Consider the following 57671-nt stretch of genomic DNA (forward strand, 5'->3'; position numbering starts at 1 on the left):
CGAAGCTGGTACCGATGGACGAGATGAGCGTGGTGACCGCGCCCTACGAGGTGAATGGCCGCATCGTCGGCACCCTGGGGGTGATCGGCCCGACCCGCATGGCCTACGAGCGCGTGATCCCGATCGTGGACATCACGGCGAAGCTGTTGTCGAATGCCCTGAGCCAGCCCTGAGCCAGCCTGGATGGCGGCGCCGGGGACGCAGGTCTCACTGCTTGCGCGGGCAGTCCACTTTCACGCAGTTGCCGTAGATCGCCAGCGAATGCTCGGCGATCTTGTAGCCGCGCTCGACCGCGATCTTGTGCTGGCGCGACTCGATTTCCTCGTCGTAGAACTCTTCCACATGGCCGCAGTCGAGGCAGACCAGGTGGTCGTGGTGGGAGCCGGCGTTCAGCTCGTAGATGGCCTTGCCGGTCTCGAAATGGTTGCGGTTCAGCAGGCCGGCCTGCTCGAACTGGGTCAGCACGCGGTAGACCGTGGCCAGGCCGACATCCATGTTCTCGGCCAGCAGGATCTTGTAGACGTCTTCCGCCGTCAGGTGCCGCACCGAGCTGTTCTGGAAGATTTCCAGGATCTTCAGGCGCGGCAGGGTGGCCTTCAGGCCGCTTGCCTTCAGGTCGGTCGGGTTGTTACTCATGGGGCGTGCTCACGTTTCTTGCTCGTAGTTTGGCATAGTGCTTTATGATATAGCGTTTTGGAGCTCCCGCTCAAACGTTTTGAGGTTACCTATGCGCGTCAAACAAGCCGTTCCTGATCGATTTTCTGCCCGGGCAGCGCTCGCGGCAGGCCTCGCATGCACGCTGGTGCTGTCCGGCTGCGCTTCCTGGCGCAACCAGACGCGTCCCGCCATGCCGGTGGAAACGGACCCCGCCGCGATCGTGGCCGACGCCCAGAAATCGGCCGCCACGGCCAATGCCGGCGCCCAGACCGTACAGGCGACCAAGCTGCAGAAATTCTTCTGGATCTTCTCGCCCTACCGTCCCGACATCCAGCAGGGTAACTTCGTCTCGCAGGAAATGCTGAGCCAGCTGAAGGTTGGCCAGACCCGCGACCAGGTGCGCTTCATCCTCGGCACGCCGCTGCTGACCGACGTCTTCCACGAAGACCGCTGGGACTTCCCGTTCTACCTCGCGCGCGGCAACGGCGAGCTGACCACCAGCCGCGTCACCGTCTTCTTCAAGGACGACAAGGTCGAGCGCTTCGAGGGCGGCAACCTGCCGACCGAGCGTGAATACATCGACCGCATCGCCGGCCCGGCAAAGGTCAGCAGCAAGGCCAAGGCGGAATCGCGCCCGGTCGAGCCGGCCAAGGTCGGCGGGGCGCCCGTCATCCAACCGTAACGGCAGCCATGAGCACGTTGAAGATTGCCGTCGCCGGCGCCAGCGGCCGCATGGGACGCATGCTGGTCGAGGCGATCCTGGCCGCGCCGGACGCCGAACTGGCGGGCGCGCTGGACGTCGCCGCCTCACCCTCGATCGGCATGGACGCCGGCGCGTTTGCCGGCCAGCTGACCGGCGTGGTCATCCAGTCCGAGCTCGCCGCCGCGCTGAAGGATGCCGACGTCCTCATTGATTTCACCCGTCCCGAAGGCACGCTGCAGCACCTGGCCTATTGCGCCGCCCACGGCGTGCGCATGGTGATTGGCACTACCGGTTTCGACGAGGCCGGGAAAGCCGCGATCCGCGCCGCGGGCGAGCAGGTCGGCATCGTGTTCGCGCCGAACATGAGCGTGGGCGTGAACGTCACCCTCAAGCTGCTCGAGATGGCGGCGAAGAGCTTCAGCGAAGGCTACGACATCGAGATCGTCGAGGCCCACCATCGCCACAAGGTCGATGCGCCGAGCGGCACCGCGCTCAAGATGGGCGAAGTCGTCGCCACTGCGCTCGGGCGCGAGCTGAAGGACTGCGCCGTGTACGGCCGCGAAGGCGTGACCGGCGAGCGCGATCCGTCCACCATCGGCTTCGCCACCGTGCGCGGCGGCGACGTGGTGGGCGACCACACCGTGATGTTCCTTGGCACCGGCGAGCGCATCGAGATCAGCCACAAGTCGAGCAGCCGCGTGACCTATGCCCATGGCGCCCTGCGCGCCGCGCGCTTCCTGGCGGACAAGCCGAATGGCCTGTTCGGCATGGACGACGTGCTGGGCCTGAAGGCTTGAGCATGGCCAGCGTGGAACTGAACGGCGCAGCGATCGTCGACGAAGCCGCCTTTCACCGCGAGTCGCGGCGCGCCTTCGGTTTCCCGGAGGACTACGCCGGCTCGATCGACGCCTGGGTGGATTGCATGAGCTACCTGCGCGACGAGGAGAACATGACGTGCTTCCGGCTCAAGCCGAACGAGGTACTGGAGATCGTCATCCGTGACGCCGAACAGATGAACGCCGCGGTGCCGGACCTGCTGGAAGAGATCAGCTTCTGCGTCGGCGGCATCAACGAGCGCTACGAGGATTACGGCGAGAAGCCGGCCTTGAAACTGGTGCTGCGCTGATTGGAGTTCGGCACAGTCTTCGCGCTATTGGGTTTTTAAAATCCGTTCTTTCTGCGCCTGGAACTCGGCATCGTTCAAGATGCCTTTTTTCCTGAGTTCCTCCAGTTTAAGCAGTTCCACATAGACATCCTTGCTTTGACCAGATGCTGGACTGCTACGCTCTATGCTAGCGGTCACATTGTTCTCGACAACGATGTCTGCTCTAGGAATAAGTGCACTGCCGGAAGCTCTTGGATCACTTCGGTCTACAAGCCGGAACTGATACTCGAAGCTTGGCATTTGACCAGGACGAGCTAGCGTCTCTTTAGATGCCACAGGAATCGCAACCTTGCCTTTGTTTTCAGCAAACTGGTTTGCTCTTTGAATCACCTCGGTCTTCAAGCTACTCATCGCCTTGAACATGCCGCCAGCAGAGGTCTGAGCAATCATGTAAGTATCTGTGCCCATAGGGACAATGTCACTGGTAGCGCAACCAGTCATTAGCCCAATCACAGCCACAAAGCCAAGCTTGGCTCCCAAACGTCCGAACATGTTCATTCCTTTTTAATTATGTTTTGGAAAAATGACATTGTAGCCGGTACATTATTCTGACGATCGCCTTCGCCAAGCCTTCTTGCAAGCGCGGCGGCACACTTCGCCGCAGTGCAAAACGAACCAGTATAATGTCCGGTTCCACCCCTCATTACGTCTGCAGAAATCATGCAAGAAAAATATAGTCCAGCCGAAGTAGAACAAGCCGCCCAGGCCTACTGGAAGTCGATCGACGCCTATAAGGCCGTCGAACACGACCCACGTTTCCCGAAAGGCAAGTATTACGCCTGCTCGATGCTGCCTTACCCGTCGGGCAAGCTGCACATGGGTCACGTGCGCAACTATACGATCAATGACGTGATGTACCGCTACCTGCGGATGAACGGCTACAACGTCCTGATGCCGATGGGCTGGGACGCCTTCGGCATGCCGGCCGAGAACGCGGCGATGGCGAACAACGTGCCGCCGGCCGAATGGACCTACTCGAACATCGCGCACATGAAGAAGCAGATGGAATCGATGGGCCTGGCCATCGACTGGTCGCGCGAGATGACCGCCTGCAAGCCGGAATACTACAAGTGGAACCAGTGGATGTTCCTCAAGATGCTGGAAAAAGGCATCATCTACCAGAAAACTGGCACCGTGAACTGGGATCCGGTGGACCAGACCGTGCTGGCGAACGAACAGGTGGTGGACGGCCGCGGCTGGCGCTCGGGCGCGCCCATCGAGAAGCGCGAGATCCCGATGTACTACGTGCGCATCACCGACTACGCCGACGAGCTGCTGGACTACGTCGACAACAAGCTGCCGGGCTGGCCGGAGCGCGTGCGCACCATGCAGGCCAACTGGATCGGCAAGTCGACCGGTGTGCGCTTCGCCTTCCCGCACCAGATCAAGGACGACTCGGGTGAGCCCATCAACGAAGGCAAGCTGTACGTCTTCACCACCCGCGCCGACACCATCATGGGCGTGACCTTCTGCGCCGTGGCGGCCGAGCACCCGCTGGCCCAGCACGCGGCCAGGAACAACCCGGAACTGCAGGCCTTCATCGCCGAGTGCAAGCTGGGTTCCGTCATCGAAGCCGACATGGCGACGATGGAAAAGAAGGGCATGCCGACCGGTCTCACCGTGACGCACCCGGTCACCGGCGAGCAGCTGCCGGTCTGGGTCGGCAACTACGTCCTGATGACCTACGGCGACGGCGCCGTGATGGGCGTGCCGGGCCACGACGAGCGCGATTTCGGCTTCGCCACCAAATACAAGCTGCCGATCAAGCAGGTCGTCAGCGTGGAAGGCCAGGAGTTCTCGCTCGACGGCTGGCAGGAGTGGTATGGCGACAAAGAGCAGGGCAAGACCATCAACTCTGGCAAGTACGACGGCCTGGACTACATCGCGGCGGTGAATGCCGTGGCGGGCGACCTTGCCGCCCAGGGCCTGGGCGACAAGAAGGTCACCTTCCGCCTGCGCGACTGGGGCATCTCGCGCCAGCGCTACTGGGGCACGCCGATCCCGATGATCCACTGCGGCGATTGCGGCGCGGTACCGGTGCCCGAGCAGGACCTGCCGGTCGTGCTGCCGGAACACCTGGTCCCGGACGGTACCGGCAACCCGCTGAACAAGGACGAAACCTTCCTGGCCTGCACCTGCCCGAAATGCGGCAAGCCGGCGCGCCGCGAGACCGACACGATGGACACCTTCATCGATTCGTCCTGGTACTACATGCGCTATACCTCGCCGGGTTCGAACGAGAAGATGGTCGACGAGCGCAACGACTACTGGATGCCGATGGACCAGTACATCGGCGGCATCGAGCACGCCGTCATGCACCTGCTGTACGCGCGCTTCTGGACCAAGGTGATGCGCGACTTCGGCCTGCTGAAATTCGACGAGCCCTTCGTCAACCTGCTCACGCAAGGCATGGTGCTGAACGAGACCTACTACCGCGAAGACGCTTCCAGCAAGAAGACCTGGTACAACCCGGCGGACGTCGAGCTGACCTTCGACGACAAGGGCCGCCCGCAGAGCGCGGTGCTGAAGGCGGATGGCCACCCGGTCACGATCGGCGGCACCGAGAAGATGTCGAAGTCGAAGAACAACGGCATCGACCCGCAGGCCCAGATCGAGCAGTACGGCGCCGACACGGCGCGCCTGTTCACCATGTTCGCGTCGCCCCCGGAACAGACCCTGGAATGGTCGAACAGCGGCGTCGAAGGCGCAAGCCGCTTCCTGCGCCGCGTCTGGGCCTATGGCTACGCGCAGCGCGAGCGCATCGCGAGCGCCCTGCAGGGCGGCCAGCAGGCGTCCTATGACGACGCCCAGAAGACCCTGCGCCGCGAAGTGCACAAGGTGCTGCAGCAGGCCGACTACGACCTGAAGCGCATCCAGTACAACACGGTGGTGTCGGCCTGCATGAAGATGCTCAACACCCTGGAATCGAGCAAGCTGGCGGAAGGTGCGGCGTCGAATGCGGTGGTCGCCGAAGGCTTCTCGATCTTCCTGCGCCTGCTGAATCCGGTGGCGCCGCACATCACCCACGCGCTGTGGCAGGACCTGGGCTATGCCGCCGTCCACGGCGACATCCTCAACGTGCAGTGGCCGCAAGTCGACCCGGCAGCGCTCGAACAGTCCGAGATCGAGCTGATGATCCAGGTGAACGGCAAGCTGCGCGGCTCGGTCAAGGTGGCCAAGGATGCCGACAAGGCCGGCATCGAAGCGGCCGCGCTGGCCGAGGAATCGGTGCAGAAATTCATCGAAGGCACGCCGAAGAAGGTCATCGTCGTGCCGGGCAAACTCGTCAACATCGTGGTGTAAGCGATGAAGACGACCGTGGTGCGCACTTGCGCTGCATTCCTGCTGGCCGCCAGCCTTGCCGCCTGCGGCTTCCAGCTGCGCGGCTCGACCGGCCAGTACAACATGCCCTTCCAGAGCATCTACCTGGCCTTCCCCGAGACCTCGCCGCTGGGCACGGAGCTCAAGCGCAACCTGCGCGCGGGCGACACCGTGCGCATCGAGGACGACGCCTCGAAGGCGCAGGCGCTGTTCGATGTGCTGTCCGAGTCGCGCGGCAAGGCGATCCTGTCGCTGAACAGCCTGGGCCGGGTGCGCGAATACTCGCTCAGCTACACCCTGGTGTTCCGCGTGCGCGATGCCAACAACAAGGAGCTGCTGGGCCCGACGGAGATCACCCTGCGCCGCAACATCGCCTTCGACGAATCGCAGGTGCTGGCCAAGGAATCGGAAGAGCAGCTGCTGTACCGCGACATGCAGGCCGACCTGGTGCAGCAGATCCTGCGCCGCCTGGCGGCCATCAAACCGCTGTGAAGCCCTTGTATGCAACTGCGGCCTGAGGCCCTCGAGGGCCACCTGGCCAAGGGCCTGGCGCCCTTGTACGTGATCACCAGCGACGAGCACCTGCTCGCGCTGGAAGCGGCCGACCGCATCCGCAAGACCGCCCGCGCCCAGGGCTATACCGAGCGCGAGGTGCTCACGGTCGAGCGCAATTTCAAGTGGGGCGAGCTGCTGGCGGCGAACCAGGCGATGTCCCTGTTCGGCGACAAGAAGCTGATCGAACTGCGCATCCCGGGCGGCAAGCCCGGCAAGGACGGCAGCGCCGCCCTGCAGGCCTACGCGAAGGACCTCGGTCCCGACAACCTGACCCTCATCACCCTGCCCAGGCTGGACTGGCAGACCGCCAAGGCTTCGTGGGTCACGGCGCTGCAGGGGGGCGCGGTGTATATCGAGATTCCCAACGTGGAGCGCGCCCAGCTGCCGAACTGGATCGGCATGCGCCTGTCCGCCCAGGGACAGGGGGCCGAGCGCCAGAGCCTGGACTTCATCGCCGACCGCGTCGAGGGCAACCTGCTGGCGGCGCACCAGGAAATCCAGAAGCTCGGCCTGCTGTACGAGCCGGGCAAGCTGAGTTTCGAGCAGGTGCATGACGCCGTACTGAACGTGGCGCGCTACGATGTGTTCAAGCTGTCGGAGGCGATGCTGCACGGCGACCCGGCGCGGCTGGCGCGCATGCTCGATGGCTTGAAAGGCGAGGGCGAGGCCCTGCCGCTGGTCTTGTGGGCCGTCAGTGAAGAAATCCGCACGCTGCTAAAATTGAAGGCCGGCATGGCGCAGGGCCGGCCGCTGGGGGCGCTGCTCAAGGAACACCGCATCTGGGGACCGCGCGAACGCATGATGGAACCGGCCCTGCGGCGCGTGTCGCTCGCCACGCTGGAAGCCGCGCTGCAGGACGCGGCGCAGGTGGACCGGATGGTCAAGGGCCTGCGCGCGAAGGCGTTTGCCGGGGATGCGTGGGATGCCATGTTGCAGCTGGCGCTGCGCGTGGCGCGGTAATCGTTGCGCGGCTGTTCTTTTGCCGGTTGACCGCGTGGGCGGAAATCCGCCCACCCTACGCACATCGGTAGGGTGGGCGGGTCTCCCGCCCACGCGGTCGAATCACGTTCGATCCGCCACTTCGCCACACATTATCGAAAACGGGCTACACGATGGACATCACCGAACACATGCACTCGATGGGCCGCAAGGCCCGTGCCGCGTCGCGCGCCATGGCGCGCGCCGACGGCGCTACCCGCAACCGCGCGCTGCTCCTGATCGCCGACGCCATCGAGCGCGACGCCGCCGTGTTGCGCGCGGCGAACCAGGAAGACATGATCGCTGCCCGCGCCGCAGGCCTGGAGCCGGCCCTGCTCGACCGCCTGCAGCTTTCCGACGGCGCCATCCGTACCATGGTGGACGGCCTGCGCCAGATCGTCACCTTGCCCGATCCGGTCGGCGAAATCACCAACATGAAGTCGCGCCCGAGCGGCATCCAGGTCGGCCAGATGCGCGTGCCGCTGGGCGTGATCGGCATCATCTACGAAGCCCGCCCCAACGTGACGGTGGACGCGGCCGGCCTGTGCATCAAGAGCGGCAACGCGGCCATCCTGCGCGGCGGCTCGGAAGCCATCCACTGCAACCGCGCGCTGGCAAAACTGGTGTCCGAGGGCCTTGCCGGCGCCGGCCTGCCGCTGGACGCGGTGCAGGTGGTCGACACGACCGACCGCGCCGCCGTCGGCGCCCTGATCACGATGCCGCAGTACGTGGACGTGATCGTCCCGCGCGGCGGCAAGGGCCTGATCGCGCGCCTGATGGCGGAAGCGACGGTCCCGATGATCAAGCACCTGGACGGCATCTGCCACGTCTACATCGACGCCAAGGCCGACATCGCCAAGGCGCTGCCGGTCGCCTTCAACGCCAAGTGCCACCGCTACGGCACCTGCAACACGATGGAAACCCTGCTGGTGGCGCGCGCCATCGCTCCCACCGTGCTGCCGCAACTGGCGCAGCTGTACCAGGCCGAGCAGGTCGAGCTGCGCGCCGACGCCGAAGCCCATGCCATCCTCGCCGGCTACCCGTGGCTGAAGCACGCGACCGAGCAGGACTGGAGCACGGAATACCTGGCCCCGGTGCTGGCGATCCGCGTCGTGGAAGGGCTCGACGGCGCGATCGACCACATCAACACCTGGTCCTCGAAGCACACTGAATCGATCGTCACCGAGGACTACAGCGCCGCGCTGCGCTTCCTGCGCGAGGTCGATTCCGCCTCGGTGATGGTGAACGCCTCGACCCGTTTCGCCGACGGCTTCGAGTACGGACTGGGCGCGGAGATCGGCATCTCGAACGACAAGCTGCACGCACGCGGGCCGGTCGGGCTGGAAGGACTCACCTCGCTGAAATACGTCGTGTTCGGACACGGCGAAGTACGCAGCTAGACAACAACAAGGAACCTGCATGTACCTCTGGATCAAGGCCCTGCACATCGTCTTCATCGCTTCCTGGTTCGCCGGGCTGTTCTACCTGCCGCGCATCTTCGTGAACCTGGCCCAGGAAAGCAATCCGGCCGCGCTCGAGCGCCTGCTGGGCATGGGCCGCCGGCTGTACCGCTTCACCACCATCCTGATGGTGCCGGCCCTGGTACTGGGCATCTGGCTGTGGCTGGGCTTCGGGATCAAGGGCGGCTGGCTGCACGCGAAACTTGCGCTGGTCATCGTGACGATCGGCTACCATCATGCCTGCGGCTCGCTGCTCAGGAAATTCGAGCGCGGCGCGAACGCGCGCAGCCACCGCTGGTACCGCTACTTCAACGAAGTGCCGGTGCTGCTGCTGCTGGCGATCGTGATCCTGGTCGTCGTCAAGCCGTTCTGAACAGCATCACCGCATAGCATTGCCGCCGGTGCGGACCGGCGGCGCCTGACTCATTTCATTCAAACGGACAAAGGGTACTCCTCATGGCCTCCTATTTTTGCCCATGCCCGCGCGGCATGGAAGCGGCACTGGCCGACGAACTGGGCGAGATCGCCCAGCACAGCACCACGATGAAGGTGCACAACCAGGTGCCGGGCGGCGTGCACTGCTCCGGTTCGCTGGTAGACGCCTACCGCATCAACCTGCACTCGCGCATCGCCTCGCGCGTGCTGATGCGCATGGGCCAGCGCAGCTACAACAACGAGAACGACATCTACGACCTGGTGCTCGAGCAGCCCTGGGAAGACTGGTTCGGCGTGCACCACACGATCCGGGTCGACGTCACGGCCGTGAAGTCGCCGTTGAAAAGCCTGGAATTCACGACCCTGAAGATCAAGGATGCCGTCTGCGACCGCTTCCGCGACCAGTTCAACAAGCGCCCTTCGGTGAACACCCGCGAACCGGACATGCGCATCGTCGGCTTCCTCGACCAGCGCAATTTCATCATCTACCTCGACACCTCGGGCGAAGCCCTGTTCAAGCGCGGCTGGCGCGAAGAGACCGGTGACGCGCCGCTGCGCGAAAACCTGGCCGCCGGCATGCTGCGCGTGGCCGGCTGGAAGCCGGGCGTTCCCCTGTTCGACCCGATGTGCGGCTCCGGCACCATCCTGGTCGAAGCGGCGCAAATGGTGCAGGGCATCCCGCCGGGTGCGCGGCGCCGCTTCGCCTTCGAAAAATTCGCCGGTTTCGACCGCGAAGCCTGGGCCGCGCTCAAAGCGGAGATCAAGCCCAACCCTGTTCCGACCGAGCCGACCATCTTCGGTTCCGACATCTCGGGCGACATGGTGGCGATGACGCGGCATAACCTGAAGGTGGCCGGCATCCTGTTCGAGGTGCCGCTCAAGCAGATCGAGGCCCAGCACGTATCGCCGCCTACCAGCCAGCCCGGTATCCTGCTGACCAATCCGCCCTACGGCGAGCGGATCGGCGTGCGCGGCGACTCGACGGTGCCGCAGGACGAGATGGCGGTGTCCTTCTATTCCGCGCTCGGCACCACGCTCAAGCAGCGCTTCGCCGGCTGGACCGTGTTCCTGTTCACGGCGGACCTGAGCTTGCCCAAGCTGCTGCGCCTGAAGGAAGCGCGCAAGACCCCGTTCTTCAACGGCGCGCTCGAATGCCGCCTGTTCCGCTTCGACATGGTGGCCGGTTTCAACCGCCGCGAGGAAGCCAAACCCGCGAAACCCACACAGGAGCAATAAGCCTCCATGCTGCCGCCGACCGAACCCGACGACTTGCCCAAGGATCCGGTCACGCCGGTGCCGCTGCCCCCGCCGCACAAGGTCGCGATGCTCTCGGCCGGCGGCCTGGCCACGCTGCTGGCCGGACTGTCGATGCTGGGACCGTTCTCGATCGACGCCTACCTGCCGGCCTTCCCGCAGATCCGCGCCAACCTGGGCGCGTCCGCGCTGGAAGTGCAGCAGACCCTGACCGCCTACATGCTGGCTTTCGCCGGCATGGTGCTGTGGCACGGGGCGCTGTCCGACGCCTTCGGGCGGCGCAACGTGATCCTGGTGGCGCTGGTGGTGTTCGCGATCGGCACCTTCGGCTGCGCCTCGGCCTCGTCGGTGCACTACCTGTGGGTGTTCCGCATCATGCAGGGCGTGTCGGCGGGAGCCGGGGTGGTGGTGGGACGCGCCATCATTCGCGACCTGTATTCGGACGCGGCGGCCGCGCGCCTGCTGTCGATGGTGACCATGATCTTCTCGATCGCGCCGGCCATCGCGCCGGTGCTGGGCGGCTGGATCGTCACCTTCTTCGACTGGCGCGCGATCTTCCTGGCGCTGTGCGTGTACACGGTGGCGCTGGGCTGGTTCTCCTGGAAGCACCTGCCTGAGACGGTGCCGAAGGAAAAGCGCCAGCCGTTCAATCCGCGCTTCCTGGCCCAGAGCTACGGCGCGATCTTCAGTTCCTTCCTGTTCCACATGAAGTCGGGCGTGGTGGCGATGAACTTCGCCGGCCTGTTCCTGTACATCGCGGCCGCGCCGGTGATGCTGCCCGAGCACCTGGGCCTCGGCCCGTCACAGTTCGCCTGGCTGTTCGTGCCCACCGTGAGCGGCATCTTCCTGGGCGCGCTGGCGGCCAACCGCATGGCGGGCAAGCTCACTTTCGCGCGCCAGATCCGGGTCGGCTTCTTCTTCATGCTGGGGGCGATCGCCTTCAACGTGGCCTACCACAGCTTCCTGCCGCCCTCGCTGCCCTGGAGCGTGGTCCACATGTTCTTCTTCACCTTCGGCAGTTCCATCATCGCGCCCGGCGCGACCCTGCTGGCGCTCGACCTGTTCCCGCACATCCGCGGTACCGTGGCCTCCTGCCAGTCCTTCGTGACCACGCTGATGGGCGCGATCGTGGCGGGCGTGATCGCACCGATGCTCTCGCATTCGGTGCTCTCGCTGGCGCTCGGCCAGGCCGGTTTTACCCTGCTGGCGATCGCGCTGTGGGCGACCGCGCGGCGCTACCGGCGCCGCAAGATCCGCGACGGCCATCCGATGCCGTAAATTGCCCCGGCCCGGAAACGGGCCTTTTTTTGCCCATGAAATAATCTTTCATATATGCATACATATATGAAATAATCTTTCATCCGCCTTTGTGGCGCCCGGCTGGGCGCGAAGGGGGGCGACACATTAGGCGACACATTCGGGCAACACTTTTTTCAGAAAGTATTGTTCCTAATCAGAAATGTCTATATGCTAAGATAAGTTTTTCGTGCCTAGAACAAACGTGAAAACATTGTTCTGTGCGCTAGATCAACGAGCAAGACCTTGTGGCAGCCCGTCCTGGGCTGCCTGGAACAACCCTCGACAAGCGGCCACGTTTGAGACCATGCAAGCTTCGGATCAGGATATCCGCAATCGCCTGTTGATTGCCCGTCTGCCGGCCATGCCGCAGATCCTCGTGCGTCTCATCGAACACCTGCAGGCCGACGACCTCGGCATGCCGGAACTGGCCGCCCTGATCTCGAAGGATGCCGGCATGACTGGCAAGCTGCTGGCCGTCGCCAACAGTTCCGCCTACCAGCGCCATCACCGCAACGTCAACCTCGAGCAGTCGCTGGTCGCCCTCGGCACCGACATGATCAAGACCCTGGTCATCAGCGACTCGGTGTTCCAGACCTTTAACAACTTCCCGCACTCGGGCAGCACCGACCTGCGCGCGTTCTGGAAGAATTCGCTGAGCGCGGCCGTGATGGCCAAGGAAATCGCGCGCGCGGTCGACTACCCGCACCTGGAAGAAGCCTATCTCGCCGGCCTGCTGCACAACGTCGGCCGCCTGGCGCTGCTGGCCACCGCGCCCAAGGAATACTCCTATAACTTCACCGCGCGCGACGACGAAGACCTGTGCGCGGTCGAGCAGCGCACGCTGCAGATCACCCATGCCGAAGCCGGCGCCTGGCTGATCGAGCGCTGGCAGCTCGACTCCTTCCTGGCCGACGCCGTGCTGTACCACCACGAGCCGAGCGAACGCCTGGAGTCGGCCCACCCCTTGATCCGCATCGTGCGCCTGGCCCATGTGCTGTCCTGCCATCCGGAGGACGAGACCCTGGTGCTGGAAGCGGCCGCCCTGTGCGGCATCGACGCCGGCCACGTCGAGCCGATGCTGCTGGGCGCCGCGCGCCAGGTCGAGAAGGCCGCCGCCCACCTGGGCATCGACCTGCAGGGCGCCGACGAGGTGCCGGCGCCGCCGGCCTTCGCGCCGCCCGCGCTCGATCCGGTGCAGCAGCGCCTGTCGGAAGAAGTGCGCAACATGGTGCTGGTCTCGGAAGTAGGGCAGAGCTTCGCGCGTACGCAGGGCGAATCGGGTTTGCTGGAAGCGATGACGCGCTCGGCGCGCATCCTGTTCGACTTCGGCAGCGCCGTGGTGCTGCTGGAAAATCCGACCGGCCATGCGCTGGTGGGCGCACCTACCCAGGGCAGCCAGCGCATCGCCGAGTTCGCGGTGCCGCTGGCCAAGGGCGGCGCGATCGCCAAGAGCGCGCTGGAGCGCCGTCCGGCCTTCATCGGACGCGAGCACGGCGCGGGCGGGGCGATCGGCCTGGCCGAGGAGCAGCTGCTGCGCATGCTCGGCACCGACAGCCTGGTGTGCGTGCCGCTGGTGGCCGGCGCGCGCTGCCTGGGCGTGCTGATCGGCGGCATCGCCGCCTGGCAGGTTCCTTACTGCCAGCGGCGCGAGCGCTTCATGCAGTCCTTCGGGGCGCAGGCCGCCAGCGCCCTGGAAAACATGCTGCTCGAGCGCGGCCATGCGCGACGCCAGCTGGCGCACGTGGCCGACGAATACCGCGAAGCCTCGCGCCGCGTGGTGCACGAGGTGAACAACCCGCTGTCGATCATCAAGAACTACCTGAGTGTCCTCGACAGCAAGCTGGCGCGCCAGGAGCCGGTGGGCGGCGAGATGTCGATCCTGAACGAGGAGATCGACCGCGTCGGCCAGCTGGTCAGCAGCCTGGCCGACCTGAAGCCGAGCGATGCCGGCCCGCGTCCGACCGACGTGTCCAAGGTGGTCGATGAAGTGCAGCGCCTGTTCCGCAGCACCGGCTTCGTGCCCGCCTCGGTGGAGATCGCGGTCACCATGCACGAGGAAGCGACCCGCATCGAGGGTGACGCCGACGTGCTCAAGCAGATCCTGGTGAACCTGGTGAAGAACGCGATCGAGGCCCTGGGCCCGAACGGCGGCCGGGTCGAGATCGTCAACCGCGGCCACGTGAACCGCGAGCGCCACCTGTACCTGGAGCTGGTCGTCAGCGACAACGGACCGGGCCTGTCGCGTGACGTACTGGCCCACCTGTTCTCGCCGGTGAAGAGCACCAAGGACGGCGCCCACCATGGCCTCGGCCTGTCGATCGTGCACAGCCTGGTCAAGAAACTGGGCGGGCACATCGCCTGCCGCAGCGGCCGCAGCGGCACCGCATTCGAAATCCTCCTGCCGGCATGGTCCGGCGCCGGCGCCGGCACCGGCCTTGGCAACCCGATGACGCTGCCGGCACGCGCGCTCGGCTCCGCATGAAGTCATGATGAACGCGCACAACGCCATGTTCCCCGGCGAGCTCGCTCCCTATTCCCCGACGCTGGACACCGATGGCCAGCCACGCCTGCTGCTGGTCGACGACGAGCCGCGCCTGCTGTCCTCGCTGTACGAACTGCTCAAGGGCCGCGGCTATTCCTTGAGCACCGCCAGTTCCGGCAGCGAAGCCCTGGCCCACCTGTCGCGCCTGCGCTTCGACCTGGTCCTGCTCGACCTGCGCCTGCCCGACATCGGCGGCCACGAGATCATGGACTTCATCAACGAGAAGGGCATCGATGCCGACGTGATCGTGATGAGCGGCGAGGTCGGGATCGACGCCGCGATCGGCGCGCTCAAGCGCGGCGCCTACGACTACCTGCGCAAGCCGTACGCGCGCGAAGAACTGCTGGCCACGGTCGCCAATGCGCTCAAGGGCCGCCGCCTGGCGCTCGAGAACGAGCGCATGGCCACCCAGCTGGAAAACTCCGAGAAGATGTACCGCTACCTGGTGGACTCCTCGCCGGACATCATCTACACGCTGAACCACGAGGGCCGCTTTACCTTCGTGAACGACCGCGCCTACCAGCTGCTCGGCTACGCCCGGGATGAATTGCTCGGCAAGCACTACTCGGTGCTGGTGCATGAAGAAGACCTGGAGCGCGCGCGCTACGTGTTCAACGAGCGCCGCGTCGACGATCGCGCCTCGCGCAACGTCGAGCTGCGCCTGAAGTGCAGGAACGGCGGCGGAGGCGGCAATGGCCACGAGCGCACCTTCAACAACACCCTGATGACGATCTCGCTGAACGCGATCGGCATCCACGTGCCCGACCAGGAGGTCAAGAAGCTCGAGTTCTTCGGCACCTACGGGGTGGCGCGCGACATCACCGACCGCAAGCGCGCGGAAGAGGTGATCTCCTACCAGGCCTACCACGACATCCTGACCGACCTGCCGAACCGCATCCTGTTCAAGGACCGCCTCGGCCTGGCCGTGATCCAGGCCAAGCGCAAGAAGACCGAGCTGGCCGTGATGTTCATCGACCTGGACCGCTTCAAGCTGGTCAACGACACGCTCGGCCACGTGAAGGGCGACGAGCTGCTGCAGCAGGCCGCCACCCGCCTGAAGGATTGCCTGCGCAAGGGCGATACCCTGGCGCGCCAGGGCGGCGACGAGTTCACCATCGTGCTGCCCGAGCTGCGCGACCGCGACGATGCGCGCATCATCGCCGACAAGTTCCTCGAGTCCCTGCAGCGCCCCTTCGACCTGGACGGCCACGAAGTGCACATCTCGGCCTCGATCGGCATCGCGATCTACCCGACCGATGGCGAGTCGATCGACGAGCTGCTGCGCCACGCCGACATCGCCATGTACCAGGTCAAGGCGCTCGGCAAGAACGGCCACAGCTTCTATCACACCTCGATGCTGGACGTGTCGCACCAGAAGATCGCGCTCGAGCAGGCGCTGCGCCGCGCGCTCGAGCAGGACGAGCTGGAGATGTACTACCAGCCGCAGATCGACGCGCTCACCGGCCGCATCGTCGGCGCCGAAGCCCTGATGCGCTGGAACCACCCGACCCGCGGCCTGCTGTCGGCCGGCGAGTTCCTGCCCTTCGCCGAAGAGAACGGCCTGATGCTGCCGATCTCGGACTGGATGATCGGCGCCCTGTGCCGCGACATGCTGCAGTGGAACGCCTCCGGCACCGACCACGTGCGCCTGTCGCTGAACCTGTCGCCGCAATACCTGGACCGCGGCGACTTCTTCGAAAAGATGCGCGGCGCCCTGGTGCGCTACGGGATCCAGCCGGGCCAGATCGAAGTCGAGATCACCGAGAACATCTGCATCCGCAACCCGCAGTACGCGATCGAGCAGCTGAATAAACTGTGCCAGCTTGGGGTGTCGATCGCGATCGACGACTTCGGCACCGGCTACTCCTCGCTGTCCTACCTGCACCGCTTCCCGATCCATACGGTGAAGATCGACCAGTCCTTCGTGAAGGAGATCCACGAGGAGGGCGGGCACTATCCGGTCATCCTGGCGATCATCTCGATCGCGCGCGGCCTCGGCCTGAACCTGATCGCGGAAGGCGTCGAGACCGAGGAGCAGGCGCGCTACCTGCGCGCCAACGGCTGCATGACGATGCAGGGCTACCTGTACTACCGCCCGATCCCGCTGGGCGAATTCATCAAGTCGCTGCGCACCCAGCCGACCCTGTTCGGCCTGCGCGCCGTCCAGGCATAAGGGCCGCCGCCATGCTCGACTTCCCGGCCCACCCTGCCGATCGCGCCGAACGCAAGGCCGAGCCGCGCTACACGGCCGAATTCCTGCGCGTAAAAGGGATGGCCGAACGCGGCGTGCCCTCGGCCCAGCACAGCCTGGGCTTCATGTACGCCAGCGGCCAGGGCGTGGCGCAGGACCACGAGCTGGCCGTGGCCTGGTACCGCATGGCGGCCAGCGCGGACCTCGAGCTGGCCCAGTACAACCTGGGCGTGATGTACCAGAAGGGACAGGGCGTGGCCCAGGACTACGGCCAGGCGGCCTACTGGTACCGCCGCGCCGCCGAGCAGGGCTACGCGCCGGCCCAGTACAACCTGGGCTGGCTGTACGCCAAGGGACAGGGCGTGCCGAACGACGTCGGCCAGGCCCTGCACTGGTTCAGCCAGGCGGCCGACCAGGGAGAACCGGGCGCCCAGCATAACCTCGGCATGATGTATGAGACCGGCAAGGGCGTGCCCCAGGACCAGGAAACGGCCACCATGTGGTATCGCCGCGCCGCGGAGCAGGATCACGCGCGCTCGCAGTTCAGCCTGGCCCTGCGCAGCAGCGGCGCCGAGGCCATCGCGTGGTTGCGCAAGGCGGCGGAGCAGGGCTATGCGCCGGCCCAGTTCAACCTCGGGCTGCGCTACGACAAGGGCCAGGACCTGGCGCAGGACAGCGTCAGCGCCATCCTGTGGTACGGCCGCGCCGCCGAGCAGGGACACGCCAGTTCCCAGTTCAACCTGGCCCTGGTCTACGACAGCGGCCACGGCGTGGCGCGCGACGAGGAGCTGGCCCTGCACTGGTACCGCCAGGCGGCGGAGCAGGGTCACGCCGGCGCCCAGGACAACCTGGGCGTGCGCTACGAACATGGCCAGGGCGTCGAGCGCGACGCCGCCACCGCGGCCCACTGGTACCGCCAGGCGGCCGAGCAGGGCATGCCCTCGGCCCAGTATCACCTGGCGCAGCTGGTCGATGCGGGCAAGGGCGTGCCGCGCGATCCGGAAGAGGCGCTGGGCTGGTACCGCAAGGCGGCCGAGCAGGGCCACCTGCGCGCCCAGTTCGATCTCGGCCTGCGCTACGAATCCGGCGCCGGCGTGGCGCGCGACGAGACGCAGGCGCTGGAGTGGTACCGCCGCGCCGCGCACCAGGAATATGCGCCGGCCCAGTACATGGTGGGCGTGCTGCTCGACCGCGCCGAACACACCGACCCGGCCGAGGCCACCGACTGGTTCCACAAGGCGGCCGACCAGGGCCACGCGCTGGCCCAGTTCGAGCTGGGCCTGCGCCACGACTGCGGCAAGGGCATCGAGCGCGACTACGAGGCCGCGCATTTCTGGTACCTGTGCGCGGCGCGCCAGGGACATGCGCGCGCCCAGTTCAACCTGGGCGTGATGTATTCGGCGGGGCAGGGCGTGCAGCGCGACCTGGTCGAGGCCTATGCCTGGCTGCAGCGCGCGGGCGGGGCGGGGGTCGTGGCGGCATCGGGCTACCTGAAGAAGATCGTGGCGCGCATGGAGCCGCAGCTGCTGGCGCAGGCGCAGGCGTTTACGTAAGGCGACCGGACCGTTCAACGACCGGTTGGACGCGTGGCCGGGAGACCCGCCCACGCTACGTATGTATCCATTTCCTCTGGCGTGAGCTCAGCGATTCCTGTAGGGTGGGCGGCTATGCCGCCCACGCGTCCAAGCAGCGCATGCGCGGCCAGGACCCATACCTACAACAACCTTGTCCCCGAGACGCCATGAAAAAACTCGCCATTCCCCTCCTGCTCGGCCTCGCCGCCGCGGCAGCGCTGCCTGCCCACGCCGCCGCGCCGGCAGCCGGCACCCAGGCCAGCGCAGCCTTCAAGTTCGATCGCAAGGCCTACAGCATCGCCCACAAAAAATTCGTGCTGCCCAATGGCCTGACCCTGCTGGTCCACACCGACCACAGCGTGCCGGTGGTCGGCGTGAACATGTGGTACCACGTCGGTTCGCGCAACGAGAAGCGCGGCAAGACCGGCTTCGCCCACCTGTTCGAGCACTTCTTCTTCAACGGTTCCGAGAACTACCCGCACGGCTTCCGCGAGGCGATGGACGACCTGGGCGCGAACAACCGCAACGGCACCACCAACACCGACCGCACCAACTTCTTCGAGGACGTGCCGGTATCGGCGCTGGAGCGCACCCTGTTCCTGGAATCGGACCGCATGGGCTTCCTCGGCAACTACATCTCGCAGGCGATGCTCGAGCGCGAGCGCGGCGTGGTGCAGAACGAGAAGCGCCAGGGCGAGAACCAGCCCTATGGCCGCGTGTGGCAGGAAATCTCGGCCAAGATGTACCCGTACTCGCACCCGTATTCGTGGTCGACCATCGGCAGCATGGAAGACCTGCAGGCCGCCTCGCTGGACGACATCAAGGAGTGGTACCGCACCTATTACGGCCCGAACAACGCGGTGATCTCGCTGGCCGGCGACATCACGCCGGAACGCGCCTATGAACTGGTGAACAAGTACTTCGGCGCGATCCCGCCGGGCCCGGCGCTGCCGCGCACCGAGAAGTGGATCCCGCAGCTGGACCGCAACATCCGCGACGAGATGGAAGACCAGGTGCCGCAAGTGCGCGTGTACCGCGCCTGGCACGTCGGTTCCTGGAAGGATGCCGACACCCAGCACCTGAACCTGCTGGCCGGCGTGCTGAGCGGCTCGAAGAGCGCGCGCCTGACCAAGCGCCTGGTGTACGACAAGGGCATCGCCACCAGCGTCAGCGCCTCGGTCAACGACGGTGAACTGGGCGGCACCTTCAACCTGGTCGCCACCGTCAAGCCGGGCGTCGACCCGCTCGAGGTCGAGCGCGAGATGGAGCGTGTGCTGGCCGAACTGCTCGAGAAGGGCCCGACCCAGGCCGAGCTGCAGCGCGTGAAGACGAGCGAGCTGGCCGGCTTCTCGCGCAGCCTGGAGCGCCTGGGCGGCTTCGGCGGCCGTTCCGACGTGCTGGCCGAAAGCATGACCTACGGCGGCAAGCCGGACGCCTACCTCGACCGCCTCGAACTGTATGCCACCGGCACCCCGGCCGACGTCAAGGCGGCCGCCAACCGCTGGCTGCGCGCCAGCCACTACACGATGACGGTGCGCCCGGCGCCCAAGCTGGCCGCCACCAAGTCGACGCTGGACCGCAAGGTCCTCCCTGGCCTGGGCGACGCGCCGGACGTCAAGTTCCCGGTGCTGCAGCGCGCCCAGCTCAAGAACGGCCTGAAGGTGGTGCTGCTCGAGCGCCACTCGGCCCCGATCTTCAATGCCTCGCTGGCGATCGACGCCGGCGCCGCCTCGGATTCCGCCGCCAAGGCCGGCATCGCCTCGCTGGCGCTCGACCTGCTCGACAAGGGCACGAAGCAGCGCGACGCCTTCGCGCTGTCGGACGCGCTGGAAAACCTGGGCGCCCGCCTGTACACCGGCAACGGCCAGGACATGTCCTATGTGCGCCTGCAGGGCACCAGCGCCAACCTGGCGCCTTCGCTGGCGCTGATGGCCGAAGCGGCATTGAGCCCGAGCTTCCCGCAGGACCAGTTCGCGCTGTCGAAGAGCCGCCGCCTGGCCGGCATCGGCCAGGAAAAGGCGCAGCCGAACAGCCTGGCGCTGCGCCTCGTGCCTGCGCTGCTGTACGGCGCCGAGCACGCCTACGGCAAGCCGGCCAGCGGCTTCGAGGGCAGCGTGCAGTCGCTCACCCGCGACGACCTGGCCGCCTGGCACGCCACCTGGTTCAAGCCGGGCAGCGCCACCATCGTGGTGGCCGGCGACACCAGCATGGACAAGCTGCTGCCGGCGCTGGAAGCGAGCTTTGGCAAGTGGCAGCCGGGCACCGCCCCGGCCAAGGGGATGGCCACCGTGGCGCCGACCCGCGGCAAGCGCCTGATCCTGGTGGACAAGCCGGACGCGCCGCAGTCGACCATCGTCGCCGCCCACGTGTCGCAGGCCTATGGCCAGCCCGAAGACCTGGCGATGGAACCGGTGATGGCCAACTTCGGCGGCATCGCGACCTCGCGCCTGAACCGCAACCTGCGCCTCGACAAGCACTGGAGCTACGGCACCCAGGCACGCCTGAACGATGTGCGCGGCCAGCGTCCGTTTTACATCATCGCGCCGGTGCAGACCGACAAGACGGTGGAAGCGATGCGCGAAGTGCAGAAGGAACTGCGCGGCGTGGCCGGCGAGCGTCCGCTGGTGGGCACCGAGTACGAGAGCATCATGCGCAACATGACGGCGCGCCTGCCGGGCCGCTTCGGGACCCTGGACGCGCTCGAATCGGCGGCCCTGTCGACGGTCAACTTCGGCCTGGCGGACGACTACTGGAACAAGTACGCCGCGAACGTGCGCGCGCTCACGCCGCAGCAGCTCGGCGCCGCCTCCGGCAAGTTCATCAAGCCGGACGAAGCGGTGTGGATGGTGATCGGCGACCTGCGCAAGATCGAGGCCGGCGTGCGTTCGCTGGGCTGGGGCGAAGTCACCGTGGTGGATGCCGACGGCAAGCCGCTGCGTTGATGTGTGGGGTGGGCGGGCCCTCCCGCCCACCCTGCGGACGGCTATGCACCGGCTTTGAACCGCCCATCCGTCCGCACGCGAGACAAGCCCCCCCTGTCTTGCGCGCGCGATAGTATACTGTATGCCCATACAGTTCAACGATCGCGATGGAACTTACCGACAAGCTGGAAATCCTGGCCGACGCCGCGAAGTACGACGCGTCCTGCGCCAGCAGTGGCGCGCCGAAGCGCGGTTCCGAGGGCCTGGACGGCTTGGGAGCCACCACCGGCATGGGCATCTGCCACAGCTACACCCCCGATGGGCGCTGCGTCTCGCTGCTCAAGATCCTGCTCACCAATTTCTGCATCTACGACTGCCAGTACTGCATCAACCGGCGCAGCTCGAACGTGCCGCGCGCCCGCTTTTCGGTGGACGAAGTGGTCAGGCTTACGCAGGATTTCTACGTCCGCAACTACATCGACGGCCTGTTCCTGAGCTCGGGCATCATCCAGTCGTCCGACTACACGATGGAGCAGCTGGTGGCGGTGGCGCGCCAGCTGCGCGAAGTGCATGGCTTCCGTGGCTACATCCACCTGAAGACCATTCCCGACGCCGATCCGCTCCTGATCGCGCAGGCCGGCCGCTGGGCCGACCGCCTGTCGGTCAACATTGAGCTGCCGACCCACGACAGCGTGACCCGCCTGGCGCCGGAAAAGAACGTCCACACCATCAAGCTGGCGATGGGCGCGATCCGGCGCAAGCTCGACGAAAAGGCCGAGGAACCCAAGGCGCCCAGCTTCGCGCCGGCCGGCCAGAGCACGCAGATGATCGTCGGCGCCGATGCCAGCGACGACCACACCATCCTGAACACGGCCGAGACCCTGTACGGCAGCTACAAGCTGAAACGCGTGTACTACTCGGCCTTCAGCCCGATCCCGCAAAGCCCGAAAAGCGTGCCGCTGGCGCCGCCGCCGCTGCTGCGCGAGCACCGGCTGTACCAGGCCGACTTCCTGCTGCGCGGCTACGGCTTCACGGCGGGAGAACTGATGCCGCAAGCGGGCAACCTGGCGCTCGACGTCGATCCCAAGCTGGGCTGGGCACTCAGCAACCGCGAGCACTTCCCCCTCGACCTGAACCGCGCCGACGAGACCATGATCGCGCGCGTGCCCGGCATCGGCATCCGCAACGCCAAGCGCATCGTCGAGCTGCGCCGCCTGCGCCGCATCCGCTGGGAAGACCTGTCGCGCCTGCGCTGCAGCATGAAGAAGCTGGCACCCTTCATCGTCACCGCCGACTACAAGCCGGCGCAGGGAGCCGCCAGTTCGCACCTCCTGCGGCGCCACCTGGCCGATGCGCCCGAGCAGATGAACCTGTGGCCGGAGCTGCAGGCGGCATGAAGCCCGCCGCCGACGTCCCCGCTGCCACCGGCGGCCAGCCGCCGGCGCCTTACGGTTTCGCCGAATGGCGCATGGCGGCGCGCGTGCTGCTGAAAGCCGGCGTGCCGCCCGAGGCGGCCGACTGGGGCAGGGCGGATGGCGGCGACCTGTTCTCGGGTGCGCCCCGCGCGGCGGGAGCGGACGATAATGGCGCCGAGCCATCATCACCATCGTCACCAACTGCGCCGCCAGGACCGGCCGCGCGCATCCCGCGCGCGCTAATGGACATGCTGCAAAGCGCCGCCTGCTTTCGCGCCCCGGACCGCTGGGCCTTCCTGTACCGCGTGCTGTGGCGCTGGACGCACGGCGAGCACGACGTGCAGTCGCCGGCCGACCCGGACGGCGCGCGCCTGCACGGCATGGTCAAGGCGGTGCGCCGCGAGGAGCACGACATGCATGCGTATATTCGGTTCCGCGAACGTCCGCCTGAAGCGGGCGACCCGCGCTTCGTCGCCTGGTTCGAGCCGCGCCACGACGTGCTGCCCCAGGTGGCCGAGCATTTTGTCGCCCGCATGGGCAAGCGCAGCTGGATGATCGCCACGCCCGACGCCAGCGTGCTGTGGGACGGCGCCACGCTGCACCATGCCGGCCCTCTGATGGCCGGCCCGGCGGAGCTCGAAGACCAGGGCGAAGCGCTGTGGCTCACCTATTACCGCAGCATCTTCAATCCGGCGCGCGTGAATGCCCAGCTGATGCAGAGCCACATCCCGTCGCGCTTCTGGAAGAACCTGCCGGAAGGCGCGATCGTGCCGTCGCTGGTGAGCCAGGCCGAACTCGGGGCGCGCAAGATCGGGCAGGTCGCCACGGTCGGCCGGCGCGGCGGCGCCACCATCCGGGTCAGCGCCGAGGCGGCGCAGCCGGAGCGCGAGCAGCCCTCCAGGCTCGACGAATGCCGGCGCTGCGAACTGTGGCAGTACGCCACCCAGGCCGTCGGCGGCGAAGGCCCGAAGCGCTCTCCGATCATGGTGGTGGGCGAGCAGCCGGGCGACCAGGAAGACCTGGCCGGCCAGCCCTTCGTCGGCCCGGCCGGCAAGCTGCTCGACCAGGTGTTCGCCCAGGCGGAACTGGACCGCAAGTCGGTCTATCTGACCAATGCGGTCAAGCACTTCAAGTGGGAGCCGCGCGGCAAGCGCCGCCTGCACAAGACGCCGGTGCAGCGCGAGATCGAGGCTTGTCACTACTGGCTTGAAAAGGAACTGGCGGCGGTCAAGCCGATGGTCATCGTGGCCATGGGCGCGACCGCGCTCAAGTCGGTGCTGAGGAAAAGCACCGTCACGCTCAAGGACAGCCTGGGCAAGCCGATCCGCCACGACGGTGCCTGGGTGGTGACCATCTATCACCCGTCCTATGTGCTGCGGGTACCGGACGAAGCGGCCAAGCACGAGGCGTTCGCGGTCATGGTGAAGGGCTTGCGGCTGGCGCAGGAGCTGCTGGACAGGCCGGATGTTGCCGGGGAAGGAAATCAGGCCTGATTCGATATCAATTAGAAAACATCGATGGCTTATTGCTAGGTTATGATGCGAGTCAGGCATCATGCATACCAGCAGAAGCTGATCATGCTGTTTTCATCGAATCGAGCTGGAGGACCCTTGGTGTGAAACTTTCTCGTGTGATCAATGTCCTTTCGGAATATACGCGTGCCCAGCTGTACGCGGTATCGTCGATCAAGAAACCCGCCGACCTGCACCTGCTGTGGGGACCGCTGCACGCAAGGACCAAGTGGGGCATCGGCGCCAAGAATTTTTCGCTCTACAGCCTGGCCGATGTCCCGCGCGCGACCTGGGACAAATACCTCGTCAACGAGCCGCTCAAGACCCGCTACGCCAGGATCACCACGCTGGAAGCGCGCAAGCTGGCCGACGACAAGGTGCTGTTCCATGACCACTGCCGCGCGCACGGCGTGGCGACGGCGCCCATCCTGGCCCTGGTGACGCCGGGCGAGCGCGCCGGCACCGCCATCCCCCATGTGTACTCGCCTGCGGCGATGGCCAGACTGTTCGTGCCGGGGCGTTACTTCCTGAAGCCGAGCGACGGCTCCCACGGCAAGGGCAATTTCTCGCTGTGCGTGGATGCGGACGGCCTGCACTGGAGCGGCCGGCATGGCACCTACGAGGATTTCTTCAGCTACTGCGCCGAGATCCTGCAGCGCACCAGCGCCCTGATCGTCCAGCCCTGCCTGATGAACCACCAGGCGATCCGCGACATCACCCATGCCCGCGGCCTGTCCACCATCCGGGTCGTCACCTTCCGCAAGGGCGATGCGATCGATGTCGCGGCGGCCTGCCTGCGCATCGTGGTTGGCGACTCCGAGGTGGACAATTTCTCGCACGGGGAGAGCGGCAACCTGGTGTCGGCCATCGACGTGGAAAGCGGTCGCCTGATCACGGCGATCGGCTCGCGCTCGCGCCGCTGGCCGCGCATGGTCGACGTGCCGCATCATCCGGCGTCGAAGGCGCGCATCCTCGATGTGCGCATGCCGCACTGGGACGAGGTGATCGCCCTGGTACGCAAGGCACACGGCACGATCGGCGGCCTGCATACGGTGGGCTGGGACGTGGCCATCACCACGGAGGGTCCGCTGATCGTCGAAGCCAACTGGCGCTACGACGTCGATATCCTGCAGGTGGCCTACAAGAAGGGCTTCCGCGAGGTGATCGACGGCTATATCGCCACCTGAGCCCGGCCGGCGCCGGGACGCTCATGCAACCCGCATGAAACTCCCGGCCGATGATGCGTTTTAAGCATCGGCTCATCTTCCACGACTAGCCTTGAGGAACTTTAACTTATGAAAGTCCTCATGCCGAACCGCCGCGCCCTTGCTGTGCTGTGTCTTTCCCTGCTGGCTGCGCCGTCCTGGGCGCAGTCGACCGACGCTGGCGACACGCCGCCGCCGGTGAGCGCTTCCGCCGAGACCGCCGAGGCTGTCCCGGAGCAGATCCTGGTCGTGGCCCAGAAGCCCGGACCCGGCATGTGGAAGGTGTCGAAGGGGGAGCACGTGCTGTGGATCTTCGGCACTTACTCGCCGCTGCCGACCAAGATGGCGTGGCGTTCGCACGAAGTGGAGGCGGTCATCGGGCGTTCGCAGGAATACCTGCCGCCGCCCTCCAGCAAGCTGGAAATGTCCTACTTCCAGACGGCGCTGGCGCTGCCCAGCCTGATCGGCGTCAACCGCAATCCGAACGACGCCACCCTGCGCGATGTGCTCCCGCCCGAGGTCTATGCGCGCTGGCTGCCGCTCAAGGAAAAATACCTGCCGAAGAACAAGGAGAAGGACCGTCCGCTGTTCGTGGCCTATGAACTGTTCGGCGCGGCGATGAAGCAGGCCGGCCTGATGACCGGTAACGACGTGCGCAAGCAGGTCGAGAAGATGGTCGGGCAGAAGAAGCTCAAGGTAACGCCCACGATCTACGAGCTGAAGGTGGACAATCCGCGCCGGCTGGTCCAGGAATTCAAGAAGTCGCCGCTGGAGGACGTGGCCTGCTTTTCGCACACCCTGAAGCAGCTCGAGACCGACATCGAGGCGATGCGGGTGCGCGCCCATGCCTGGGCCAAGGGCGACATCGAGGTGATCCGCCGGCTCGATTTCAGCGAGCAGGAAAGCTGCAGCAATGCCATCCGCAACAGCGCCGTCCTGCGCGAGCATCCTGCCTTCCAGGGTGCGGAAGAAAAGCACCGGGCCATGTGGCTGGCCAATGCCGAAGCCGCGCTGGCCCGCAATGTGTCGACCTTCGCGGTGCTGCCGATGAAGGACCTGCTCGATCCGAAGGGGCTGATGGCGGCACTGGCGGCCAGGGGCTACACGGTCGAGCAGCCGGAGTAAGTGCAGGCGTGCTGCGGAGGCGGCCCGGATGCGGTTGCACCGGACGCCGCTCGGTCTTGGGAATTTGTCAAAGCACGTCAAACGCGCGTAGAATGCAGGCAACGCGGGTGTAGCTCAATGGTAGAGCAGAAGCTTCCCAAGCTTACGACGAGGGTTCGATTCCCTTCACCCGCTCCATAGAACAAGCGCACTGCTTTTCCAACTGGCTGTGGATCTCCAATCACGACTGGCCCAACCCGCTCGCAGGGGTATCGCGCCAAAACAGAAGCTGCCCCTGCCGCTTAAGCTTTACTTTCAGCGTGCTCTGACAGGGGGAGATTACCGAAGGTCCTTTGATCTCCGTAGTCCCGTCGCCGCTGCCCCATCCGAAGGAGTATCCGGCGGGCTGCATGAATCGGCACTCCCAGGCGGAACAGTTTTGCGGCACTGGCAGCAATGCCCTGTGACTCGGCAAGGTTGATGGCCAAGTCGATATGGAGGGCGGTCAAGCTGTCGGTTCGGATGCGCATTCAAGCACAGTAGCACGCCGGAGCCGTGTTGAACTGAAATCGCTCCTGAATACCACATGGACCAGTTGCAACGCATGCTGGCAAGCTTACCTGGTCGGCAGGGCAATCTGCTTGAGTCGATCCGGAACATGCTAGCCGACGGGCCATGCATACAGGCGCTTCCATGGCTTCGTCCAATGTGTAGTCCGCTACAGGAGCGAGCCGCCAGGCCGTATGGTTGGGCTAGTCTCCATGCAAGCTGCTGAGCGTACAACGCTGTTCGACTCCAGCGCCTGCGCAGGAAAACGCCAGGGTAGCTGCCTCAGGTGGGCTCGATCGCCGGCGACGCCTCGGCGCCGGCACGTCGCACCTGACGGTTTGTCCAGTATTCATTGAGCCGGATACGAAGCGGATTCTCCACTAAATAAAAAGACAGGCAGGCAAGCGCGATTGCCCCTGCCAAACCAGGCATGGTCGGCAGCCCTGCTTTTTGCACCGCCGTATAAAAAGGCTGTTGCCATAGATAGAGCGAAAAAGAGCACTTGCCGAACCAGACGAGCGCTGGATTCGACAGGAAGGTTTTGATCAGCGCGGGCAGGCAATGCAGGTAGTTCAGTGCGATGGCCAGGAAAATCGGTGCGAAGACAATGTTGCCGCCCTTGATGCGATAGGCGGAAGTCAGGAACGCGCTCAGGATGATCAGCGTGATGACTGCGCCCCCCCACACATGCCGCGGGATGCGTGGTTCATGGAACTGACGCATCTGGCACAGTAGTGCCGAAGTGAGAAGGCCAAGCGCGGCGCACTCGCTGCGAAGGTCCCAGCGCGACGCGCCCGAAGGCGGAGCACTGTAATAATGAAAACTGAACGCAATACTGGCAAGGACGCAGGCGATCAGCAGCATGCTTGCCATGCGATCGCCGCCCGTCTTTCTAGCGATAAGCGCCAGGAATGCAAGCACAACATAGCTGTGTTCTTCGACATTCAAGGACCACAGATTGCCGATTGGCCAGTTTCCGGCCCAGATACCGAGGTCGCTGGGCAGATAGGTGCGAAGGAAGAAAACCGTCGCGAGCAGTTCATCCATCGGAACCTCATACCGCTGAGGCTGAAAGAATCGCGCATACAGGTACATGCAGGCGATAAATAGCAGCAGGGCTGGAAGAATGCGGGAGGCGCGCCGGAAGAAGAACTCGGGCAGTCCGACTTTTTTCACGAACAATAGCTGGCCCATCAGGTAGCCCGACAGGACGAAGAACATCTGTACGCCGTACTCCCCGATCCAGGCTACCGCTGGACGTGGTCCGAAATGGCACACGAGGACGGCAATGATCGCCAGGCCGCGCCACCCATCCAGATAGGGAATCTTGACCACAGGGCGATCTGACATTTGGTCCTCTTTGCAGCAATCAAAGGGACTAATAGATTATCAAGAAATACATTAATCGCAACTAAAAGGCGCTATCCCACCTTAACGTGACGTTTTGAAACAACAATGCTTGCGACGGGCTGGCGCCGGCAGGCGCTGGCGCCTGGACCGGCTGTCCGTGAGGAATCGCGCCGGCGCCGCCTGATTGGCTGTGCCGGCGCAGATGAAGCGCTTACTTCAGCTTGCGGCGCATGCGGCCCAGGCCAGCCAGGCCCAGTGCCACCAGGGCCAGGCTGCCCGGTTCCGGCACGTCGGTCGGCGGCGGCGCGGTGTCGGAGAAGGTGCCCGCTTCGATGAACACGCCCGAGTCATAGTTTTCGTCGGCCGTGTCGCGGATGATGAACTCGAAGGTGTTGGTGCCCGTCAGGCCGGCGAGCTGGGCGACCAGGACCGTGGTCAGGCCGTCGTAGCCAGTGGAGTAGGCGCCGGCGTTGTTATTGCGGTAGTACGCCGAGTTCTTGTTGCTGTTCACGTTGTTGATCGACACCACGCCACCGTTGTTCGGGAGCTGGGCGATGTTGACGCCGTTGACGCGCATCTCGAACAGGTCGTTGAAGTTGCTGCCCACGTACTCGTTGTACTCTTCCGAACCGAACACGTAGCGGAAGAACACATTGCCGTTATTGCTGGTGAAATCGAATTTCAGCGAGGTTTCGCTGCCCGGGCCGCTGCAGTCGGTCGTGCTGTTCGGGCCGACCGCGCAGTTGACATTACCGGTCGTCAGCAGCACGCCTTTGTCAAAGCCGATGTCGCCGCCGCCGGTGAAGGTGCCGGCTGCGTTGGCCGAAGCGCCGCTGTACTGGACGTTCGACAGCACGATGCCACTGCCGGCGATGGCGTTGGCGAGGGTGGCGCCGTTGTTCGTCGTGGTGACGACGATCGCGCTGGCCGAGCTGGCAAAGGTGGCGAGGAGGGCGGAAGCGAGGAGTTTTGGCAAGAGGTTCATGGATGGTCTCAGTAGGTTTATCAGGAATAACTACGTACCTATGAGCAAGTCTCATGCCAGTGAGAAAATATTTAATTAGATCAATGAGTTATGGAAATAGTTGTAAAAATATTAGCAAATGTGTAAATAATCCTGACACAAGATTTTAACTGTATTGCATAAAAATAAAGATCATGCACTCAGCAGATCGCCCGAGCGGAAAGACTCAGTCCCCGCAATTTTGCAAACGTGCATGCCACGTAGCAAGTGGCGATGCGCCGTGCTCGCGAATAGCAGGCCGGCATGTCCGGCCGCCAGGGTGCTTACCTGGCCGCTGACGGGATTGACGATATCCGCCACCGGCTCGCCAGCCTCGACCATGTCGCCCAGCCTCTTATGGAACACCAGTACCCCGGCATGCGGCGCCGCCAGCGGTTCGACCGCATTCAGCGGCGTTGCGCGGCACGGGGTTTCCGGCAGCGGCAGCAAAGGGATGTCGAGCACGCCGGCGTGGCCCAGGTATTGCAGCAACGCGGCGGCGTCCAGGCGCGCGTAGTCGTAGCGCACGTCGTTCTCGCCGCGCAGTTCGACGGTGACGGCGGCGCAGGCCGGCGGGATCGCCGTGCCTTCGAAATGGTCGGCCAGGTCCCACCACAGGCGGCTGCAGGCTTCATCGAAGGCCTCGCCTCCGGAGGCCTTGGCCACCAGCAGCACGCGGGCGCCCAGCAGGGCCGTCAGCGGCGCCACGGTTTCCACCAGCGGCGTGCCGGTGTACATGTGCAGCAGTGCTTCGTTATCGCAGTGCAGGTCGAGCACGATGTCGGCATCGATGGCCATCGACAGCAAGGTCTTCTTGAGGGTCTCGACATTGCTCTGCGGCTCCCACAGCGCGACCTGTTCCCGCGCGGCCTCGCGGATCAGGGCGACGTTGGCGTCGATGTCGCTGCCCAGCCTGCCTTCGAGCGACTGCTTGAGCGCGTCGGCGACATGCCGGTACAGCCGGTTGAAGTTGATCCCGGTCGCCAGGTCGTAGCGACCGAAGGGCGTGCCATGGATCACCTGCGACAGGCCGATCGGGTTGGCCGCCGGCACCAGGATGATGTCGCCACGGATGCGGCCCTCGGCGTCCAGGCGTTCCAGTTCCTGGCGCAGCACATGGGCCACCAGCATGGCGGGCACTTCGTCGGCATGGACGGCGGCCTGGATATAGATTTTCTTGCCGGTCCCGGGGCTGCCGTAGTGGAAGGACTTCAGGTGGGCGGTAGCGACGTTCTCGTCGGTGGCGATCGGGTGTTTCACGGCGTGCATGGGAGGAGCTCCGGGCTGGACAAATAAACAGCATGATTATCCGCGATTCTCCCTTCCAGCCCCGCACGGGCCCGGGCAGTGCTGGCGCCTGGGCTATAATGACAGCCGTTTTTTCCTCACCATTGTCTCTTACGGTTCCCCATGTCTTCTGAAAAGCCCACCAACGGCCCGGCGCGGCCCATGCTGTACGATCCGACCGAACACCGCATCCGCAGTTTCGTCACGCGGGCCGGCCGGCTGTCGACCGCCCAGGCGCGCGCGTTGGAGGAACTCGGTCCCAAGTACCTGGTCGAGTACAAGCGGGAGAGCCTGGATCTGGAACAGGTCTTTGGCCGCCAGGCGCCGACCATCCTGGAAATCGGCTTCGGCATGGGCGACACCACGGCGCACATTGCCCGCCTGATGCCGGAAAAGAATTTTATTGGCGTTGAAGTCCACACCCCCGGCGTGGGCAGCCTGCTCAAGCAGATCGGCGAGCAGGGCATCGAGAACCTGCGCCTGATCCAGCACGACGTGGTCGAGGTGCTGAACCACATGGTTCCCGACGGCGCGCTGGCCGGCGTGCACGTGTTCTTCCCGGACCCTTGGCACAAGGCGCGCCACAACAAGCGGCGCCTGATCCAGGGTCCGTTCGTCAAGCTCCTGTGCGACAAGCTGGCGCCGGGCGGCTATCTGCATTGCGCCACCGATTGGGAAGACTACGCGGTGCAGATGCTGGAAGTGCTGGGCAAGGAGCCGCTGCTGCAGAACACGGCCGAAGGCTATGCGCCGCAGCCGGCCTACCGTCCGCTGACCAAGTTCGAGAACCGTGGCCTGAAGCTGGGACACGGGGTGTGGGACCTGGTGTTCACCAAACAATAACAGGTCCCGGTTCGGGCCTTACATCATTTCGTTGATGAGGGCGACGATCTCGTCGCCATACGACACCAGCTTCTTCTCGCCCACGCCCGACACGCCGCGCAGCGCGTCGAGCGAGCCCGGCTTGACCTTGGCGATTTCGCGCAGGGTGGCATCCTGGAACACCACATAGGCCGGCACCCCGTGCTCGCGCGCGGTGCCCATGCGCCAGGAACGCAGGCGGTCGAAGATGGCCTGCTCGGAGCGCGACAGTTCCAGCTCCTCGTAGCCGCTGCTGCGTGACGACGAGGGCCGCTTGGCCTTGACCGGTTTCTGGTACTGGCGCAGCTGCACCTTCTGCTCGCCCTTGAGCACAGGACGCGCCGCATCGGTCAGCTTCAGGGAGCTGAAGGCGTCGTGGTCCACCGTGACGAAGCCGAGCGCGATGGCCTGGCGCACGATGGCGCGCCATTCCTGCTCGGAGCGGTCGGCGCCCACGCCGTAGACGGTGAGCTTGTCGTGGTGCCACTGGCTGATGCGTTCCGTTTGCGCGCCGCGCAGCACATCGATCACGTGGCCGGCGGCGAAGCGCTGGTCGACCCGGTAGACCGTCGACAGGAGCTTTTGCATCGGCACCGTGCCGTCGAAGCTGACCGGCGGGATCAGGCAGGTGTCGCAGTTGCCGCAAGGGCCGGAGCGCTCGCCGAAGTAGTCGAGCAGGCGCATGCGCCGGCAGCTCAAGGTCTCGCACAGGCCGAGCATGGCGTCGAGCTTCATCGACAGCACGCGCTTGAAGGTCTCGTCGGCCTCGGATTCGTCGATCATCCGGCGCTGCAGCACCACGTCCTGCAGTCCGTAGGCCATCCAGGCGCTGGCGGGGGCGCCGTCGCGGCCGGCGCGGCCGGTCTCCTGGTAGTAGCCTTCGATGCTCTTCGGCAGGTCCAGGTGGCAGACGTAGCGCACGTCCGGCTTGTCGATGCCCATGCCGAAGGCGATGGTCGCCACCATCACGATATTGTCTTCGCGCAGGAAGCGCGACTGGTTGGCCGCGCGCACGCTGTGTTCCATGCCCGCATGGTAGGGCAGGGCGCGAATGCCGTGCTCGCACAGGAAGTCGGCCGTTTCCTCGACCTTTTTACGCGACAGGCAATAGACGATGCCGGAATCCTGGGGGTGCTCGCTGCCGATGAAATCGATCAGCTGCTTGCGGCCGTTGGTCTTCTCGACGATGGAGTAGCGGATGTTCGGGCGGTCGAAGGACGAGACGAACTGGCGCGCCTCGGTCAGCTGCAGGCGGTGCGCGATCTCGGCGCGGGTCTGCTGGTCGGCGGTGGCGGTGAGCGCGATGCGCGGCACGTTCGGATAGCGCTCGTGCAGCACCGACAGGCGGATGTATTCGGGACGGAAGTCGTGGCCCCATTGCGAGACGCAGTGCGCCTCGTCGATCGCGAACAGCGCGATCGGCGCGGCGTCGAACAGCTCCAGGCAGCGCTGGGTCATCAGGCGCTCGGGCGCCACGTAGACCAGGTCGATCTCGCCGTTGCGCACCAGGCGCTCGATACGCAGGCTTTCCTCGAAGGTCTGGGTGGAATTCAGGAATGCGGCGCGCACGCCGACTTCTTCCAGCGCATCGACCTGGTCCTGCATCAGGGCGATCAGCGGCGAGATCACCACGCCAACGCCGTTGCGCAGCAGCGCCGGGATCTGGTAGCACAGCGACTTGCCACCGCCGGTAGGCATCAGGACGAGTGCGTCGCCGCCGCCGGCCACGTGCTCGACGATCTCGGCCTGCTGTCCGCGGAAGGCCGGATAGCCGAAGACCGTCTCGAGGACGTGCAGCGCGCGCGCTTGAAGCTCGGGATTCATGCGTTTGCCCAGTGTTTTCCTGATGGTTTCCTGATCAGTCAGCCCAGGTGACGAGATCGAAGTGCGCGGTGACGAGCACCAGGATACCGAACACGATACGGTACCAGGCGAAGATCGTGAAGTCGTGCGTGCTGATGTAGCGCAGCAACCAGCGTACGCACAGGAAGGCCGAGGCGAAGGCCGCCAGCCCGCCCAGGCCGAACATCGGCAGGTCGGCCATCGACAGCAGGTGGCGCTCCTTCAGCACCGAATACACGGTGGCGCCAAGCAGGGTCGGGATCGCCAGGAAGAAGGAGAACTCGGTCGCCGCCTTGCGCGACAGGCCGAACAGCATGCCGCCGATGATCGTCGCGCCGGAGCGGCTGGTACCGGGAATCAGGGCGAAGGCCTGCGCCAGGCCGACCTTCAGCGCATCCGAGAAGCGCATGTCGTCCACGCTGTCCACGCGCGCGGTATGTCCATTGCCCGTGTGGCGTCGCTCCACCCACAGGATGACCAGGCCGCCGACGATGAAAGCGGTGGCCACCGGGACCGGCGCGAACAGTTCAGCCTTGATCAGCCCGCTGAACAGGAAGCCGAGCAGGGCGGCCGGCAGGAAGGCGATCACGACATTGATCGCGAAGCGGCGCTGTTTCGGATCCGAAGCGAGGCCGGCGAGCACGCGCGCAATACGCGCGCGGTATTCCCAGATCACGGCGAGCATGGCGCCGGCCTGGATCGCGATCTCGAACACCTTGACCTTCTCGCCAGTAAAATTCAGCAGGCTGCCCGCCAGGATCAGGTGGCCGGTGGAGGAAATCGGAAGGAACTCGGTGAAGCCTTCGACCAGGCCCATGATGATCGCCTTGATGGCGAGAAGAATGTCCATTGAATACGTCAGCTGGGTGCGGATGTTTACGGGGGTGGCTGTGGAAGTACGGCGGGGGCGAAGCTTAACACGATCACAACAGGCGGCTTTGCACCAGCGTGTCCTGTCCATGATTGTACCGCGCTCGCGTTGCCGTAGGGTTAGTTCCTGCCGCTTAGCTCAACATTCTGTCGTGCGCCAGCGGCGCCAACGCGTGCTACACTCGGACGCATGAGTATTTTCGTTGTCCTCATCCTTGCTGCGCTTGCCTGGGCGGCATTTCATGGTTGGCAACTGCCCAACAGCTTGCACTACCGACCCTGGCAGGGCCGGGTCTGGCGCAGCACTTTTCCTGCCGCTTCGCGCAAGGACATCCGCGATTTCCTGTCCGTGTTCGTGTCGGCCTTGTCCTTCCGCGAAAACGAACCCTTGCGCCTGCGTCCGGACGACGAAGTGCTGGGCATCTACCGCGCCGCCAACCCGACGCGCTGGCTGCCGGACGCCCACGAGCTGGAGCGCCTGGCCAGGGCCCTGCGCGACAAGTACGGCCTGCGGCTGGACGAGATCTGGCACGAGGGCCTGACCCTGGGTTCACTGTTCCAGCGTGTGCAGCAGGCGCGCGGCCAGCGCGGCGCGGCGTAGCACTGCGCGGGGGCGTGGTCGCGAGATTACCCTGCGCGGGTAAAGATTGGTCTTGCTTTGCATAATGACACCGCCATCTGGCGCTCATGCTCAAAGAGAAACTCAACTGGAGACGGCCGCTGTTCTATGCGCTGCTGCCGATCTTTTTCGTGATGGCCTTCCTCGGCTTTCCCTTGCCCGTCGCGCCGCCGCCGGCCACCAAACCGGCGATCGAGCAGGCCAGCGTCATCAAGAAAAAGAAAAAGCGCCTTGGCCTGGTTAAGCCCGATTCGCTACCGTAAGGCGCGGTCTTCAGGCGCGGTCGCGCGCTCGAGCGCATCGAGCCACTGGATCGCCTGCGCGCGGCTGGACCCGCACATCTCCGTCGACGGCTGCAGGCCGCCGCAGAAGGCCGGGCGCTCCGGCCGGCCGAAGATGCGGCAGCGCTGGTCCTGGTCCAGCTGCGCGCAGGGCACGCCGGCCGGCTTGCCATCCGGCATGCCCGGGATCGGACTGGTGATCGAAGGCGCGGTGCAGCAGGCGCCACAGTTGTCTCTGCACTGCATGGTGGGCAAGGAACTCGGAAAAGGCAGGCCGGCAGTATACCGCCCAACCTCCCGTAGCGGGCGCGGCGCCCGCCGATTTCCTGCTAGGTTGCATCCATCGCACACCCATGAGCAGGAGGCCCCATGTCCAGTCCCCTCAAGCCCCTGGACCGCCAGGTCCTGGTGATTACCGGCGCTTCTAGCGGCATCGGCCTGGCCACCGCCCAGGAAGCCGGGAAGCGGGGCGCGAAACTGGTGCTGGCCGCGCGCGGGGGCGACGTGCTCGAGGCCGTGGTGCAGGGCCTGGCGGAGAACGGCGTCGAGGCCGTCGCCGTCGTGGCTGACGTCGCCCTGCGTGCCGACGTCGAGCGCATCGCGCAGGTGGCGCTGGAGCGCTTCGGCCGCATCGATACTTGGGTCAACAATGCCGGCGCCACCATCTACGGGCGCCTCGACCAGGTGTCCGAGGAAGATAGCCGGCGCCTGTTCGACATCAATTTCTGGGGCATGGTGCACGGGTCCCTGGTCGCGCTGCCGCACCTGAAGCGCCAGGGCGGCGCCCTGGTCAACCTCGGCAGCGAGGCATCCGAGGTGGCGATTCCGCTGCAGGGCATGTACTCGGCCAGCAAGCATGCCGTGAAGGGATTCACGGACGCGCTGCGCATCGAGGTCGAACACATGGAAGGCGCACCGGTCTCGATTACCCTGGTCGAGCCCACCGCGGCCGATACGCCGCTGCCCCAGCACGCGCGCAACTACATGGATTGCGAGCCGAAACTGCCTTCGCCCCAGGTCGATCCGCACCAGGTGGCGGCGGCCATCCTGCAGGCGGCGGTGGTGCCGGCGCGCACCGTGCGGGTCGGTCTCATGGCCGGGCTCGACATCATGGTGGAGCGCGTGGCCCCGGCGCTGGCGGACCGGCTCGCGGTATTCCAGGCGCCGCGCCAGCAGCAGGACGAACCGGCGCGCAATCCCGAAGGCGCCCTGTACGGCTCGCGCGCCGCCGGCCGTATCTATGGTCGGGGATAGGCTGCGAAAGCAGCGTAAATACTTGTTTACATTGATAGTTTCATATTGCAATGATTGCTTGACTCCCCTGCCGGTGCCGACTATATTCGAAGGCTGTTCAGTTGGTTTCTAGGCAGAAACATGCAATGTCCACTCGACAGCAAGCCGCGTTGGGAACGCCGGAAGGATGCCCGTCCCCACGAGCTCCTTGCTGCCGCCATTGACCTGTTCGTCGAGCGTGGTTTCGCCGCTACCCGCCTGGAAGACGTCGCGCGCCGCGCCGGCGTGTCCAAGGGCACCCTGTATCTCTACTATACGAACAAGGAAGAGCTGTTCAAGGCCGTCGTGCGCGAAAGCATCCTGCCTTTCCTGGGCAAGGCCGAGCTTTCCGTGGCCGAGTTCGAAGGCCATAGCGCCGAGCTGCTGCGCAGCGTGGTGATGAACTGGTCGCGCCAGATCGGCCAGAGCAAGGCTTCCGGCATCGGCAAGCTGATGCTGGCCGAAGCGGTGAACTTTCCCGAGCTGGCGCGCTTCTACCGTGAAGAAGTCATGAGCCGTACCCGGCGCATGATTTCCAGCATTCTCGAGCGCGGCATCCGGCGCGGCGAGTTCCGGTCATTCGACACCGTGCAGATGACCCAGGTGCTGATCGCACCCATGATGATGCTCAATGCATGGAAGCATTCGGCGGTGGCGCCCTGCGCATCCGACGAACTGCAGCCCCAGGCCTTCCTCGAATCCCTGCTCGATGTCACCCTGCACGGCTTGCTTCCCCGCGCCAGCTGAGTTGTCGTTTGCGCCAACGCGCCGTTTTTTCGGCGTTCAACCCCTTCAAACTGCAGACTGTCGCAATTTCCCCTGTCCTCAGGCAAGCCATCGCTAAGATGTGCGTCCTGGGGCTGTTCAACGATAAAATATCGGATTATTTATTTTTCCACTGAGAACGCAGATGAATATCGAACAAGCCCGCTTCAACATGATCGAACAGCAGATTCGCCCGTGGAATGTGCTCGACCAGGACGTGCTGGACCTGCTGCACGTCGTCAAGCGCGAAGCCTTCGTGCCGGCCGCCTACCAGAACCTGGCGTTCGCGGACGTCGAGATCCCGCTGCCGGGCGGCGAAGCGATGTTCAACCCGAAGGTCGAAGCACGCATCATGCAGGAGCTGGCGATCAAGAAGCATGAGAACGTCCTCGAGATCGGTACCGGTTCGGGCTACATGGCGGCGCTGCTGGCGCACAAGGCGCGTCACGTGACCACCGTCGAGATCCAGCCGGAAGCGGCCAAGCTGGCGCGCGACAACCTGGCGCGCGCCGGCGTCACCAATGTGACGGTCGAGGAAGGCAACGGCGCCGCCGGTTGGAACAAGGGCGCGCCCTACGACGTGATCGTGGTGTCGGGCGGCATGCCGATGCTGCCGCAAGCCCTGCTGGAGCAGGTCAAGGTGGGCGGCCGCATCGGTGTGATCCTGGGCGAGGCGCCGGCGATGAGCTTCAACGTCATCACCCGCAGCTCGGAAACGGGATACGACACGGTCAAGCTGTTCGAGACCAATGTCAAGCTGCTGACCGGCGCCCAGGCGCCCTCGCGCTTCCAGTTCTGAGGACGCGATGCAGCATTTGACCGCACCGGAACTGGCGGCCCGGCTGGCCCAGGCGCAAGCCGGGCAAGCCGAGCAGCCGCTGCTGCTGGACGTACGCGAGAACTGGGAGTTCGCCACCTGCCATATCGCGGGCTCGACCCAGATCCCGATGCACCTGGTGCCGATCCGCGCCGGGGAACTGCCGGATGACCGCGAGATCGTGTGCATCTGCCACCATGGAGCGCGCAGCATGCAGGTCGCGAGCTTCCTGGAACGTAACGGATTTGAGAACGTAACGAATTTGACGGGCGGGATACACGCCTGGGCCGTACAGGTCGATCCTTCGATGCCGAAGTACTGAGCTGCGCAAGATCGACCTGACCTTAACTTTTGATGACTCCTGTGGAGAATGTGATGCAGAAACCCCTTCTTGCCGTGCTGCTTGTCAGTGCTTTCGTTTCGCTCAATGCCAGCGCGGCCGATCTGATCCAGGTATACCAGCAGGCGCTGGCCAACGACGCGACCTTCGCCAGCGCGCGCGCGTCGGCCGCCGCCGGCCGGGAACGGATCGTCCAGGGGCGCGCGGGCCTTCTCCCGACCGTCGGCATCACCGGCAGCAGCATCAAGAACGACCGTGACGGCTCGCCCTGGAACGAAGGCGAACTGGTCACCAACCAGCAAACCGGCGTCCAGACCCGCGTGCTGGGCTCGGCTTCCAACCTGCGCACCACCGAGTACACCATTGGCCTGACCCAGCCGCTGTTCCGCTGGGACCGCTGGGAAACCTACCAGCAGAGCAAGCTGCAGCAGTCGATTTCCGAAGCCCAGTTTGCCCAGGCCCAGCAAGACCTGATCACGCGCGTGGCGCAGGCCTATTTCGACGTGCTGGCGGCCCAGGACAAGCTCGAGTCGACCCGCGCCCAGAAAACCGCGGTGACCGAGCAGCTGGCGTCGGCCAAGCGCAACTTCGAGGTCGGTACCCAGACCATCACCGACACCCACGAGGCACAGGCGGCCTACGACCTGGTGATCGCCCAGGAATTTGCCGCGGTAAACGACCTGGACAACAAGCGCAACGCGCTGCGCGCCATCATCGGCACCGAGCCGGCCGGCCTGGCGCCGCTGAAATCCGGCATCACCCTGAACGCGCCGTCCCCGGCCAATGTCGACCCCTGGGTCTCGGCGGCCGAGAACCAGAACTATGGCGTGGCCGTGTCGCAGCTGCAGGTCGAGATCGCCAAGCGCGATATTTCCAAGACCCGGGCCGGCCACTACCCGACGCTCGACCTGGTCGCCAACACCTCGCGCGTCGATACCAACGGCCGGATTTCCGGCCTGTCCGCCGTGAACAAGAACAATGCCATCGGCGTGCAGTTCGCGGTGCCGATCTTCAGCGGCTTCGGCGTGACCAGCCGCGTACGCGAAACCATCGCCCTGGAAGACAAGGCGCGCAACGACCTGGAAGCGACGCGCCGCCAGGCCGCGCTGCAGGCACGCCAGGCCTATCTCGGCGTGAACAGCGGCATGGCCCAGGTCAAGGCGCTGGAAGCGGCTGAGGTGTCGAGCCAGTCGGCACTGGAATCGAACAAGCTGGGCTACCAGGTGGGCGTGCGCATCAACATCGACGTGCTCAATGCCCAGCGCCAGCTGTACTCGACCCGTACCGACCTGTCGCGCGCGCGTTACGACACCATCCTGAACGGCCTGCGCCTGAAGGCGGCGGCCGGCTCGCTGCGCGAACAGGACCTGGCTGCTGTGAACAATCTGCTGGAAAAATAATCACCGCCAAGCAGGCTCGCCCTGTGCGGAATTGTTAAAAAGCCCGGACCTTGACCCGTCCGGGCTTTTGTTTTTTTCAGAGCGTCAAGTGATTGATTGCAAGACAGAATAGTTGACGCACGATAAGTCGTGCGCGGGCGGGTTTTTTTACAAAGCTGATAAACTGACAAGGTTAATGCGTCTTTCCTGGCTGGGCGGAAGCATCCGTCCCACCATGATGCGGCATCCCGGGCCGCCGCCAGAACTCATCCCTAAGGAAAAACAAACATGCAAAAGAACATCGCGATTGTCGGCGCCGGTTTTTCCGGGGCTGTCATTGCCAACCAGCTCGCCCAGGCAGGCTACACCGTCGAGATTTTCGAATCGCGCCCCCATATCGCGGGCAACTGCCACTCGGAACGCGATGCCGAGACCGGCGTCATGGTGCATATCTACGGACCGCACATTTTCCATACCGATATCGAGCGCGTCTGGGAATACGTGAACCGCTACAGCCGCTTCATGCCCTATGTGAACCGGGTCAAGGCGATCACCAACGGCGCCGTCTACACGCTGCCGATCAACCTGCTCACCATCAACCAGTTCTTCGGCAAGACCTTCCGTCCGGCCGAGGCTCAGGCCTTCCTCGCTTCGCTGGGCGACAAGTCGATCGAGAACCCGGTGACCTTCGAGGACCAGGCGCTGCGCTTCGTCGGCCGCGAGCTGTACGAAGCCTTCTTCAAGACCTATACCGTCAAGCAGTGGGGCATGCAGCCGACCGAACTGCCGGCCAGCATCCTCAAGCGCCTGCCAGTACGCTTCAACTACGACGACAATTACTTTGCCCATAAATACCAGGGCATGCCGGAAGACGGCTATACCGCGCTGGTCGAGAAGATCCTCGACGTGCCGGGCATCACCCTGCACCTGAACACCACCTTCGATCCGGCCACCAAGGGCGACTACGCGCACGTGTTCTATAGCGGACCGATCGACGCCTGGTTCAAGCATGCCGAAGGGCGCCTGCCATACCGCACGCTGGATTTCGAGGTGTTCCGCGACACCGGCGACTACCAGGGCAATGCCGTCATCAACTACTGCGACGACAGCCAGCCCTACACCCGCATCACCGAGCACAAGCACTTCTCGCCGTGGGAGCAGCACGAGAAGACCCTGATGTACAAGGAATACAGCCGCCAGTGCGAAGAGAAGGACATTCCGTATTATCCGATCCGCCAGGCGCGCGACAAGCAGCAGCTGGAACGCTACGTGAACGTGGCGCGCGAGGAGCCGAACGTGACCTTCGTGGGACGCCTTGGCACCTACCGCTACCTGGACATGGACGTGACCATCAATGAGGCCTTGGCCACCGCCGACAAGTTCCTCGCATGCGCGCAGAACAAGGAGCGCATGTCGGCCTTCGTGATCGATCCCATGGCTTGACGTTCGTCGGGTGGGCGGGAAAACCCGCCCAGACGCCATGAACGACGACGCCTGCGCGGCAGGGCGTGCCGGGCAGGGGCTTAGCTGCTCAGGCCGGCGCCCGCAGCATGGTCCTTGCGCTCGATGAGTTCGACCTTGTAGCCGTCCGGATCGGTGATGAAGGCGATCACGGTACTGCCGCCCTTGACCGGACCCGGCTCGCGCGTGATGTTGCCGCCCGCGGCGCGCACGCCCTCGCAGGTGGCGTAGATGTCTTCGGCCGAGATGGCGATATGGCCGTAGGCCGTGCCCATGTCGTAGTTGTCGACGCCGTAGTTGTAGGTGAGTTCCAGTTCGGCGTGGTCCGGGTTGCTGCCGTAGCCGAGGAAGGCGAGCGTGTACTTGTACTCGGGATTGTCGCTGGTGCGCAGCAGTTTCATGCCGAGCACGGTGGTATAGAAGTCGATGGAGCGCTGCAGGTCGCCGACGCGGAGCATGGTATGGAGGATGCGCATGGGGGTGTCTTTCTGGTCAAACGGAAAGCGGCCATTTTATGCGCTGGGCGCCGTTCGTGCAGGGCGGTGCCGGGAGCCGTGCGCCCGCCCTGCGAGTCGCTGCGGCCTGGCAGGGCCGCGGGCGGCAGGCTCAGCTCTCGAGCCGGGACGTCATCGTGATGGTCGCGTTCAGCAGCTTCGACACCGGGCAGTTTTCCTTGGCCGTGTTGGCCGCCTTGTCAAAGGCTTCCTGGCTGGCGCCGGGGATCTTCGCCACCAGGTCGAGGTGCACGGCGGTGATCGAGAAGCCGCCCTCCACCTTTTCCATCGAGACGGTGGCGGTGGTGCGCAGTTCCCGCGCCGTCATGCCGGCCTGGCCCAGCTGGCCGGACAGGGCCATGGTGAAGCAGCCGGCGTGGGCCGCGCCGATCAGTTCTTCCGGATTGGTGCCCGGCCCGTCCTCGAAGCGGGTGTTGAAGCCGTACTGGGCATCCTGCAGCACGCCGCTGCCGGTGGAGACGGCGCCCTTGCCGTCCTTCAGGCCGCCGCTCCAGACGGCACTGCCATTGCGCTTGATCGTCATCGTAGCTGTCCTTTATCGGTTCTTGCCCGGTTCCGAATCGACCGAGTCGTGGCGCGCCATCGAACGGTGGCGGTCGGGCTGGGGGTTGGCCTGGCCGGTGGCACCGGGCGCCGGGTCGACGGCCTGTTCCAGTCCCTGCCCATTGGTGCCATAGCGGTCAGTGTTCTGCAGGCCCTGCGCCATGTCTTCGGCGGCCTGCTTCATGACGCCGCGCGGCGCCTGGTCCTGGCCGTCCGGGCTTTCGTCGCGCTCGTGCGGCTGGCGTTTCACGCCGTCGTTCTCGATCGGCTGCTTCGTGTTGACGAAGCGGTCCTTGGTTTCGGTCACCATCTCTGCCTCCTTGCATTTCCGTTGACTGCATCCTAACCGTGGGCGAACGAAGCAGTCGCGCAATTGGAACGGTGGGGAAAAACTTTCCGGGGAAGTTAGATGCATTTTTGCAACTAACCCCTTAACATGACGGCTTGGACGATTTTGCCGGACCAGCCCCGTGACCACCCAAGCCCTCGACACCCGTCATCACAGCGCCTGCAAGAACTGCGGCACGGCCGCTTCCGGCAACTTCTGCCACCAGTGCGGCCAGGCGACCCACCTGCACGTGCCGAGCGCACGCGAGTTCCTGCACGAGTTCATCGCGCACTACGTGGCGATCGAGGGCAAGCTGTGGCACTCGCTCAAGCTGCTGCTGTTCAAGCCGGGCCTGCTGACCCGCGAATACATCGAAGGCCGGCGCGTGCGCTACATCGAGCCGCTACGCCTGTACCTGAGCTTCAGCATCATCTTTTTCGCGTTGTTCAAGGTGGGCGGGGTACAGGAGATCAACATCGGCAGCCGCGGTGACACGCCGCCGGCGCTGAGTGCTCCGGCCGGCGTGCAGCCGCCGGCCACGACGGAGGATTCGGCGGACTTCAAGGAGTTCCAGGACAAGGGCAAGCGCATGCTGGGCCAGCTCAGCCCGCGGCTGGAAGAAGGCGCCGGCCGCTTCTTTGCCCTGAGCGAAAAGGAGCGCAAGGACACCGCCAAGCGGGTCTTCTTCAGCTACACCCCGTACGCGATCTTCCTGATGATGCCGGTGTTCGCGCTCTACCTGAAACTGCTCTACCTCGGCTCGGGGCGGCGCTACGGCGAGCACTTCCTGTTCGCCCTGCACAGCAATGCCTTTGCCTTCATGATGCTGAGCCTGGTCATGCTGGCCGACGGCTGGAACTTCGTGCGCCTGGTGCTGGTGGGCTGGCTGCTGTTTTACCTGCCGACCGCGATGCGGCGCGTGTATGGCGGCGGCCGCTTCATGACGGCGCTGCGCTGGATCGTGCTGATGTTCCTGCACGTACTGACCTTGACGCTCGCGGTGACGCTGGCGGTGGCCATCGGCCTGCTGCTCTGAACGGCACTGCGCGCCGCCATCTTGCCGATTCCGGCAGGCGCCCGGTATACTGTTTATTTGTACAGTGAATCGATGCGTGCCTGCCGGGTCCCTTCCTGCCTTGCGCCCTGCCTCTCGTATAGCAGGCGCGGGGATAATCGGTTAATCTCGTAGTCCCATCCAACTGCTCCTGGACCATGTCAGTGTCGCCCGAAAAGCAAAAAATCATCGCGCTCGTGGTAAGGCAGAACACGCCCGGCATCGAAGAGCCGGCGCGCCGCCTTACCCAGTTCCTGTCCGGCGCCGGCTACCGGGTGGTATTCGAGGCCGATACCGCGGCCTACCTGGACACCCTGGGCATCGATGGCATCGAAGCCATGTCGGTGGCCGAGATCGGCGAGCAGGGCAGCTACGCGGTGGTGATGGGCGGCGACGGCACCATGCTCGGCATCGCGCGCCAGCTGGCCCGGTACGAGATCCCGCTGATCGGCATCAACTCGGGCCGCCTCGGCTTCATTACCGACATTCCGCTCGAGCGCATGGTGCCGGCCCTGCACGAGATCCTGCAGGGCCAGGCGCGCGCCGAGGAGCGCACCCTGCTCGAGGCGCGGGTGGTGCGCGACGGCGCGGAGATCTTCTGCAGCGTCGCCTTCAACGATGTGGTGGTGGCGCGCGGCACCGGCGCCGGCATGGTCGAACTGAAGCTCACCGTGGACGGAGAGTTCATGTACAACCAGCGCGCCGACGGCCTGATCGTGTCCACGCCGACCGGCTCCACCGCTTATGCGCTGTCGGCCGGCGGACCGCTGCTGCATCCGCGCGTGCGGGGCATCGTGCTGGTACCGATCGCGCCGCACGCGCTGTCGAACCGGCCGATCGTGGTGCCCGAATCGAGCGAGATCGTGGTGGAACTGGTGGCCGGGCGCGACATCAGCGTCAACTTCGACATGCAGACCTTCACCAGCCTGCAACTGGGCGACCGCATCGTCATCTCGCGCTCGCCGCACACGGTCACCTTCCTGCATCCGCATGGCTGGAGCTATTACCATACGCTGCGCGAAAAACTGCACTGGAACGAATACCCGACCAACGAAGGCAAGCTCACCTGAGCTGCCGTCCACCGCCGCCAAGCAAAAAAACAGGAGACCCGACCTTTCATGCTGCGCACACTTACCATTCGTGACTTCGTCATTGTCGACGCCATCGAACTCGAGTTCGCGCACGGCTTCACGGTATTCACCGGCGAGACCGGCGCCGGCAAGTCGATCCTGATCGATGCGCTGCAGCTGGCGCTGGGCGGACGCGGCGACGCGAGCATGGTGCGCGAGGGCGCGGCCAAGGCCGACATCAGCGCCGAGTTCGCGCTGACGACCTCGGCGGCCTCGTGGCTGGGTTTCCACGAATTCCCCTACGACGAAGGGGTGGCCCTGATGCGCCGCGTGATCGACAACGCAGGGCGCTCCAAGGCCTGGATCAACGGCATCAGCGCCACCGCGGCCCAGCTGCGCGAACTGGGCGAGATGCTGGTCGACATCCATGGCCAGCACGCGCACCAGTCGCTGCTGAAAAGCGATGCCCAGCGCGCCCTGCTGGACAACCAGATCGCCCTGCGCGACCCGGACGCCAGCCAGGACGTGCTGGGCACCGCCGCCGCCTACAAGGCCTGGCGCGCGCTGGTGCGCCAGCGGGAGGAATTCGAGAACGACGCGCGCAATGTACTGCTCGAGCGCGAGCGCCTGGAGTGGCAGGTGGGCGAGCTCGACAAGCTGGCGCCAAAAGCCGGCGAGTGGGCCGAGATCAGCAACGAGCACAGCCGCCTGTCGCACGCGGCCAGCCTGCTCGAAGGGGCCCAGGAAGCGCTGCAGGCGATTTCCGAAGCCGACCACCCGATCCTGTCGCAGCTGTCCTCGCTCAATGCCCGGCTGGGCAAGCTGGTGGACGTGGACAGCCAGCTGCAGGCCGTACTCGACTGCATGGAGCCGGCCCGCATCCAGCTGCAGGAAGCGGTGTACGCGCTCAACAACTACATCGACAAGGTCGAGCTTGATCCGGACCGCCTGCGCGAGGTGGATGCGCGCATGGAAGCGCTGCACAGCGCCGCGCGCAAGTACCGCACCACGCCGGAACAGCTGCACGAGGAGCACGCGGCCCTGTCCGCCAAGCTGCGCCAGCTGGCCGACGCCAGCGACATCGAGGGCTTGCGCAAGCAGGAAGAGAAGGCGAAAGGCGCCTACCTGGAAGTGGCGCGGCGCCTGTCGCAGCGGCGCGCGGGGGCGGCCGTGGAGCTGGGCAAGGGCGTCACCAGCGCCATGCAGGACCTGAGCATGAGCGGCGGCAGCTTCGTGGTGGCCCTGAACGAAGGCGAACCGGGCGCGCATGGCCTGGAGCAGGTCGAGTTCCTGGTGGCCGGCCACCAGGGGGTGGCGCCGCGCCCGCTGGCCAAGGTGGCTTCCGGCGGCGAACTGGCGCGCATCTCGCTGGCGATCGCCGTGATCACCGCCAACGCCACCGCCACGCCGACCCTGATCTTCGACGAGGTCGATACCGGCATCGGCGGTGGCGTGGCGGAAGTCGTGGGACGCCTGCTCAAGCGCCTCGGCCAGCAGCGGCAGGTGCTGTGCGTGACCCACCTGCCGCAGGTGGCGAGCCAGGCCAACCAGCACTTCCAGGTGGCCAAGGGGACGACGGGCGAGGGCCGCACCGTTTCGCGCATCGACGTGCTCGATACCCGGGCCCGGGTGGAAGAGGTGGCGCGCATGCTGGGTGGCATCGAGATCACCGAGACCACGCGCAAGCATGCGCGGGAGTTGCTGGCGTCGTAACGCCCTCCCTGCGGTCCTGCCGGATTATCCATTCTGTGGCAAAGTGATAAACGTTCCGCGCTGGCGGATCCATCCAACCACCACAGGAGGATTTCGAATGAGCATCGACAACGTGCTGTACCGCGCCAAGGCCACCTCGCAAGGCGGCCGTGAAGGCAGTTCGAAGAGTTCCGACAATGTGCTCGACCTGAAACTGAGCACCCCGAAGGAACTGGGCGGCGGCGGCGGTAGCGGCACCAATCCCGAGCAGCTGTTCGCGGCCGGGTATTCCGCCTGCTTCCTGGGCGCCCTGAAGTTCGTCGCGGCCAAGGAAAAAGTCAGCCTGCCGCAAGAGCTGACCGTGACCGGCGAAGTCGGCATCGGTCCGATCCCGACCGGCTTCGGCATCGAGGTCGACCTCACCGTCAAGGGCCCTGGCATGGACCCGGCCCAGCTGCAAGACCTGGTCGAGAAGGCGCACGTGGTCTGTCCGTACTCGAACGCGACCCGTAACAACATCGACGTGCGGCTGCATACGAGCACCTGAGCAGCAACTGCGCAGGAACTGAGCAGCCTGCGCGGTTTCACGCCAGCGAGGGGAACGCCACTTATATAATAGGGTGTTCCCCTTTCCGTCTCCAGCCCATGCCCTTCAGAAAAGAACCGCCCTTCGCCCACGGCAGCCTGCCTTCCAGCGCCATCGTGCTGGTCAACCTCGGCACTCCCGACGAGCCGACCCCGCGCGCCGTGCGCCGCTACCTGAAGCAGTTTCTTTCCGATCCACGCGTGGTCGAGATCCCGGCCTTCATCTGGTGGTGCATCCTGCACCTGGTCATCCTGCCTTTCCGCTCCGGCAAGTCGGCCGCCAAGTACCGCACGATCTGGACCAAGGAAGGGTCACCGCTCAAGGTGCACACGCAGAAGCAGGCGGCGCTGCTGGAAAAGACCCTGGCCGAACGCGGCCACGAAGGCGTGAAGGTGGTAATGGCCATGCGCTACGGGTCGCCGTCCCTGCATGACGTGCTTGCGCGTCTGCAGGCCGAGCACTGCCAGCGCATCGTGCTGCTGCCGGCTTATCCGCAATATTCCGGCACCACCACCGCCTCGGTCTGGGATGCCGTCTTCGCCCACTATGCCGGGGTGCGCAACGTGCCTGAACTGCGCCTGGTGCGCCACTACCATGACCACGAAGCCTATATCGAGGCGCTGCGGACCGAGGTCGAAGCCTATTGGGAAGCGAACGGCCGTGGCGACAAGCTGGTGATGAGCTTCCACGGCACCCCGAAGCGCACCCTGATGCTGGGCGACCCGTACTTCTGCGAATGCCACAAGACCGCGCGCCTGCTGGCGGTGGCGCTGGGCATGGGCGCCGACGAGTACATCGTCACCTTCCAGTCGCGCTTCGGCAAGGCCGAGTGGCTGCAGCCGTATACCGCCCAGACCGTGCAGGACCTGGCACGCCAGGGCCTGGGGCGCATCGACATGATCTGCCCCGGCTTCACCAGCGACTGCCTGGAAACCCTGGAAGAAATCAATATGGAAGTGCGGCAGGATTTCGAAGCCGCCGGCGGCAAGGAATACCACTACATTCCTTGCCTGAACGAGGCGCCGGCGTGGATCACGGGCCTGGCCGAGATCGCCGAACAGCACCTGATCGGCTGGCCAACCATCCTGACGCCGGCCCAGCGCGCCGCCCAGAAGCGCGACGTGCAGGTGGGCGCCCAGCACGCGGCCCAGCTGGGAGCCTGAAGCGACGCTACCGGCCTGTTAGAATGGCAGGCTGCCTGGCCTGGTCTTGTAGGCGACGATCAGGCATGCCACGGCGAAGCGCTGATCCCGACATAGCATAGCCATGCAAGCACCGCCAGGGTGTAAAGCACGACAGCGCCGCTGATCAGTTGGAGTCTCATGATGGTTCCCGGTAGGCGCGGCAACGCCGCAATCTTGACAAGAAGATTAAGACTTTTCGCCGGGAAATGATTGAGGAAATCCGTAAATCTTGTAACAAATAATTTCTCAAACTTTAGCAAACTGTCAGTAAAGCCCCTTGAAAATGTAGGACATCGCCCCATGTAGGGGCCTGTGTGTCAGGCAGGACACTTTACCAACTCAGCCAAGTCCTTGATTCTAGGAGTTTTTTCGATGCAAGACCAAGAAAACCAAGAGGTGACCCAACAGGGTGCCGCGCCGCAGGACGATGCCGCTACCGCCGCTACCGCCGCCAATGAGGCAGCGCAAGCCAGCGCCGGACAAGCCGGTGTGCCGCCGGGCGGCGCCGGGTCGGACCTGGAAGCCCAGCTGAGCGCTACCGAAGCCAAGCTGGCCGAGATGCATGATGCTTTCATGCGCGCGAAAGCCGATGCGGAGAATATCCGCCGCCGCGCCCAGGAAGACGTGACCAAGGCCCATAAATTTGCCATCGAAAGCTTCGCCGAGGCCATGGTGCCGGTGCGCGACAGCCTGGAAATGGCGCTGAAAGTCGAGACCCAGACCGTCGAAGCCATCCGTGAGGGCGTGGAAATGACGCTCAAGCAGTTGACGGCCGCTTTTGAAAAGAACCGCCTGGTCGAGGTCATGCCGCAAGCGGGCGAGAAGCTGGACCCGAACAAGCACCAGGCCGTGGCCGTGGTGCCATCCGAGCAGGAAGCCAATACCGTGGTCGCCGTGCTGCAAAAGGGCTACATGATCGCCGACCGCCTGCTGCGTCCGGCCATCGTGACGGCCGCCGCACCGAAATAAGCAGGAGCTGGATGCTGCGCTGCCAAATGCCCCAGCGGCATCTCTTGAAAGCGCGCAGTTTTTCCCAATATTGAATCCATCCGAAACTACAGCATTTAAAAGGAAAACAACATGGGCAAGATCATCGGTATTGACCTGGGAACCACCAACTCCTGCGTCGCCATCATGGAAAATGGCCAGCCTAAGGTCATCGAGAACGCGGAAGGCGCGCGCACCACGCCGTCGATCATCGCGTACCAGGAAGACGGCGAGATCCTGGTCGGCGCGCCGGCCAAGCGCCAGGCTGTGACCAACCCGAAGAACACCCTGTTCGCGGTGAAGCGCCTGATCGGCCGCAAGTTCCAGGAAAAGGAAGTCCAGAAAGACATCTCGCTGATGCCTTACCAGATCCTGGCCGCCGACAACGGCGACGCCTGGGTCGGCGTGCGCGACAAGAAGCTGGCGCCGCCGCAGATCTCGGCTGAAGTCCTGCGCAAGATGAAGAAGACCGCCGAAGACTACCTCGGCGAAGAAGTGACCGAAGCGGTCATCACCGTGCCGGCCTATTTCAACGACTCGCAGCGCCAGGCGACCAAGGACGCCGGCCGCATCGCGGGCCTGGACGTCAAGCGCATCATCAACGAGCCGACCGCGGCCGCGCTGGCCTTCGGCCTCGATAAAACCGACAAGGGCGACCGCAAGATCGCCGTGTACGACCTCGGCGGCGGCACCTTCGACGTGTCGATCATCGAGATCGCCGACGTCGATGGCGAGAAGCAGTTCGAAGTGCTGTCGACCAACGGCGACACCTTCCTGGGCGGCGAAGACTTCGACCAGCGCGTGATCGACTACATCATCGACGAGTTCAAGAAGATCAACGGCCTCGACCTGTCGAAGGACCCGATCGCCCTGCAGCGCATCAAGGCTTCGGCCGAGCGCGCCAAGATCGAACTGTCGTCGGCGCAGCAGACCGAGATCAACGAGCCGTACATCGCCATGGCGAACGGCGCGCCGGTCCACCTGAACCTGAAGATCACCCGCGCCAAGCTGGAAGCCCTGGTCGAGGAACTGGTCGCCAAGACCATCGAGCCGTGCCGCGTCGCCATCAAGGATGCCGGCATCAAGGTTTCGGACATCGACGACATCATCCTGGTCGGCGGCATGACCCGCATGCCGAAGGTGCAGGAAAAGGTGAAGGAGTTCTTCGGCAAGGATCCGCGCAAGGACGTCAACCCGGACGAAGCCGTCGCCGTCGGCGCCGCCATCCAGGGCTCGGTCCTGTCGGGCGAGCGCAAGGACCTGCTGCTGCTGGACGTGACCCCGCTGTCGCTGGGCATCGAAACCCTGGGCGGCGTGATGACCAAGATGATCCACAAGAACACCACGATCCCGACCAAGTTCTCGCAGGTGTTCTCGACCGCCGACGACAACCAGCCGGCCGTGACCATCAAGGTCTACCAGGGCGAGCGTGAAATCGCGGCAGGCAACAAGAGCCTGGGCGAGTTCAACCTCGAAGGCATCCCGCCGGCAGCACGCGGCACCCCGCAGATCGAAGTGACCTTCGACATCGACGCGAACGGCATCCTGCACGTGGGCGCCAAGGACAAGGCCACCGGCAAGGAAAACAAGATCACCATCAAGGCCAACTCGGGCCTGTCGGAAGAAGAAATCCAGAAGATGGTGAAGGACGCCGAGCTGAACGCGGAAGAGGACAAGAAGGTCAAGGAACTGGCCGAAGCCCGCAACGGGGGCGACGCGCTGGTGCACTCGACCAGGAAGTCCCTGACCGAATACGGCGACAAGCTGGAAGCCGGCGAGAAGGAAAAGATCGAAGCGGCGATCGCCGACCTGGAAGGCGCGATCAAGAGCGGCGACAAGGCGGACATCGACGCCAAGACCGCGGCCCTGTCGAGCGCGTCCCAGAAGCTGGGCGAGAAGATGTACGCCGACATGCAGGCGCAGCAGGCCGGCGCGGCCGGTGGCCAGCCAGGCGGCGAATCGGCCGGCCAGCAGCCGCAGCAGGACGACGTGGTCGACGCCGACTTCAAGGAAGTGAAAGACGCGAAGTAATCGCTGGCGGGGGCGGGGTGATCCTCCGTCCCCGGCCAGGGAACCGCCGAGCCGCTGCGACCATCAGGTTCCCCGGCTCGGTTTTTTTGCAACCACCGTTTTACAAGTTCAACAAGCAAGGTGCCGCCAATGGCAAAGCGTGATTTTTACGAGATCCTCGGGGTCGCCAAGAACGCGTCGGAAGACGACATCAAGAAGGCCTATCGCAAGCTTGCGATGAAATACCATCCTGACCGCAACCCCGACAACAAGGAAGCGGAAGAGAAGTTCAAGGAGGTCAAGGAAGCCTACGAGATGCTGACCAATCCGGAAAAACGCGAGGCCTATGACCGCTACGGTCACGCCGGCGTGGACCCGAACATGGGCGGCGGCGGCTTCGGCGCGGGCGCGGGCGGCTTCGGCGATGCCTTCGGCGACATCTTCGGCGACATCTTCGGCGGCGGCCGCGGCCGCGGCGGCGGCGGCCCGCAGGTCTACCGCGGCGCCGACCTGCGCTACAACCTCGAGATCACCCTGGAGCAGGCGGCGCACGGCTACGAGACCACGATCCGCGTGCCGAGCTGGGACAAGTGCGACACCTGCCACGGCAGCGGCGCCAAGCCGGGCACCCAGCCGGTCACCTGCACTACGTGCGCCGGCCATGGCCAGGTGCGCATGCAGCAGGGCTTCTTCAGCATCCAGCAGACCTGCCCGAAGTGCCACGGCAGCGGCAAGATCATCCCGGAACCCTGCGCGGCCTGCGGCGGCGCCGGACGCATCAAGCGCAACAAGACGCTGGAAGTGAAGATCCCGGCCGGCATCGACAACGGCATGCGCATCCGCTCGACCGGCAACGGCGAGCCGGGCACGAACGGCGGCCCGCCGGGCGACCTGTACGTGGAGATCCACATCAAGCCGCACCAGGTGTTCCAGCGCGAAGGCGACGACCTGCACTGCGAGATGCCGATCTCCTTCGCCAAGGCGGCATTGGGCGGCGAGATCGAAGTGCCCACGCTCACCGGCAAGGTCTCGTTCACGGTGCCCGAAGGAACACAGACCGGCAAGACCTTCCGCCTCAAGGGCAAGGGAATCAAGGGCGTGCGCTCCGGCTACACGGGCGACCTGTTCTGCCACGTGGTGGTCGAGACCCCGGTCAAGCTGACCGAGAAACAGAAGGACCTGCTGCGCGAATTCGAACGCATGACGAACGAGGGCGGGGCCAAGCACAGCCCGCAGAGCAAGGGCTGGATGGACAAGGTCAAGGATTTCTTCGAGTAAGAGCCGAAACCAGGAAAACCGCTGATGGCGCATGCCTTCAGCGGTTTTTTTTCGCCTTCGCAGGGTGGGCGGAAATCCGCCCACCCTACTGGTATACTTCCTCTATTCAGCACGCATCAGGGAGAAAAATTGGATAACAAGACGACGGGCGTAAGCGCCGAAGAGCTCTTCGCACGCAACCGCAAATGGGCCGCTTCGATGGTGGCCGAAGACCCGAACTTCTTCAAGGCGCTGTCGGAACAGCAGGCCCCGGAATACCTGTGGATCGGCTGCTCGGACAGCCGCGTGCCGGCCAACGAACTGCTGGGCATGCTGCCGGGCGAGCTGTTCGTGCACCGCAATATCGCCAACGTGGTCGCCCACTCCGACCTGAACTGCCTGAGCGTACTGCAGTTCGCGATCGACGTGCTGAAGGTCAAGCACATTATCCTGTGCGGCCACTACGGCTGCTCGGGCGTGGGCGCGGCCCTCACCGGCACCCGCGTCGGCATGGCCGACAACTGGCTCGGTCACGTGCGCGACGTGCGCGAGAAGCACGGCAAATACCTCGGCAACGTGGCAGGACGCGCCGCCGTCAACCGCCTGGTCGAGCTGAACGTGGCCGAGCAGGTGATCAACGTGGCGCAAACCACCATCGTGCGCGATGCCTGGGAACGCGGCCAGCCGCTGACCATCCACAGCTGGGTCTACGGCGTGCACGACGGCCTGCTGCGCGACCTCGGCATCACGGTCAGCAGCTACGACGAGATCGCGCCCAAGCTGGAGCGCGTGCTTACCGGCTACCTCGACGGCGACAAGGTCCGTGACGAACGCCGCGGACAGTGACCTGGCCCGCCTGCGCGCGCTGGTCCGCACCTTCGTGGATGAACGCGACTGGGACCAGTTCCACACGCCCAAGAACCTCGCCTGCGCGCTGAGCGTGGAAGCGGCCGAGCTGCTGGAACACTTCCAGTGGCTGCAGCACGGCCGCATCGAGGAACTCGGCGCGGACAAGCTGGTCCAGGTGCGCCATGAGATGGCCGACGTGCTGGTGTATCTCGTGCGCCTGGCAGACAAGCTGGAGGTCGACCTGTTCGCCGCGGTGCAGGAAAAGATGGTGCTCAACCGGGAGAAATACCCGGCCGAGCAGGTGCGCGGCGACGCGCGCAAATACCACGAGTACAAGAAGTAGCCGCTGGCGCCTGTCCTCCTGCTTGGGCGCCAGCTGCGCCAGCTCAGGCATGTTCCATTCCCCGGTCCTGCCAGCGTCGCAAGCAGCCTGTTCCGCCAATCGCGCAGCCCGTCGCAATGTTCGGGTGCCGCACCCCGGCCATGGGTAGAATCGCTGCCATTCGCTCATCAGGAGGATCCATGGTACGTCGCATCATCGCGGCCGCAGTCTTCGCGGCCTTGTCCGGAACAGCGCTGGCGCAGGACGCGGGAGGACTGGAGGAGCGCGGCCGCGCCGCCTTCGCCGCCCAGCGCTACGCCGAAGCCGCCACCCTCTACCTGCAGGCGGCGCAGCACGCGCCGAACGGCGGCCTGCTGTACAACGCGGCCTGCGCCCAGGCGCTGGCGGGCGATGCGCAGGGCGCGATGGGAACGCTGCAGAAGGCCTTCGCGGCCGGCTGGGCGAACGCGCAGCACACCGCGCGCGACGACGACCTGGCACCGCTGCGGGGCGATCCGCGCTGGCAGCCGCTGCTGGCGGCGATGAAGGAGCGCGAGGCGCGCGATGCGCGCCTGTTCGATTCGCCCGCGCTGGCCACGCCCTACCGCGCCAACATCAGCGAAGACGAGAAGCTGGCCGGACTGTCCAAGTTCTGGTCCGAGGTGAAGTACAACTTCGTCTACGTCGACAAGCTCAAGGAGCTCGACTGGGACCGCCTGTACCTGGAAACCATCCCGAAGGTGCGCGCCACCACCTCCACCGCCGAGTATTACCAGGTACTGATGGCGCTGTGCGCGAAGCTGCAGGACGGGCATACGAACATCTATCCGGGGCCCGAGCTGGGCGACGCCATGGCGCGCCCGCTGCTGGCCACCCACCTGGTCGAGGGAAGGGTACTGGTACGCGAAGTGTTCGACCCGGCGCTGGCCGCCGCCGGCGTCATGCCAGGCAGCGAGATCCTGGAAGTCGACGGCGAGCCGGTCAAGGCCTATGCCGAACGCGCCATCCAGCCTTACGTCAGCGCTTCCACGCCGCAGGACCTGGAGCGCCGCGTGTACGGCTACCAGTTCCTTATGGGCCCGCGCGACAAGGCGCCCCAGGTGCGCTTCGCGAATGCCGACGGCAGGCGCTTCGTGCTGCCGGTGCCGCGCGTGGACCGCGACAGCCATGCCAGGGCGACGGGCAGCCGGGCACCGTTCGAGCTGCGCAAGCTGCCGGGCAACGTTACCTATGTGGCCCTGAACAGCTTTGGCGACAGCCGCGCCGCCGACGCCTTCCTGGCCGCCTTCGAGCAGGTGGCGTCGAGCCGGGCGCTGGTGATCGACCTGCGCAACAACGGTGGCGGCAATTCGAACGAAGGCTACCGGGTGCTGGCCACGCTCACCGGCGAGCCCTTCGCCACCAGCAAGTGGTCGACCCGCCAGTACCTGCCGACCTACCGCGCCTGGAAGCGTCCGCTACCGGATTTCGAAGGCCGCGCCGGCAGCTGGCAGCCGGATGGCAAGCGCCACTTCCGCGGCCCGGTGGCGGTGCTGACCTCGGGCGGCACCTATTCGGCGGCGGAAGACTTCATGGTGGCCTACGAGAACATGCGGCGCGGTCCGATCGTGGGCGAGCCGACCGGCGGCAGCACCGGCCAGCCACTGATGGTGAGCCTGCCGGGCGGCGGCATGGCGCGCATCTGCACCAAGGCCGACACCCATCCGGACGGCCGGGCCTGGGTCGGCCACGGCATCCAGCCGACCATGCGCGTGGCGCCCACCGTGGCGGACCTGCGCCGCGGCCGCGATACGGTGCTGGAAGCGGCCCTCAAGACACTCAAGCAGTAAGCTCCCGCCAGCGCATGCCGGCTGCCAGTATTCGCCTGGCGGCCCGCTTGCCGTGTTTTCCTCCCCGGCCATGCCCATCGGCGCACAAGGCCGACCCACCGTGTGTGAAAGATTATTTCATTTTTATCGAAATAATGAAATAATCTTTCACGCCTGCCCGGCTACCGTGTTGGCATGCCGCTCCAGTTGCCGTTATGCTTTTGCTATGGAATGCGTTTTCGGGCCATGCGGCTGGACGCGCATCCTCTGCGTTGCGCCACGCCGCACCGGCGCATCCGTCCTGAACAGTATCCGCGCCCGGACCGGCATGCTACACCCTGGTTTCGCGCGCCACGACAAGGTAGAGCCCATGCGTCCCATCGTCATCGTCCCCGCCTGCACCCGTGATTTCGGCGAGCATCCGTATCACGCCGCCCAGTACAAGTATGTTGACGCCGTCGTCCTCGGTGCCGATTGCGCGCCGATGATCCTGCCTTCGCTCGGCGCCGCGCTCGACCTGGAAACGGTGCTCGCCCTGTGCGACGGCATCATGCTGACCGGCTCGGCCTCCAACGTCCATCCCAGCTACTATTCGGAAGAGGTGCTCGACCCCACGCTGCCGCAGGACCCGGCGCGCGACCAGACCACGCTGCCGCTGATCCGCGAGGCGGTGCGGCGCGGCATCCCGATCATCGCGATCTGCCGCGGCTTCCAGGAGATGAACGTGGCCCTGGGCGGCAGCCTGCACCAGGCGGTGCAGGCGGTGGCCGGCAAGTTCGACCACCGCGAGAACCCGGAACTCGGCATGGACGAGCAGTACGGCGACGCCCACAATGTCCGCATCACCCCCGGCGGCTGCCTGGAGCGCATGCTTGGCCAGTCCGAGATCCCCGTGAACTCGCTGCACGGCCAGGGCGTCAACGAACTCGCGCCCGGCCTGCGCGTCGAAGCGGTGGCGGAGGACGGCCTGGTCGAAGCCTTTTCGGTCGCCACCGCGCCCGGCTTCACGCTGGCACTGCAGTGGCATCCGGAATGGCGCATCCAGCACAACCCGTATTCGATGAAGATGTTCGGCGCCTTCGGCGACGCCTGCCGCGCCTACCAGGCGCGCAAGGGCACACGTGACCGGAGTTCCGCATGAACAGGCTTGCCGCGCACCTGGGCGCCACCGCCAGGCCGTCGCGGGCCGGCGCCGTTCCATAGCTGAACTGCCCCATGTGCGCGGCGCATCCGGCCAGGCCGGACTTGCGCCTCCTTCCGAACCAGACACGAGGCAAATCATGGCAATCCGCGACAATTTTTCTTACACCGACATGGAGGAGTGGCTCAACGCGAAACGGGTCACCGAGATCGAATGCCTGGTCCCCGACCTGACCGGCGTGGCCCGGGGCAAGATCCTTCCCCGCATCAAGTTCACCGAAGACCGCGGCATGCGCATCCCCGAAGTGGTGCTGGGCATGACCGTCACCGGCAACACCCCGGAGCGCGACGATTCCTACAACCGCGCCATTGCCGCCACCGACCGCGACATGATCCTGAAGGCCGACCCGACCACCATCACCATGGTGCCATGGGCGGTCGATCCCACCGCGCAGGTGATCCACGACTGCTATTTCGCCGATGGCCAACTGGTCGACTTCGCCCCGCGCAGCGTGCTGCGGCGCGTGCTGGGCCTGTATGCGAAGAAAGGCTGGAAGCCGGTGGTGGCGCCCGAGCTCGAGTTCTACCTCACGGCCAAGAACATCGATCCGAATCTGCCGCTGTCCTCGCCGGTCGGCCGCAGCGGCCGCGCCGAGACCAGCCGCCAGGTGTACAGCATCGACGCCGTCAACGAGTTCGACCCGCTGTTCGAGGACATCTACGACTACTGCGAGCTGATGAGCCTCGATGTCGACACCCTGATCCACGAGATCGGCGCCGGCCAGATGGAGATCAACTTCCTGCACGGCGACCCGCTCGGCCTGGCCGACAAGGTGTTCTACTTCAAGCGCACCCTGCGCGAGGCCGCGCTCAAGCACGAGATGTACGCCACCTTCATGGCCAAGCCGATGGCCAACGAACCGGGATCGGCGATGCACGTGCACCAGAGTGTGGTCGACCTGGAAACCGGCCACAACATCTTCAGCAACCCGGACGGCAGCGCGGCGCCATCGTTCCGCCACTACATCGGCGGCCTGCAGCGCTACATGCCGTCTGCGATGGCGATCGTCGCGCCCTACGTGAACTCGTACCGCCGCATCGTGCGCCACACGGCGGCGCCGATCAACCTGCAGTGGGGCATGGACAACCGCACCGTGGGCTTCCGGGTGCCGGTGTCCGGCGCCCAGGACCGGCGCGTCGAAAACCGCGTGATCGGTGCCGACGCCAATCCCTACCTGGCGCTGGCGGTCACCCTGGCCTGCGGCTACCTCGGCATGCAGGACGCGGTGGAGCCGAGCCAGATGGTGGAGGGCAGCGCCTACGACATGCCGGTCGAGCTG

52 protein-coding genes and 1 tRNA gene (2 of these 53 cut by a window edge) are annotated in these 57671 nt (G+C 65.2%); 42 read left to right on the forward strand and 11 right to left on the reverse strand.

Features of this window, described 5'->3' with window-relative positions; all coding sequences use genetic code 11:
• On the forward strand, positions 1-173 hold the end of the coding sequence (hrcA, locus tag LE190_RS12450; protein WP_225239003.1) for a heat-inducible transcriptional repressor HrcA. 844 nt of this gene lie to the left of the window's left edge; only the last 173 of its 1017 coding nucleotides appear in the window; the start codon falls outside the window, past its left edge; its stop codon occupies positions 171-173.
• Positions 174-207: 34 nt separating this feature from the next.
• On the opposite strand, the gene fur is transcribed toward hrcA, so the two are convergent.
• Positions 208-636, reverse strand: a complete 429-nt coding sequence (gene fur / locus LE190_RS12455) for a ferric iron uptake transcriptional regulator (protein ID WP_224947504.1) — start codon at positions 634-636, stop codon at positions 208-210.
• 91 nt (positions 637-727) lie between these two features.
• On the opposite strand from fur, the gene LE190_RS12460 reads away from it, so the two are divergent.
• The 3 genes from LE190_RS12460 to LE190_RS12470 are packed head-to-tail and all read left to right on the forward strand — an operon-like array spanning position 728 to position 2486.
• Positions 728-1339 carry an outer membrane protein assembly factor BamE gene (locus tag LE190_RS12460; protein WP_225239004.1) on the forward strand — a complete coding sequence of 204 codons (612 nt, stop codon included), beginning with the start codon at positions 728-730 and terminating at the stop codon, positions 1337-1339.
• An 8-nt stretch (positions 1340-1347) separates the two neighbouring features.
• A complete protein-coding gene (dapB, locus tag LE190_RS12465; RefSeq protein WP_225239005.1) occupies positions 1348-2157 on the forward strand; it encodes a 4-hydroxy-tetrahydrodipicolinate reductase in 810 nt (269 codons plus the stop codon).
• A gap of 2 nt (positions 2158-2159) precedes the next feature.
• Complete coding sequence (locus LE190_RS12470; protein WP_225239006.1) at positions 2160-2486, forward strand: barstar family protein; 327 nt, start codon at positions 2160-2162, stop codon at positions 2484-2486.
• A 24-nt stretch (positions 2487-2510) separates the two neighbouring features.
• Here the strand turns inward: LE190_RS12470 and LE190_RS12475 are convergent, their stop codons facing one another.
• The gene (locus tag LE190_RS12475; RefSeq protein ID WP_225239007.1) at positions 2511-3017 is read right to left on the reverse strand and encodes an SHOCT domain-containing protein; all 507 of its coding nucleotides are present in this window, start codon (positions 3015-3017) and stop codon (positions 2511-2513) included.
• Between the two features lie 168 nt (positions 3018-3185).
• Between LE190_RS12475 and leuS the strand changes: the two genes are divergently transcribed.
• The 16 genes from leuS to LE190_RS12555 all read left to right on the forward strand — a co-directional run bounded on the left by leuS (position 3186) and on the right by LE190_RS12555 (position 26488).
• Positions 3186-5828, forward strand: a complete 2643-nt coding sequence (gene leuS, locus LE190_RS12480) for a leucine--tRNA ligase (protein ID WP_225239008.1) — start codon at positions 3186-3188, stop codon at positions 5826-5828.
• A 3-nt stretch (positions 5829-5831) separates the two neighbouring features.
• A complete protein-coding gene (locus LE190_RS12485) occupies positions 5832-6338 on the forward strand; it encodes an LPS-assembly lipoprotein LptE (RefSeq protein WP_225239009.1) in 507 nt (168 codons plus the stop codon).
• A gap of 9 nt (positions 6339-6347) precedes the next feature.
• Positions 6348-7361 carry a DNA polymerase III subunit delta gene (holA, locus tag LE190_RS12490; RefSeq protein WP_225239010.1) on the forward strand — a complete coding sequence of 338 codons (1014 nt, stop codon included), beginning with the start codon at positions 6348-6350 and terminating at the stop codon, positions 7359-7361.
• A gap of 152 nt (positions 7362-7513) precedes the next feature.
• Entirely contained in the window at positions 7514-8779 is a 1266-nt protein-coding gene (locus LE190_RS12495) for a glutamate-5-semialdehyde dehydrogenase (RefSeq protein WP_225239011.1), read from the forward strand.
• A gap of 19 nt (positions 8780-8798) precedes the next feature.
• Positions 8799-9212: a CopD family protein gene (locus LE190_RS12500; protein ID WP_225239012.1), complete on the forward strand. Its 414-nt coding sequence runs from the start codon at positions 8799-8801 to the stop codon at positions 9210-9212.
• Between the two features lie 83 nt (positions 9213-9295).
• Positions 9296-10510, forward strand: a complete 1215-nt coding sequence (locus LE190_RS12505; protein WP_439847487.1) for a THUMP domain-containing class I SAM-dependent RNA methyltransferase — start codon at positions 9296-9298, stop codon at positions 10508-10510.
• 6 nt (positions 10511-10516) lie between these two features.
• Positions 10517-11806 carry a multidrug effflux MFS transporter gene (locus LE190_RS12510; protein ID WP_225239013.1) on the forward strand — a complete coding sequence of 430 codons (1290 nt, stop codon included), beginning with the start codon at positions 10517-10519 and terminating at the stop codon, positions 11804-11806.
• Between the two features lie 325 nt (positions 11807-12131).
• Positions 12132-14309 carry an HDOD domain-containing protein gene (locus LE190_RS12515; protein WP_225239014.1) on the forward strand — a complete coding sequence of 726 codons (2178 nt, stop codon included), beginning with the start codon at positions 12132-12134 and terminating at the stop codon, positions 14307-14309.
• 7 nt (positions 14310-14316) lie between these two features.
• Complete coding sequence (locus LE190_RS12520; protein WP_225239155.1) at positions 14317-16542, forward strand: EAL domain-containing response regulator; 2226 nt, start codon at positions 14317-14319, stop codon at positions 16540-16542.
• An 11-nt stretch (positions 16543-16553) separates the two neighbouring features.
• Positions 16554-18113 carry a tetratricopeptide repeat protein gene (locus LE190_RS12525; RefSeq protein ID WP_225239015.1) on the forward strand — a complete coding sequence of 520 codons (1560 nt, stop codon included), beginning with the start codon at positions 16554-16556 and terminating at the stop codon, positions 18111-18113.
• A gap of 188 nt (positions 18114-18301) precedes the next feature.
• Complete coding sequence (locus LE190_RS12530) at positions 18302-21076, forward strand: M16 family metallopeptidase (protein ID WP_225239016.1); 2775 nt, start codon at positions 18302-18304, stop codon at positions 21074-21076.
• A 146-nt stretch (positions 21077-21222) separates the two neighbouring features.
• The gene (locus LE190_RS12535; protein ID WP_225239017.1) at positions 21223-22452 is read left to right on the forward strand and encodes a putative DNA modification/repair radical SAM protein; all 1230 of its coding nucleotides are present in this window, start codon (positions 21223-21225) and stop codon (positions 22450-22452) included.
• Entirely contained in the window at positions 22449-23963 is a 1515-nt protein-coding gene (locus LE190_RS12540; protein ID WP_225239018.1) for a UdgX family uracil-DNA binding protein, read from the forward strand. The genes LE190_RS12535 and LE190_RS12540 overlap by 4 nt, the downstream gene beginning before the upstream one ends.
• A gap of 122 nt (positions 23964-24085) precedes the next feature.
• The gene (locus LE190_RS12545; protein ID WP_225239019.1) at positions 24086-25168 is read left to right on the forward strand and encodes a sugar-transfer associated ATP-grasp domain-containing protein; all 1083 of its coding nucleotides are present in this window, start codon (positions 24086-24088) and stop codon (positions 25166-25168) included.
• Positions 25169-25276: 108 nt separating this feature from the next.
• Positions 25277-26311 carry a TraB/GumN family protein gene (locus LE190_RS12550; protein ID WP_225239020.1) on the forward strand — a complete coding sequence of 345 codons (1035 nt, stop codon included), beginning with the start codon at positions 25277-25279 and terminating at the stop codon, positions 26309-26311.
• Between the two features lie 103 nt (positions 26312-26414).
• Positions 26415-26488 (forward strand) — tRNA-Gly (locus LE190_RS12555).
• Between the two features lie 633 nt (positions 26489-27121).
• Here LE190_RS12555 and LE190_RS12560 read toward each other — a convergent pair.
• From LE190_RS12560 to LE190_RS12570, 3 genes are all read right to left on the reverse strand, one after another.
• Positions 27122-28189, reverse strand: coding sequence for an acyltransferase family protein (locus LE190_RS12560; protein ID WP_225239021.1), 1068 nt, complete (start codon positions 28187-28189; stop codon positions 27122-27124).
• Between the two features lie 211 nt (positions 28190-28400).
• Positions 28401-29174, reverse strand: a complete 774-nt coding sequence (locus LE190_RS12565; RefSeq protein WP_225239022.1) for a choice-of-anchor L family PEP-CTERM protein — start codon at positions 29172-29174, stop codon at positions 28401-28403.
• 171 nt (positions 29175-29345) lie between these two features.
• Positions 29346-30461, reverse strand: a complete 1116-nt coding sequence (locus tag LE190_RS12570; RefSeq protein WP_225239023.1) for a succinylglutamate desuccinylase/aspartoacylase family protein — start codon at positions 30459-30461, stop codon at positions 29346-29348.
• 180 nt (positions 30462-30641) lie between these two features.
• On the opposite strand from LE190_RS12570, the gene trmB reads away from it, so the two are divergent.
• On the forward strand, positions 30642-31322 hold the full coding sequence (trmB, locus tag LE190_RS12575; protein WP_225239156.1) for a tRNA (guanosine(46)-N7)-methyltransferase TrmB: 681 nt from the start codon (positions 30642-30644) through the stop codon (positions 31320-31322).
• An 18-nt stretch (positions 31323-31340) separates the two neighbouring features.
• Here trmB and recQ read toward each other — a convergent pair whose 3' ends face one another.
• On the reverse strand, positions 31341-33164 hold the full coding sequence (recQ, locus tag LE190_RS12580) for a DNA helicase RecQ (RefSeq protein ID WP_225239024.1): 1824 nt from the start codon (positions 33162-33164) through the stop codon (positions 31341-31343).
• A 34-nt stretch (positions 33165-33198) separates the two neighbouring features.
• The gene (locus LE190_RS12585) at positions 33199-34032 is read right to left on the reverse strand and encodes an undecaprenyl-diphosphate phosphatase (RefSeq protein ID WP_225239025.1); all 834 of its coding nucleotides are present in this window, start codon (positions 34030-34032) and stop codon (positions 33199-33201) included.
• A gap of 285 nt (positions 34033-34317) precedes the next feature.
• On the opposite strand from LE190_RS12585, the gene LE190_RS12590 reads away from it, so the two are divergent.
• Positions 34318-34653 (forward strand): hypothetical protein, encoded by a 336-nt coding sequence (locus LE190_RS12590; protein WP_225239026.1) that lies wholly within the window; start codon positions 34318-34320, stop codon positions 34651-34653.
• Positions 34654-34739: 86 nt separating this feature from the next.
• Entirely contained in the window at positions 34740-34934 is a 195-nt protein-coding gene (locus LE190_RS12595; RefSeq protein ID WP_225239027.1) for a hypothetical protein, read from the forward strand.
• On the opposite strand, the gene LE190_RS12600 is transcribed toward LE190_RS12595, so the two are convergent.
• Positions 34926-35198 carry a YkgJ family cysteine cluster protein gene (locus tag LE190_RS12600; RefSeq protein WP_225239028.1) on the reverse strand — a complete coding sequence of 91 codons (273 nt, stop codon included), beginning with the start codon at positions 35196-35198 and terminating at the stop codon, positions 34926-34928. The genes LE190_RS12595 and LE190_RS12600 overlap by 9 nt on opposite strands.
• A gap of 123 nt (positions 35199-35321) precedes the next feature.
• On the opposite strand from LE190_RS12600, the gene LE190_RS12605 reads away from it, so the two are divergent.
• From LE190_RS12605 to glf, 6 genes are all read left to right on the forward strand, one after another.
• Complete coding sequence (locus LE190_RS12605; protein ID WP_225239029.1) at positions 35322-36206, forward strand: SDR family oxidoreductase; 885 nt, start codon at positions 35322-35324, stop codon at positions 36204-36206.
• Positions 36207-36326: 120 nt separating this feature from the next.
• Positions 36327-36971, forward strand: a complete 645-nt coding sequence (locus LE190_RS12610) for a TetR/AcrR family transcriptional regulator (RefSeq protein WP_224947476.1) — start codon at positions 36327-36329, stop codon at positions 36969-36971.
• A gap of 163 nt (positions 36972-37134) precedes the next feature.
• Entirely contained in the window at positions 37135-37788 is a 654-nt protein-coding gene (locus LE190_RS12615) for a protein-L-isoaspartate O-methyltransferase family protein (protein ID WP_225239030.1), read from the forward strand.
• A gap of 7 nt (positions 37789-37795) precedes the next feature.
• Complete coding sequence (locus LE190_RS12620; protein ID WP_225239031.1) at positions 37796-38128, forward strand: rhodanese-like domain-containing protein; 333 nt, start codon at positions 37796-37798, stop codon at positions 38126-38128.
• Positions 38129-38181: 53 nt separating this feature from the next.
• Positions 38182-39546, forward strand: coding sequence for a TolC family outer membrane protein (locus tag LE190_RS12625; RefSeq protein ID WP_225239032.1), 1365 nt, complete (start codon positions 38182-38184; stop codon positions 39544-39546).
• Between the two features lie 267 nt (positions 39547-39813).
• Positions 39814-40968: a UDP-galactopyranose mutase gene (glf, locus tag LE190_RS12630; protein ID WP_225239033.1), complete on the forward strand. Its 1155-nt coding sequence runs from the start codon at positions 39814-39816 to the stop codon at positions 40966-40968.
• Between the two features lie 80 nt (positions 40969-41048).
• On the opposite strand, the gene gloA is transcribed toward glf, so the two are convergent.
• The 3 genes from gloA to LE190_RS12645 all read right to left on the reverse strand — a co-directional run bounded on the left by gloA (position 41049) and on the right by LE190_RS12645 (position 42354).
• Positions 41049-41462, reverse strand: coding sequence for a lactoylglutathione lyase (gene gloA, locus LE190_RS12635; protein ID WP_225239034.1), 414 nt, complete (start codon positions 41460-41462; stop codon positions 41049-41051).
• Positions 41463-41592: 130 nt separating this feature from the next.
• On the reverse strand, positions 41593-42024 hold the full coding sequence (locus LE190_RS12640; protein WP_225239035.1) for an OsmC family protein: 432 nt from the start codon (positions 42022-42024) through the stop codon (positions 41593-41595).
• Positions 42025-42036: 12 nt separating this feature from the next.
• Positions 42037-42354 (reverse strand): hypothetical protein, encoded by a 318-nt coding sequence (locus tag LE190_RS12645; RefSeq protein WP_225239036.1) that lies wholly within the window; start codon positions 42352-42354, stop codon positions 42037-42039.
• A gap of 160 nt (positions 42355-42514) precedes the next feature.
• Here LE190_RS12645 and LE190_RS12650 point away from each other — a divergent pair, with 160 nt between their 5' ends.
• From LE190_RS12650 to LE190_RS12710, 13 genes are all read left to right on the forward strand, one after another.
• Positions 42515-43408, forward strand: coding sequence for a DUF3667 domain-containing protein (locus LE190_RS12650; protein WP_225239037.1), 894 nt, complete (start codon positions 42515-42517; stop codon positions 43406-43408).
• Positions 43409-43584: 176 nt separating this feature from the next.
• Positions 43585-44496 (forward strand): NAD kinase, encoded by a 912-nt coding sequence (locus LE190_RS12655; RefSeq protein WP_225239038.1) that lies wholly within the window; start codon positions 43585-43587, stop codon positions 44494-44496.
• 48 nt (positions 44497-44544) lie between these two features.
• Complete coding sequence (recN, locus tag LE190_RS12660) at positions 44545-46209, forward strand: DNA repair protein RecN (RefSeq protein WP_225239039.1); 1665 nt, start codon at positions 44545-44547, stop codon at positions 46207-46209.
• Between the two features lie 97 nt (positions 46210-46306).
• Positions 46307-46735, forward strand: a complete 429-nt coding sequence (locus LE190_RS12665) for an organic hydroperoxide resistance protein (RefSeq protein ID WP_225239040.1) — start codon at positions 46307-46309, stop codon at positions 46733-46735.
• 98 nt (positions 46736-46833) lie between these two features.
• Complete coding sequence (gene hemH, locus LE190_RS12670) at positions 46834-47937, forward strand: ferrochelatase (RefSeq protein ID WP_225239041.1); 1104 nt, start codon at positions 46834-46836, stop codon at positions 47935-47937.
• A 393-nt stretch (positions 47938-48330) separates the two neighbouring features.
• Positions 48331-48927, forward strand: coding sequence for a nucleotide exchange factor GrpE (gene grpE / locus LE190_RS12675; protein ID WP_225239042.1), 597 nt, complete (start codon positions 48331-48333; stop codon positions 48925-48927).
• 111 nt (positions 48928-49038) lie between these two features.
• A complete protein-coding gene (gene dnaK / locus LE190_RS12680; protein ID WP_225239043.1) occupies positions 49039-50976 on the forward strand; it encodes a molecular chaperone DnaK in 1938 nt (645 codons plus the stop codon).
• Positions 50977-51105: 129 nt separating this feature from the next.
• The gene (gene dnaJ, locus LE190_RS12685) at positions 51106-52233 is read left to right on the forward strand and encodes a molecular chaperone DnaJ (RefSeq protein ID WP_225239044.1); all 1128 of its coding nucleotides are present in this window, start codon (positions 51106-51108) and stop codon (positions 52231-52233) included.
• Positions 52234-52362: 129 nt separating this feature from the next.
• Positions 52363-53058 carry a carbonate dehydratase gene (gene can, locus LE190_RS12690; protein ID WP_225239045.1) on the forward strand — a complete coding sequence of 232 codons (696 nt, stop codon included), beginning with the start codon at positions 52363-52365 and terminating at the stop codon, positions 53056-53058.
• Positions 53036-53404 (forward strand): nucleotide pyrophosphohydrolase, encoded by a 369-nt coding sequence (locus LE190_RS12695; RefSeq protein ID WP_225239046.1) that lies wholly within the window; start codon positions 53036-53038, stop codon positions 53402-53404. Before can ends, LE190_RS12695 begins: the two co-directional genes overlap by 23 nt.
• A 179-nt stretch (positions 53405-53583) precedes the next feature.
• On the forward strand, positions 53584-55212 hold the full coding sequence (locus LE190_RS12700) for a S41 family peptidase (protein ID WP_225239047.1): 1629 nt from the start codon (positions 53584-53586) through the stop codon (positions 55210-55212).
• Positions 55213-55561: 349 nt separating this feature from the next.
• The gene (locus tag LE190_RS12705) at positions 55562-56332 is read left to right on the forward strand and encodes a gamma-glutamyl-gamma-aminobutyrate hydrolase family protein (protein ID WP_225239048.1); all 771 of its coding nucleotides are present in this window, start codon (positions 55562-55564) and stop codon (positions 56330-56332) included.
• Positions 56333-56471: 139 nt separating this feature from the next.
• Positions 56472-57671 carry the 5' portion of a glutamine synthetase family protein gene (locus tag LE190_RS12710; RefSeq protein ID WP_225239049.1) on the forward strand. Its footprint extends 171 nt past the window's final position, so only the first 1200 of its 1371 coding nucleotides appear in the window; its start codon is at positions 56472-56474; its stop codon lies beyond the right edge, outside the window.

It is taken from the genome of Massilia hydrophila (assembly GCF_020208145.1).
Classification (GTDB): Bacteria; Pseudomonadota; Gammaproteobacteria; order Burkholderiales; family Burkholderiaceae_D; genus Telluria; species Telluria hydrophila.

Bases quoted from the DNA above. Each gene is read 5' to 3' on its own strand.
- fur (WP_224947504.1), bottom strand. From the start codon at position 636: ATGAGTAACAACCCGACCGACCTGAAGGCAAGCGGCCTGAAGGCCACC.
- LE190_RS12460 (WP_225239004.1), top strand. From the start codon at position 728: ATGCGCGTCAAACAAGCCGTTCCTGATCGATTTTCTGCCCGGGCAGCG.
- dapB (WP_225239005.1), top strand. From the start codon at position 1,348: ATGAGCACGTTGAAGATTGCCGTCGCCGGCGCCAGCGGCCGCATGGGA.
- LE190_RS12470 (WP_225239006.1), top strand. From the start codon at position 2,160: ATGGCCAGCGTGGAACTGAACGGCGCAGCGATCGTCGACGAAGCCGCC.
- LE190_RS12475 (WP_225239007.1), bottom strand. From the start codon at position 3,017: ATGTTCGGACGTTTGGGAGCCAAGCTTGGCTTTGTGGCTGTGATTGGG.
- leuS (WP_225239008.1), top strand. From the start codon at position 3,186: ATGCAAGAAAAATATAGTCCAGCCGAAGTAGAACAAGCCGCCCAGGCC.
- LE190_RS12485 (WP_225239009.1), top strand. From the start codon at position 5,832: ATGAAGACGACCGTGGTGCGCACTTGCGCTGCATTCCTGCTGGCCGCC.
- holA (WP_225239010.1), top strand. From the start codon at position 6,348: ATGCAACTGCGGCCTGAGGCCCTCGAGGGCCACCTGGCCAAGGGCCTG.
- LE190_RS12495 (WP_225239011.1), top strand. From the start codon at position 7,514: ATGGACATCACCGAACACATGCACTCGATGGGCCGCAAGGCCCGTGCC.
- LE190_RS12500 (WP_225239012.1), top strand. From the start codon at position 8,799: ATGTACCTCTGGATCAAGGCCCTGCACATCGTCTTCATCGCTTCCTGG.
- LE190_RS12505 (WP_439847487.1), top strand. From the start codon at position 9,296: ATGGCCTCCTATTTTTGCCCATGCCCGCGCGGCATGGAAGCGGCACTG.
- LE190_RS12510 (WP_225239013.1), top strand. From the start codon at position 10,517: ATGCTGCCGCCGACCGAACCCGACGACTTGCCCAAGGATCCGGTCACG.
- LE190_RS12515 (WP_225239014.1), top strand. From the start codon at position 12,132: ATGCAAGCTTCGGATCAGGATATCCGCAATCGCCTGTTGATTGCCCGT.
- LE190_RS12520 (WP_225239155.1), top strand. From the start codon at position 14,317: ATGAACGCGCACAACGCCATGTTCCCCGGCGAGCTCGCTCCCTATTCC.
- LE190_RS12525 (WP_225239015.1), top strand. From the start codon at position 16,554: ATGCTCGACTTCCCGGCCCACCCTGCCGATCGCGCCGAACGCAAGGCC.
- LE190_RS12530 (WP_225239016.1), top strand. From the start codon at position 18,302: ATGAAAAAACTCGCCATTCCCCTCCTGCTCGGCCTCGCCGCCGCGGCA.
- LE190_RS12535 (WP_225239017.1), top strand. From the start codon at position 21,223: ATGGAACTTACCGACAAGCTGGAAATCCTGGCCGACGCCGCGAAGTAC.
- LE190_RS12540 (WP_225239018.1), top strand. From the start codon at position 22,449: ATGAAGCCCGCCGCCGACGTCCCCGCTGCCACCGGCGGCCAGCCGCCG.
- LE190_RS12550 (WP_225239020.1), top strand. From the start codon at position 25,277: ATGAAAGTCCTCATGCCGAACCGCCGCGCCCTTGCTGTGCTGTGTCTT.
- LE190_RS12560 (WP_225239021.1), bottom strand. From the start codon at position 28,189: ATGTCAGATCGCCCTGTGGTCAAGATTCCCTATCTGGATGGGTGGCGC.
- LE190_RS12565 (WP_225239022.1), bottom strand. From the start codon at position 29,174: ATGAACCTCTTGCCAAAACTCCTCGCTTCCGCCCTCCTCGCCACCTTT.
- LE190_RS12570 (WP_225239023.1), bottom strand. From the start codon at position 30,461: ATGCACGCCGTGAAACACCCGATCGCCACCGACGAGAACGTCGCTACC.
- trmB (WP_225239156.1), top strand. From the start codon at position 30,642: ATGCTGTACGATCCGACCGAACACCGCATCCGCAGTTTCGTCACGCGG.
- recQ (WP_225239024.1), bottom strand. From the start codon at position 33,164: ATGAATCCCGAGCTTCAAGCGCGCGCGCTGCACGTCCTCGAGACGGTC.
- LE190_RS12585 (WP_225239025.1), bottom strand. From the start codon at position 34,032: ATGGACATTCTTCTCGCCATCAAGGCGATCATCATGGGCCTGGTCGAA.
- LE190_RS12595 (WP_225239027.1), top strand. From the start codon at position 34,740: ATGCTCAAAGAGAAACTCAACTGGAGACGGCCGCTGTTCTATGCGCTG.
- LE190_RS12600 (WP_225239028.1), bottom strand. From the start codon at position 35,198: ATGCAGTGCAGAGACAACTGTGGCGCCTGCTGCACCGCGCCTTCGATC.
- LE190_RS12605 (WP_225239029.1), top strand. From the start codon at position 35,322: ATGTCCAGTCCCCTCAAGCCCCTGGACCGCCAGGTCCTGGTGATTACC.
- LE190_RS12610 (WP_224947476.1), top strand. From the start codon at position 36,327: ATGCAATGTCCACTCGACAGCAAGCCGCGTTGGGAACGCCGGAAGGAT.
- LE190_RS12615 (WP_225239030.1), top strand. From the start codon at position 37,135: ATGAATATCGAACAAGCCCGCTTCAACATGATCGAACAGCAGATTCGC.
- LE190_RS12620 (WP_225239031.1), top strand. From the start codon at position 37,796: ATGCAGCATTTGACCGCACCGGAACTGGCGGCCCGGCTGGCCCAGGCG.
- LE190_RS12625 (WP_225239032.1), top strand. From the start codon at position 38,182: ATGCAGAAACCCCTTCTTGCCGTGCTGCTTGTCAGTGCTTTCGTTTCG.
- glf (WP_225239033.1), top strand. From the start codon at position 39,814: ATGCAAAAGAACATCGCGATTGTCGGCGCCGGTTTTTCCGGGGCTGTC.
- gloA (WP_225239034.1), bottom strand. From the start codon at position 41,462: ATGCGCATCCTCCATACCATGCTCCGCGTCGGCGACCTGCAGCGCTCC.
- LE190_RS12640 (WP_225239035.1), bottom strand. From the start codon at position 42,024: ATGACGATCAAGCGCAATGGCAGTGCCGTCTGGAGCGGCGGCCTGAAG.
- LE190_RS12645 (WP_225239036.1), bottom strand. From the start codon at position 42,354: ATGGTGACCGAAACCAAGGACCGCTTCGTCAACACGAAGCAGCCGATC.
- LE190_RS12655 (WP_225239038.1), top strand. From the start codon at position 43,585: ATGTCAGTGTCGCCCGAAAAGCAAAAAATCATCGCGCTCGTGGTAAGG.
- recN (WP_225239039.1), top strand. From the start codon at position 44,545: ATGCTGCGCACACTTACCATTCGTGACTTCGTCATTGTCGACGCCATC.
- LE190_RS12665 (WP_225239040.1), top strand. From the start codon at position 46,307: ATGAGCATCGACAACGTGCTGTACCGCGCCAAGGCCACCTCGCAAGGC.
- hemH (WP_225239041.1), top strand. From the start codon at position 46,834: ATGCCCTTCAGAAAAGAACCGCCCTTCGCCCACGGCAGCCTGCCTTCC.
- grpE (WP_225239042.1), top strand. From the start codon at position 48,331: ATGCAAGACCAAGAAAACCAAGAGGTGACCCAACAGGGTGCCGCGCCG.
- dnaK (WP_225239043.1), top strand. From the start codon at position 49,039: ATGGGCAAGATCATCGGTATTGACCTGGGAACCACCAACTCCTGCGTC.
- dnaJ (WP_225239044.1), top strand. From the start codon at position 51,106: ATGGCAAAGCGTGATTTTTACGAGATCCTCGGGGTCGCCAAGAACGCG.
- LE190_RS12700 (WP_225239047.1), top strand. From the start codon at position 53,584: ATGGTACGTCGCATCATCGCGGCCGCAGTCTTCGCGGCCTTGTCCGGA.
- LE190_RS12705 (WP_225239048.1), top strand. From the start codon at position 55,562: ATGCGTCCCATCGTCATCGTCCCCGCCTGCACCCGTGATTTCGGCGAG.